At 35.7% G+C, this 41,202-nt stretch carries 44 protein-coding genes; 11 read left to right on the top strand and 33 right to left on the bottom strand.

All coding sequences use genetic code 11. From position 1 onward, the window contains the following. Nucleotides 1-159: 159 nt before the first annotated feature. The 13 genes from deoC to gpr all read right to left on the bottom strand — a co-directional run bounded on the left by deoC (nt 160) and on the right by gpr (nt 16,215). Nucleotides 160-828, bottom strand: coding sequence for a deoxyribose-phosphate aldolase (deoC, locus tag HLX49_RS09145; RefSeq protein ID WP_077703509.1), 669 nt, complete (start codon nt 826-828; stop codon nt 160-162). Nucleotides 829-1,067: 239 nt separating this feature from the next. Next, a complete protein-coding gene (gene mtaB, locus HLX49_RS09140; protein ID WP_296361418.1) occupies nt 1,068-2,420 on the bottom strand; it encodes a tRNA (N(6)-L-threonylcarbamoyladenosine(37)-C(2))-methylthiotransferase MtaB in 1,353 nt (450 codons plus the stop codon). Then, complete coding sequence (locus HLX49_RS09135; RefSeq protein WP_296361409.1) at nt 2,420-3,178, bottom strand: 16S rRNA (uracil(1498)-N(3))-methyltransferase; 759 nt, start codon at nt 3,176-3,178, stop codon at nt 2,420-2,422. Before HLX49_RS09135 ends, mtaB begins: the two co-directional genes overlap by 1 nt. Nucleotides 3,179-3,193: 15 nt before the next feature. Next, nucleotides 3,194-4,141, bottom strand: coding sequence for a 50S ribosomal protein L11 methyltransferase (gene prmA / locus HLX49_RS09130; RefSeq protein WP_296361407.1), 948 nt, complete (start codon nt 4,139-4,141; stop codon nt 3,194-3,196). Between the two features lie 244 nt (nt 4,142-4,385). Further along, a complete protein-coding gene (gene dnaJ / locus HLX49_RS09125) occupies nt 4,386-5,513 on the bottom strand; it encodes a molecular chaperone DnaJ (RefSeq protein WP_077703505.1) in 1,128 nt (375 codons plus the stop codon). Between the two features lie 192 nt (nt 5,514-5,705). Continuing rightward, nucleotides 5,706-7,547, bottom strand: coding sequence for a molecular chaperone DnaK (dnaK, locus tag HLX49_RS09120; protein WP_296361404.1), 1,842 nt, complete (start codon nt 7,545-7,547; stop codon nt 5,706-5,708). A gap of 29 nt (nt 7,548-7,576) precedes the next feature. Continuing rightward, a complete protein-coding gene (gene grpE, locus HLX49_RS09115; protein WP_077703503.1) occupies nt 7,577-8,188 on the bottom strand; it encodes a nucleotide exchange factor GrpE in 612 nt (203 codons plus the stop codon). Nucleotides 8,189-8,366: 178 nt separating this feature from the next. Continuing rightward, nucleotides 8,367-9,398: a heat-inducible transcriptional repressor HrcA gene (gene hrcA, locus HLX49_RS09110; protein WP_077703502.1), complete on the bottom strand. Its 1,032-nt coding sequence runs from the start codon at nt 9,396-9,398 to the stop codon at nt 8,367-8,369. 293 nt (nt 9,399-9,691) lie between these two features. After that, complete coding sequence (hemW, locus tag HLX49_RS09105) at nt 9,692-10,840, bottom strand: radical SAM family heme chaperone HemW (protein ID WP_296361402.1); 1,149 nt, start codon at nt 10,838-10,840, stop codon at nt 9,692-9,694. Nucleotides 10,841-11,027: 187 nt separating this feature from the next. After that, nucleotides 11,028-12,836: a translation elongation factor 4 gene (gene lepA, locus HLX49_RS09100; protein ID WP_077703500.1), complete on the bottom strand. Its 1,809-nt coding sequence runs from the start codon at nt 12,834-12,836 to the stop codon at nt 11,028-11,030. Between the two features lie 451 nt (nt 12,837-13,287). Then, entirely contained in the window at nt 13,288-13,599 is a 312-nt protein-coding gene (locus HLX49_RS09095) for a hypothetical protein (protein ID WP_077703499.1), read from the bottom strand. A 13-nt stretch (nt 13,600-13,612) separates the two neighbouring features. Next, nucleotides 13,613-14,773 carry a stage II sporulation protein P gene (spoIIP, locus tag HLX49_RS09090; RefSeq protein WP_296361398.1) on the bottom strand — a complete coding sequence of 387 codons (1,161 nt, stop codon included), beginning with the start codon at nt 14,771-14,773 and terminating at the stop codon, nt 13,613-13,615. 404 nt (nt 14,774-15,177) lie between these two features. Further along, complete coding sequence (gpr, locus tag HLX49_RS09085) at nt 15,178-16,215, bottom strand: GPR endopeptidase (RefSeq protein ID WP_217697399.1); 1,038 nt, start codon at nt 16,213-16,215, stop codon at nt 15,178-15,180. Between the two features lie 357 nt (nt 16,216-16,572). On the opposite strand from gpr, the gene rpsT reads away from it, so the two are divergent. Further along, nucleotides 16,573-16,839, top strand: coding sequence for a 30S ribosomal protein S20 (rpsT, locus tag HLX49_RS09080; protein ID WP_077703497.1), 267 nt, complete (start codon nt 16,573-16,575; stop codon nt 16,837-16,839). 155 nt (nt 16,840-16,994) lie between these two features. Here rpsT and holA read toward each other — a convergent pair whose 3' ends face one another. Continuing rightward, complete coding sequence (gene holA / locus HLX49_RS09075; protein ID WP_077703496.1) at nt 16,995-18,020, bottom strand: DNA polymerase III subunit delta; 1,026 nt, start codon at nt 18,018-18,020, stop codon at nt 16,995-16,997. A gap of 522 nt (nt 18,021-18,542) precedes the next feature. On the opposite strand from holA, the gene HLX49_RS09070 reads away from it, so the two are divergent. Then, the gene (locus HLX49_RS09070; RefSeq protein WP_072740890.1) at nt 18,543-18,677 is read left to right on the top strand and encodes a YqzM family protein; all 135 of its coding nucleotides are present in this window, start codon (nt 18,543-18,545) and stop codon (nt 18,675-18,677) included. Nucleotides 18,678-18,889: 212 nt separating this feature from the next. On the opposite strand, the gene HLX49_RS09065 is transcribed toward HLX49_RS09070, so the two are convergent. The 11 genes from HLX49_RS09065 to HLX49_RS09015 all read right to left on the bottom strand — a co-directional run bounded on the left by HLX49_RS09065 (nt 18,890) and on the right by HLX49_RS09015 (nt 27,638). Then, nucleotides 18,890-21,160, bottom strand: coding sequence for a DNA internalization-related competence protein ComEC/Rec2 (locus HLX49_RS09065; protein WP_077703495.1), 2,271 nt, complete (start codon nt 21,158-21,160; stop codon nt 18,890-18,892). Between the two features lie 2 nt (nt 21,161-21,162). Further along, on the bottom strand, nt 21,163-21,741 hold the full coding sequence (locus HLX49_RS09060; protein WP_077703494.1) for a ComE operon protein 2: 579 nt from the start codon (nt 21,739-21,741) through the stop codon (nt 21,163-21,165). A gap of 77 nt (nt 21,742-21,818) precedes the next feature. After that, entirely contained in the window at nt 21,819-22,427 is a 609-nt protein-coding gene (locus HLX49_RS09055; RefSeq protein ID WP_077703493.1) for a ComEA family DNA-binding protein, read from the bottom strand. Between the two features lie 192 nt (nt 22,428-22,619). Next, nucleotides 22,620-23,366: a class I SAM-dependent DNA methyltransferase gene (locus HLX49_RS09050; protein ID WP_077703492.1), complete on the bottom strand. Its 747-nt coding sequence runs from the start codon at nt 23,364-23,366 to the stop codon at nt 22,620-22,622. A gap of 2 nt (nt 23,367-23,368) precedes the next feature. Next, complete coding sequence (rsfS, locus tag HLX49_RS09045) at nt 23,369-23,725, bottom strand: ribosome silencing factor (protein ID WP_077703491.1); 357 nt, start codon at nt 23,723-23,725, stop codon at nt 23,369-23,371. Next, a complete protein-coding gene (gene yqeK / locus HLX49_RS09040) occupies nt 23,725-24,300 on the bottom strand; it encodes a bis(5'-nucleosyl)-tetraphosphatase (symmetrical) YqeK (RefSeq protein WP_073004524.1) in 576 nt (191 codons plus the stop codon). The genes rsfS and yqeK overlap by 1 nt, the downstream gene beginning before the upstream one ends. Next, a complete protein-coding gene (locus HLX49_RS09035; protein WP_101933852.1) occupies nt 24,290-24,856 on the bottom strand; it encodes a nicotinate-nucleotide adenylyltransferase in 567 nt (188 codons plus the stop codon). Before HLX49_RS09035 ends, yqeK begins: the two co-directional genes overlap by 11 nt. An 11-nt stretch (nt 24,857-24,867) precedes the next feature. Then, the gene (gene yhbY, locus HLX49_RS09030; RefSeq protein WP_077703489.1) at nt 24,868-25,158 is read right to left on the bottom strand and encodes a ribosome assembly RNA-binding protein YhbY; all 291 of its coding nucleotides are present in this window, start codon (nt 25,156-25,158) and stop codon (nt 24,868-24,870) included. A 1-nt stretch (nt 25,159) separates the two neighbouring features. Further along, a complete protein-coding gene (aroE, locus tag HLX49_RS09025; RefSeq protein ID WP_414930278.1) occupies nt 25,160-26,002 on the bottom strand; it encodes a shikimate dehydrogenase in 843 nt (280 codons plus the stop codon). Between the two features lie 13 nt (nt 26,003-26,015). Then, on the bottom strand, nt 26,016-27,116 hold the full coding sequence (yqeH, locus tag HLX49_RS09020; RefSeq protein WP_077703488.1) for a ribosome biogenesis GTPase YqeH: 1,101 nt from the start codon (nt 27,114-27,116) through the stop codon (nt 26,016-26,018). A 6-nt stretch (nt 27,117-27,122) separates the two neighbouring features. Continuing rightward, a complete protein-coding gene (locus HLX49_RS09015) occupies nt 27,123-27,638 on the bottom strand; it encodes a YqeG family HAD IIIA-type phosphatase (protein ID WP_077703487.1) in 516 nt (171 codons plus the stop codon). A 723-nt stretch (nt 27,639-28,361) separates the two neighbouring features. Between HLX49_RS09015 and sda the strand changes: the two genes are divergently transcribed. Then, entirely contained in the window at nt 28,362-28,508 is a 147-nt protein-coding gene (sda, locus tag HLX49_RS09010; protein WP_077703486.1) for a sporulation histidine kinase inhibitor Sda, read from the top strand. A 167-nt stretch (nt 28,509-28,675) separates the two neighbouring features. On the opposite strand, the gene HLX49_RS09005 is transcribed toward sda, so the two are convergent. Further along, nucleotides 28,676-28,837 (bottom strand): hypothetical protein, encoded by a 162-nt coding sequence (locus tag HLX49_RS09005; RefSeq protein WP_176087313.1) that lies wholly within the window; start codon nt 28,835-28,837, stop codon nt 28,676-28,678. A gap of 231 nt (nt 28,838-29,068) precedes the next feature. On the opposite strand from HLX49_RS09005, the gene HLX49_RS09000 reads away from it, so the two are divergent. Genes HLX49_RS09000 through mnhG form a run of 6 tightly spaced genes read left to right on the top strand, consistent with a single transcriptional unit; the run spans nt 29,069 to nt 34,351 of the window. Beyond that, a complete protein-coding gene (locus tag HLX49_RS09000) occupies nt 29,069-31,384 on the top strand; it encodes a Na+/H+ antiporter subunit A (protein WP_077703485.1) in 2,316 nt (771 codons plus the stop codon). A gap of 2 nt (nt 31,385-31,386) precedes the next feature. After that, nucleotides 31,387-31,725, top strand: a complete 339-nt coding sequence (locus tag HLX49_RS08995) for a Na(+)/H(+) antiporter subunit C (protein WP_073004536.1) — start codon at nt 31,387-31,389, stop codon at nt 31,723-31,725. After that, complete coding sequence (locus HLX49_RS08990; protein ID WP_101933848.1) at nt 31,718-33,199, top strand: Na+/H+ antiporter subunit D; 1,482 nt, start codon at nt 31,718-31,720, stop codon at nt 33,197-33,199. The genes HLX49_RS08995 and HLX49_RS08990 overlap by 8 nt, the downstream gene beginning before the upstream one ends. A 6-nt stretch (nt 33,200-33,205) precedes the next feature. Continuing rightward, complete coding sequence (locus HLX49_RS08985) at nt 33,206-33,682, top strand: Na+/H+ antiporter subunit E (protein WP_296361378.1); 477 nt, start codon at nt 33,206-33,208, stop codon at nt 33,680-33,682. Continuing rightward, nucleotides 33,679-33,990: a Na(+)/H(+) antiporter subunit F1 gene (locus tag HLX49_RS08980; protein ID WP_073004541.1), complete on the top strand. Its 312-nt coding sequence runs from the start codon at nt 33,679-33,681 to the stop codon at nt 33,988-33,990. Before HLX49_RS08985 ends, HLX49_RS08980 begins: the two co-directional genes overlap by 4 nt. Next, a complete protein-coding gene (mnhG, locus tag HLX49_RS08975) occupies nt 33,971-34,351 on the top strand; it encodes a monovalent cation/H(+) antiporter subunit G (protein ID WP_077703482.1) in 381 nt (126 codons plus the stop codon). Before HLX49_RS08980 ends, mnhG begins: the two co-directional genes overlap by 20 nt. Before the next feature lie 121 nt (nt 34,352-34,472). Here the strand turns inward: mnhG and HLX49_RS08970 are convergent, their stop codons facing one another. The 5 genes from HLX49_RS08970 to HLX49_RS08950 form a co-directional block, all read right to left on the bottom strand. Then, entirely contained in the window at nt 34,473-35,552 is a 1,080-nt protein-coding gene (locus HLX49_RS08970) for a DUF871 domain-containing protein (protein WP_296361375.1), read from the bottom strand. 85 nt (nt 35,553-35,637) lie between these two features. Further along, nucleotides 35,638-37,017 carry a PTS transporter subunit EIIC gene (locus HLX49_RS08965; protein ID WP_077703480.1) on the bottom strand — a complete coding sequence of 460 codons (1,380 nt, stop codon included), beginning with the start codon at nt 37,015-37,017 and terminating at the stop codon, nt 35,638-35,640. Next, nucleotides 37,017-37,199: a hypothetical protein gene (locus HLX49_RS08960; RefSeq protein WP_254843966.1), complete on the bottom strand. Its 183-nt coding sequence runs from the start codon at nt 37,197-37,199 to the stop codon at nt 37,017-37,019. Before HLX49_RS08960 ends, HLX49_RS08965 begins: the two co-directional genes overlap by 1 nt. 245 nt (nt 37,200-37,444) lie before the next feature. Further along, entirely contained in the window at nt 37,445-37,579 is a 135-nt protein-coding gene (locus tag HLX49_RS08955; protein WP_296361371.1) for a hypothetical protein, read from the bottom strand. A 45-nt stretch (nt 37,580-37,624) separates the two neighbouring features. Continuing rightward, nucleotides 37,625-37,759, bottom strand: a complete 135-nt coding sequence (locus HLX49_RS08950) for a hypothetical protein (protein WP_296361370.1) — start codon at nt 37,757-37,759, stop codon at nt 37,625-37,627. Between the two features lie 569 nt (nt 37,760-38,328). Here HLX49_RS08950 and sigK point away from each other — a divergent pair. Together sigK and HLX49_RS08940 are read left to right on the top strand one after the other, a co-directional pair. Then, nucleotides 38,329-39,054, top strand: coding sequence for an RNA polymerase sporulation sigma factor SigK (gene sigK, locus HLX49_RS08945; protein WP_296361368.1), 726 nt, complete (start codon nt 38,329-38,331; stop codon nt 39,052-39,054). 855 nt (nt 39,055-39,909) lie between these two features. Next, entirely contained in the window at nt 39,910-40,137 is a 228-nt protein-coding gene (locus HLX49_RS08940) for a phage holin (protein ID WP_077703478.1), read from the top strand. A 288-nt stretch (nt 40,138-40,425) separates the two neighbouring features. Here HLX49_RS08940 and HLX49_RS08935 read toward each other — a convergent pair whose 3' ends face one another. Further along, complete coding sequence (locus HLX49_RS08935) at nt 40,426-40,653, bottom strand: YrhC family protein (protein ID WP_077703477.1); 228 nt, start codon at nt 40,651-40,653, stop codon at nt 40,426-40,428. Between the two features lie 113 nt (nt 40,654-40,766). Next, nucleotides 40,767-41,114: a 5'-methylthioadenosine/S-adenosylhomocysteine nucleosidase gene (gene mtnN, locus HLX49_RS08930; protein WP_483372450.1), complete on the bottom strand. Its 348-nt coding sequence runs from the start codon at nt 41,112-41,114 to the stop codon at nt 40,767-40,769. Between the last annotated feature and the right edge of the window lie 88 nt (nt 41,115-41,202).

The following is a 41,202-nucleotide window of genomic DNA, read 5'->3' as shown; positions in this document are numbered from 1 at the left end:
CGAACGCGAGTTGTATTTGACATGCTAATTTCCCTCCCTCCGAAGCACAAAACAGATTGTACTAGCATATGACTTTCAATTCACATGCTTTTTAAAGTATAATATAATCCTTTATTTTGGTCAACTGATTGTTTCCAAATAACCATTAATTTATACATATTAATATGTGCTATCTCCTTGTTCATCGTTTAAAATAGCTACACCAGCGCTTGCACCAATTCTTGTTGCACCTGCTTCTATCATTGCTTTCGTTGTTGCTAAATCGCGAACTCCACCAGAAGCCTTTACTCCCATATCTGGGCCTACAGTTTCTCGCATTAATCGAATATCTTCCACAGTTGCTCCGCCACCGGAAAAACCTGTCGATGTTTTAACAAAGTCAGCCTTTGCTTGTTTTGCTAGTTGACAAGCAATTACCTTTTCGTCATCTTTTAACAAAGATGATTCAATAATAACCTTCGTAAGGGCTTTGCCATTTGCTGCTTGTACAACTGCTTCAATGTCATTTAAAACTGTTTGCTTGTCTCCCGATTTTAAAGCACCAATATTAATAACCATGTCTACTTCTGTAGCTCCATCTTCAATGGCTTTATTTGTCTCTGCCACTTTACAAGATGTTGTAGTTGCTCCTAATGGGAAGCCAATAACGGTGCAAACTTTTACTTGAGTTGCTTTTAACTCATTATAACAGTAAGCAACCCAATATGGATTTACACAGACAGATGCAAAATGATGCTCCTTCGCTTCTTTTACAATTTGAGCTATTTTTTCTTTTGTAGTCTCAGGCTTTAATTGCGTATGATCAATGTACTTTGCTAAATTTTTCAATTATATTCTTCCCTTCTTTTCTTAGTTGTACGTACCTCTTCACTAATATAGCATTATTTGTGCAAGAAATCTATTAATGACTTGAAACTGCTTTCTCTTTTCATATTTTTGTTATATTTAATACGTTACATACTTTATTCCTAAGCATTTATTAAATAGAAAAGTTTATGAGTAAAACAAAAATCAGCAACAAGAGCAAAAACTTTCAAGGTTTTGTTCTTGTTGCTGGAATGTTGCAATTAATGTGAGACTACTTCATCATATGCAATTTCATCTAACACTTTGACAAATGTTGCCTGATTGAGCGGGTAACCTGCTTTTGTAATTTTTACACGCACAAGTTTTCCAATCATATCTGGTGTACCAGAAAAAGCGACTTTTAAATAGTTATCTGTATAGCCGATTAATTGATTTGGATGTTCCTCATCATGTGAATGTTCTTCCGGTATTACTTCTAGCACTTCATTTTCATAATTTTCCGCATATGCTTTAGCTAACTGCTCCGATAATTCGATTAATTGATGAACGCGGTTGTTTTTTACTTCATCATCAACTTGATTTTCCATTCTTGCAGCTGGTGTCCCTGTTCTTCGAGAGTAAGGAAAAACATGCAATTCGGAAAAACCAATTTCTTTAATAAAATCATATGTTTCTTGAAATTCTTCATTTGTTTCCCCTGGAAAGCCGACAATAACATCCGACGTTATCGCTAAACCAGGCAGCGCCTTCTTCAAATTCATGACTTTTTCTTTATAGTAAGAACTTGAATATTTTCTACGCATTCTTTCTAAAACAGAGTCCGAGCCTGATTGTAATGGGATATGCAAATGGCTAACGACTTTCTCAGATTTATCCAACACTTCTATCACTTCATCCGTGATTTGACTAGCTTCAATGGATGAAATACGAATTCGTTTTAATCCATTAACTTTTGTTTCTAAATCACGTAGGAGCATGGCAAAATTATAGTCTTTCATATCTTCTCCATATCCTGCCGTATGAATACCAGTTAATACAATTTCTTTATATCCTGCATTTACAAGCTTTTGCGCTTGTTCAAGGACATTTTGTGGATCCCTTGAGCGTAAGAGCCCACGTGACCAGGGAATAATACAGAAAGTACAGAAGTTATTACATCCTTCTTGTATTTTCAAGGAAGCTCTAGTACGATCGGAAAAGTCAGGTACATCCATTTCTTCAAAGACTCTATTCTTCATTATATTAGAAACGCCATTTACTGGTTCTTTTGACTTTTTATGTTGTTCAATATAATGGATCATATGTTTCCGATCCTGTGTACCCACAACTACATCTACCCCGGGAATTTCCATTATTTCTCCTGGAGAAGTTTGTGCATAACAACCAGTAACACAAACAACAGCGTCTGGGTTTTTTCGAATAGCTCTACGTATAATCTGTCTACTTTTCTTATCCCCTGTATTTGTAACCGTGCATGTATTAATCACATATACATCAGAATTACGATCAAAATCAACTCTCTCATAACCCTGTTCCTTAAACATGTTCCATATACCTTCTGTTTCATAATGGTTTACTTTGCAACCCAATGTATGAAAAGCTACGGTTGGCATCATGAACACCTCATTTCTTCAAAGTGGTACGAAATACTCGCTAATGTATATAAAGCAGCAGTTTCTGCTCTTAAAATTCTTGGTCCAAGTCGTACTGGTTTAAATTTATTTTCTTTTAGTATAACCGCTTCTTCATTTGAAAAACCACCTTCAGGACCAATGCAAATAAGTATACTTTGCCTATTTTGAATTCTTTGCAACACAGACCCTAAGGATTGATAGCGATCAGACTTAGCCTCTTCTTCATAAGCAAATAACATGACATCAAACTTCTTTCCAACTTCAATTACTTCGTTAAGTCCCTTACAAGGTTCCACACCAGGGATCTTGTTCCGGTGACTTTGTTCACTTGCCTCTTTAACAATTTTATGCCATCGCTTTAATTTCTTATCTTTCCGCTTCTCATCCCATTTTACAATGGAACGAGCTGCTTGAAAAGGCAAAAAACAATTTGCCCCTAGTTCCGTCCCTTTTTGCAAAACCCATTCCAATTTATCACTTTTTGGCAATGCTTGAGCAATTGCGACATTTACTGGTAATTCCGTATGATCATTTAACCAACTGACAATGTCAGCATATACTACCTGATTATCTAAGATTGTAATCTTACAAATAGCAGCTTGTCCATCAGGATGATTGCAAATAATTTCATCTCCTGTTTGAAATCGCATAACACGCATAATATGATGCGCATCATCCCCAGTAATCTTAATGGTTTTATCAGCCCATGTATGTGCAGGTACAAAATATCGCTGCAATAGTTTCACCTTCTTCTACTCATAACTAGGTTTACGTGCAACAAGCGAAACCCAATCTTCTAATTCATTGGTTTGAATTATTTCAAACCCTTGCTGCTCCAAATGATCCTTGACGAATTGTTTTTTAGCCTGCGTAATACCCGAGGTAATGAAATGACCTCCAGGTTTTAGTTGGCTCCATGCTTTTTCAACAAATCGTACTATTACTTCCGCTAAGATATTAGAAACGATCAGATCTGCTTCTACTGTAACATGGTCTAATAAATTTTTTTGTTTAGCAGTAATTTTCATTGCTAAATTGTTTAATTTAGCGTTTAACATCGTACTATTTACGGCAACATCATCTAGATCAAACGCATAGACATGGTTAGCACCTAATAAAGCAGCTGTAATACTTAAGACACCTGACCCTGAACCGACATCTATTACTGTATCATTTTCCTTTAGGAACTGTTCCAACGCTTGAATACTTAGTACTGTTGTCGGATGGGTTCCTGTACCAAAAGCCATACCTGGATCCAATTCAATAATCATTTCATCTGTATCTACAGGTTGATATGCTTCCCACGTTGGTTTTATCGTAATTCGTTTTGATATTTTCACAGGCTTATAATACTTTTTCCAAGCAGTTGCCCATTCTTCTTCATGAACTTCACTTAATGTGATTTGATTTCTGCCTAAATCAATATCGTATAACATTAAATTATTTATGGCCTGTTTAATTTCTTCTACCGTCTCACCGAGAAAACTATTCATAGGAAGATAAGCTTTTATATAAACCCCTTCATCAGGATATTGTTCTGGGTCTAATTCATATACTTCTCCAAATGTGGAGGTGTGCTCCCTTACTAAATCCATCGCATCTTCAATCACCAGACCACTAGCTCCGTTTTCATGTAAAATGTTCGATATTGGTTCAATTGCTTCATTTGTAGTATGGATACAAAGCTCTGACCACTTCATATGGATACACCCTTTTCTTATTAGAAAAACGAAGGCTCGTCATCAAGTCTTTATGTCGATAAACTGCCGTCGTTTTGCTTATACTATACCCCTGAAAAATTTATACTTTTCTATAGTGTTAAAAGGAAACTAGGCTTTTGCCTCGTTTCCTATTGAAAATAACAGTATTGCCTAACCCATTTGAACTATTTCACTGCTACAATGTAACATATCTATATTACATATAGTGTGTGGAAGCAAACAGCTATTCACTTTTAAATGCCTTTTTAAAACGTTCAAATAAAGAACTATCTTGTTCATCTGCCGCTTCATTACCACCGATTTGATTAAATTCACGCAATAATTCCTTTTGACGATCTGTCAATTTCGTCGGTGTTATTATTTTCACTTTAATATGCTGATCTCCATGACCGTAACCCCTCACATTTGGTGCACCTTTGCCTTTTAAACGAAAAATTTTGCCCGATTGGGTTCCAGCAGGTATCTTAAGCTTCACTTTTCCATGCACAGTTGGCACTTCTACTTCATCACCAAGAGCAGCTTGTGCAAAAGTTAAAGGTAGCTCGCAATATATATCGTCGCCTTCTCTGCTGAAGAAATCATGTGGTTTAATTTGTACAACAACAAATAAATCGCCTGGAGGGCCACCATTAACTCCCGCTTCTCCTTTTCCTGACACGCGAATTTGTTGCCCCTCATCTATTCCAGCTGGTATTGAAATATGAATGGTACGACGTTTCTTGACTCTTCCAGCACCGCCACATGTAGTACACTTGTCTGGAATAATTTTACCTGATCCATTGCAATGATGACACACTCTACGATTAACTACCTTACCGAACGGCGTATTCTGTTCCATATTCAATTGACCTGATCCATTACAATGTGAACAAGTTTTTGCCTTTGTTCCAGGCTTAGCTCCTGTACCTGTACAAGTATCGCATGTTTCCTCTTTTGGAATGGTGATATCTGCTTCTTTTCCAAAAATAGCTTCTTCAAAATCTAATTGCATCGTATATTGCAAATCGGCGCCTTGTTGAGGGGCATTTGGGTCTCTTCTTCGACCTCCACCACCGAAAAACATATCAAATATATCACCAAAACCACCACCGAAATCTTGCGCACCGCCAAAACCACCAAAACCTTGGCTTTGTGGTCCGGCATGACCAAATTGATCATATTGAGATCTTTTTTGGTCATCACTTAATACTTCATAAGCTTCTTTTGCTTCTTTAAATTTATCCGCAGCGTCTGCTTCTTTATTTACATCTGGATGGTATTTTCTTGCTAATTTACGATACGCTTTTTTTATCTCATCCTTAGACGCTCCTTTTTCAACTCCAAGGATTTCATAATAGTCTCGTTTACTCACTTGATCACTCTCCCCGTTACACACTTTTGCATAACTTTTATCTTACCATCATCTATATGCGTGTGCAAATATACGCATATAGATAAACGTGTAAAAAGTCAAAGCCAAGAGAATCCTGACTTTGACTTTTATAGTACCAAATAGATGTAGAGCTAACATCTACTCTCTCATTCATTTTTCCGTTCTTCGTACTTATTTTTTATCTTTGTCTTCTTCATCGTCTACTTCTTGGTATTCTGCATCCACAACATCATCATCGCCACTATTTGACTCTTGTGAACCTTGTTGAGCTTGTTGTTCTTGTGCCATTTGCTCATACAATTTAACAGAAAGCTGTTGCACTTGTTCTTGTAAAGCTTCTTTCTTTTCTTTGATCTTATCCATATCATCAGCTTCAAGTGCAGATTTCAACTCTTCTTTAGCAGCTTCTGCTTTTTGTTTTTCTTCCTCAGAGACTTTATCACCAAGATCTTTAATTGTTTTATCCGTTGTAAAGATTAGTTGATCAGCTTCATTACGCAATTCAATTTCTTCACGACGTTTCTTATCTTCTTCTGCATTTTCTTCCGCTTCTTTTACCATTTTATCTACTTCTTCATCAGAAAGACCAGAAGAAGATTTAATGGTAATGGACTGTTCTTTATTCGTACCTAAATCTTTAGCGCGGACGTTAACAATACCATTTGCATCAATATCAAAAGTTACTTCTATTTGTGGAACTCCACGTGGTGCTGGTGGAATGTCAGTTAATTGGAAACGACCCAACGTCTTGTTATCAGCTGCCATCTCACGTTCACCTTGCAATACATGAATATCAACGGCTGTTTGGTTATCAGCTGCTGTTGAAAAAACTTGTGAGTGACTTGTCGGAATGGTTGTATTTCGTTCAATAAGTTTAGTTGTTACACCACCCATTGTTTCAATACCTAAAGAAAGTGGCGTTACGTCTAATAATACAACATCTTTTACATCACCTTGCAGAACGCCACCTTGAATAGCTGCACCAAGCGCAACAACTTCATCTGGGTTTACCCCTTTAGATGGTTCTTTACCAATGACACGTTTAATAGCTTCTTGAACAGCTGGAATTCTTGTAGAACCACCAACTAAAATAACTTTGTCAATATCATTAGCTGTGTAATCTGCATCTGATAAAGCTTTGCGAGTAGGAACCATCGTACGCTCAACAAGATCAGAAGAGAGTTCTTCAAATTTCGCTCTTGTTAAAGTCATTTCTAAGTGTAGAGGTCCAGCCTCACCCGCTGTAATAAACGGTAAAGAGATTTGTGTTTGTGATACTCCAGATAGTTCTTTTTTCGCTTTTTCAGCGGCATCTTTCAAACGTTGTGTAGCCATTTTATCCTTGGATAAATCAATGCCATTTTCTTTCTTAAATTCTTGTACCATATGGTCAATGATAACTTGGTCAAAATCGTCACCACCTAGACGATTATCTCCAGCTGTAGAAACAACTTCAAATGTACCGTCACCAATATCTAAGATAGATACGTCAAATGTTCCTCCACCTAGATCATATACTAAAATTGTTTGATCTTCATTTTCTTTATCAATTCCATATGCTAAAGCTGCTGCTGTAGGTTCGTTAATAATCCGCTCAACTTCCAAACCTGCAATCTTACCAGCATCTTTAGTAGCGTGACGTTCTGCATCATTAAAGTATGCTGGAACTGTAATAACAGCCTTTTCTACTTTTTCTCCAATATAATCTTCTGCATAAGACTTAAGTTGTTGAAGTACAATAGCTGAAACTTCTTGTAGTGTATATTCTTTATCTTCAATTTTTACCTTGTAATCTGTGCCCATATGACGTTTAATAGATTGGATAGTATTTGGGTTGGTAATTGCCTGACGCTTTGCAACTTCCCCAACTTGTCTCTCCCCATTTTTAAACGCTACAACAGAAGGCGTTGTCCGGTTCCCTTCAGGGTTTGGGATAACAACAGATTCGCCACCTTCCATTACTGCGACACAAGAGTTTGTTGTACCTAAGTCAATACCAATTATTTTACTCATTGTCATTTCCTCCTTAGCTAGCAAGACGATTATTTATTTACTTTTACCATTGCTGGTCGAATAACACGATCTTTTAATTTATAGCCTTTTTGCAATTCTTCTACAACGATATTTGATGGCTTATCTTCAGCTTCTATTTGCATAACAGCATGATGTACATTTGGATCAAATTCTTCCCCAACAGCTGTAATTTCTTCAGCGCCTTGTGAAGCTAGTGCATCTTTTATTTGCTTATAAACCATCGATATACCATCAATTATACTTGCAGTGTCTTCTGTTTTTTCAACTTGTAAGGCACGCTCGAAGTTATCTAAAGCAGGTAGTAATTCTTGAATTAAATCCTGTGATTGATATTTACGAGCTGCTTCACGCTCTTTGACCGTGCGCTTTTTGAAATTATCATATTCAGCTTGAACACGAAGTAACTTTTGATAAAGTTCCTCTTTTTCTGCTTGAAGTGCTTTTAATTTTGATTGTAGTTCTGCATCTGCGTCACTGTCATTCGCTTCGTCTGTATCATCTTTATCTAATACTTCTACAGATTCCACTGCTTCTTCTTCCACTACTTCTTCCTGTTTATCATCATTTTCAGTAGCGGTATTTGTATTTTTTTCCTGTTCCTCCACGCCTGACACCTCCATTTTAAACTAACCATCATACACTATAACACGTTCTAGACTTAGAACGAAACAATAGGGGCTCATTATTTTTTCTTTCCTGACGACGCTTTATTAGTACAACTTAGCTTATCACCAATGATTGATGGCGAAAAAACTGATACAAAGGACGCAGAGCCATCACAGCTTCCTAACGTGTAAGTTAATCTTCATCTTTATACCTCGTGTACAATACGTCTGTCATTTCATTCGAAAGGATACTTAATAATGAAATTACTTTGCGATATTCCATTCTCGTTGGCCCAAGTAATGCGATTGTCCCCATTTGCCCTTCTCCTAAATGATAAGCGGCCGTAATTAAACTTAAATCTTTTATCGCTGCAACATCATTTTCTTTTCCGATAGATACTTTAATGCCTTCGCTAGATTGCTTTAATAAATTCACTATCTCATCTTCATTTTCAATCATGGAGTAAAAAGCTCGTATCTTATCAACATCATTAAACTCTGGCTGCATTAACATATTAGATTTTCCGCCTATATATAATTTGACAGGATGATCTTGTAAGAATGCTCCCTTTAAATGTTGATAGGAGTTATTTAAATCGGAAACATACTTCTGCATCATCGCAGCAATTTCCGCATTAAATTTTTCAGCCAACTGCAAAATTGGAACACCATGCAACTGATCATTTAAAATATTTACCATTTTCTCTAGATCTGAACTATCTATTTCTTCTGGAATTGAAAATGCACGATGTTCTACATGACCTGTATTTGTAACGAGTATCGCTACGGCGGTATTGACTGACAAAGAAATAATTTGAATTTGTTTCAGTTTTGTTTCAAAGATTTCAGGCCCCAGTATGATGGAAGTATAGTTGGTCAACTTTGATAATACTTCTGCAGACATTTGTACAATTTGTTCAAATTCAAAAAAACCATCCTGAATCATGTGTTTAATTACATTGCCTTCTTGATGTAGGATATTTGGTGAAATGAGATGGTCCACATAATAACGATATCCTTTTTCAGAAGGAATGCGTCCTGATGAAGAATGAGTTTTCTCAAGAAATCCCAGATCTTCTAAATCTGCCATTTCATTACGAATGGTCGCAGCACTATATGGAATCACTTCTTTCTTGGCAATAGCACGTGAGCCAACTGGATGTGCCGACTCGATGAAATCATCAATTATGACTTGTAAAATTAATAACTGCCTTTCTGTTAACATGATGATCACCTCTGTTAGCACTCATTGCTTTCGAGTGCTAATGCTAATAATAAATTATCAAATCCACATTTTTTTGTCAATAAAATGGCATGAAAGGAATTAGAAATCTTTTTAATGAAGCAACCATGTTTAGATAGGAAATTATTCTCTTTCTACTACTCATACAAACAACAGTGCCAATATACAACGCATTATTTTAGCCATAACATATCTTCAACTTTGCTTCATCTTATCATTTTCATCATAAATAGCCTGTGTATATACATTTACTACACAGGCTATTTTGTATCTATTCAAATAACCAGATCGTCTAACAAAAATCTTTCAAATACTTCATTAGCTACTATTTTACCTTCTTCTGATAATGCTATTTGGTCTTCTCGCTCTAGTAACCATCCACGTTGTACAAGTTCTTCAATAGATGGACGATATATTTTATCCATAGATACACCAAATTTATCTGTAAACTGACGTTTGCTTACCCCTTCCATTCTACGTAGACCGAGAAACATTTCTTCTTCTATTTGCTCTTTTTTCCCAATTTTATCTACATGTAAAACAGGTTTCCCATCATTGTTAACTTGTTTAATGTAAGCCGGTAAAGGTCGAATATTACCATATCGCTTGCCAGGTAGATAACCGTATGCTCCTGCCCCAAACCCATAATAAAAGTTATTATTCCAATATGTCAAATTATGTTTGCTTTCAAAACCTTGTTTAGCAAAATTACTAATTTCATACTGGTATAAGCCGTTTTTCGCCGCAGTTGTTTTTAAAATATCATACATTTTTACCTCGTCTTCTTGAGGTGGTCGAGGGAGATTGCCTTTTTTATAACGCTGATAAAAAACCGTTTTAGGTTCAATTTGCAAAGCATATGTTGAAAGATGTGGCAAATCTAAGTTCATGGCCTTTGTTAATGAGTCTTTAAAATGGGCAACTGTTTGATTCGGAAGTGCATATATCAAGTCAGTACTGATGTTATGAATTCCATAATCTTGTAATAATGAGACGGTATCGTACACATCTTTTACAGTGTGAATTCTTCCAAGTGTCTTTAACATCTCATTATCAAACACTTGGACACCAAGTGAAACTCGATTCACCCCATAGGTACTTAGCAAAGCAACCTTCTCCTTGCTGAAATCTCCAGGGTTTGCTTCAATGGTAAATTCTTCACATTCATGAAGATCGAATGTTTCTGCAATATGACGGAGAACAGCCTCTAACTGTGGAACGGTTAAAGCAGTAGGCGTTCCACCTCCGATAAAAATCGTCTTTACTTTCTTTTCTTTTTCAACGTAGGTAGACATTTCTTTTTTTAACGCATCAACATAATCATTTGCCAATTGTTCATTATAAAAAAACTTCGTAAAATCACAGTAATGACATATTTGTTGGCAAAATGGGATATGGATATAGACAGAATGTATTGGTATCATAAAATGCTCCTTCTTTAAAATCAAAATAGCATTGCTTACATGAAAATTGAGCTAAATACGCGTTACTATGATTTTATTTCTAACATAGTGCGAATTCTTCAATCGAACTAGCAATAAAAACGATAAAAAACGTTCTACCGCCAACGCTTCACAATAATTACAATACAGCAGTAGAACGTAAATTTATTTAATTATCATCCATTTCCAAAACAGCCATAAATGCTTCTTGAGGTACTTCAACAGAACCAACCATCTTCATCCGTCTTTTTCCTTCTTTTTGTTTCTCCAATAGTTTCCTCTTTCTGGAAATATCCCCGCCATAACACTTGGATAAGACATTTTTCCGCATTGCTTTAATGGTAGATCTAGCAATGATTTTGTTACCAATTGCCGCTTGTACCGGGACTTCAAATTGCTGTCTAGGGATAAGATCTTTTAATTTGTCTACAATATGCTTACCGCGTTCATAAGCAAAGTCCCTGTGAACAATAAACGATAGTGCATCAATCGTATCCCCATTTAATAAAATATCCATTTTAACTAGCTTGGATGCCTGATAACCAATTAAGTCATAATCAAATGAAGCATAGCCTTTCGTTTGCGATTTTAATTGGTCAAAGAAATCATACACAATCTCTGATAACGGAATATGGTAAATAACATTAACACGAATATCATCTAAATATTCCATATCCATAAATTGACCGCGCTTTTTTTGAGCAATTTCCATAACAGAACCGACATATTCGTTTGGAACCATTATCGTTGCTTTCACATATGGCTCTCTTACTTCTTTAATTTGTTGTGGGTCCGGCATAAACGCTGGATTATCAACGTTAATTGTTGTCCCATCCGTTTGCTCCACTTCATAAATAACACTTGGAGCCGTAGTAATTAGACTAATGTTAAATTCTCTTTCAATGCGCTCTTGAATGATTTCCATATGCAATAGCCCTAAAAATCCGCAACGAAAACCAAAACCTAGTGCTTGCGATGTTTCAGCTTCATATTGCAGGGACGAGTCGTTTAATTCTAAACGTTCTAACGCTTCTCGTAAGTCATTATAGTTCTTGGAATCTACAGGGTACAATCCACAAAAGACCATTGGATTTAAGCGTTTATATCCAGGCAATGGTTCTTTAGCTGGGCGATCTACTAATGTAACCGTATCACCAACTCGTGAATCCCCTACATTTTTTATGGAAGCAGTTAAGTATCCTACATCTCCAACAATCAATTCGTCTTTATTTACTGGTTTTGGTCTAAAAACACCTAATTCATTCACTTCGAATTCCTTTCCAGTGGCCATCATCTTGATTTTATCGCCAACCTTCAAAGAGCCTTCTTTAATACAAACATACGCTATAACTCCCCGATACGGGTCATACATAGAATCAAAAATCAATGCTTTAAGTGGTTCTTCTGGATCGCCTTCAGGTGCAGGGATTGCCTCAATAACACGTTCTAAAATTTCATCAATTCCTATATTCGCTTTCGCAGAAGCTAAAATAACATCATCTTTATCAATACCTATAACATCTTCAAGCTCTTGTTTCACCCTTTCTGGATCTGCGCTTGGTAAATCAATTTTATTAATTACGGGTATGATTTCCAAATCGTTATCCAACGCCAAATATACGTTAGCTAGTGTTTGTGCTTCAATTCCTTGCGCTGCATCCACAACTAGAATAGCACCTTCACAAGCAGCAAGACTTCTGGATACTTCATATGTAAAATCAACATGACCAGGTGTGTCAATTAAATGAAAAAGGTATTCTTCTCCAGCATTACTTTGATAATTCAGTTGTACAGCATTTAATTTAATGGTAATACCACGTTCTCTCTCTAAATCCATTGCATCTAAAAGCTGATCTTTCATTTCTCGTTGCGTAATAGCTTTTGTACGCTCTAAAATACGGTCAGCTAACGTTGACTTTCCATGGTCAATATGAGCGATAATTGAAAAATTACGCACATTTCTTTGAATTTCTGCCATTAATGATGTTCACTCCTACTTTTTCTACCAGCCTCTTTACTTGTAGAAAACCTTAATTATCGACGAGAATGACTAGGTTAGATTATAGCAATAGAAACAATGATATTCAAGAACAATGATGTGCTTAAGCTATTAACTAATTACCAAAGGTCCTCCCAATTTTGCAACTCTTACAAAATAAACCATATTTTTTAGATGTAATAATAAACATAGCTTTTTACTAGTTCAAAAAGGAACACCTTATTTCTATTTCACTTCGAGTAAAAAATGCCAGGATATTCCCTTTTCCGAAGTATTTGTATTCAAAACGAAGCTTATCGCCAAGTCTTTATGGCAAAAGTCTCCGTTTTGTTTTACAATAAACCGTAAAATTCTACAAAAAATGTAACAACTGATTGCGTCCCCCATTTAATTGTAGTAGTTATAATAGCAACATACTTTCCTAGTAGTGCTAAAAAAACAACTCTGCTATTTGATACAATATTGTTACTACTGCTTCAAAAAAGCCAGTAATACTAGCTTCTAAAACAGAAGCCGTTTTTTCGGTAGATGGCGCTGGCACATCAGGTTGGACTTGTTGCTCAGGATTTCTTTCCGCAACTGACTTTATATCTTTTTCATTATCTAGTTCATCTGAACCTATTACATCCTGCGCCTGAAAAATAGAATCTGCTTTTTCCTGATCAACCCCATTATTCCCGTAAACAACACCTGCTAAAAAGCAAACTGCTAATAAAAGTAGTACAATAATAGCACGAGCCATTTTTTCACACCTCCTAGGATGAAGTATCTACCTTCTCTGCGTCCCAAAACATTTCACTAAATACATCGGCGAGTGCATCAGCTGAACGATAAAGCTCGCCCAAGTTATTCTCAACGCCACCAAATTCAAATAATAGTGCATTATTCGATAAATCCTGATTGAAAACCCCATTTGTACCTGCACCCTTCTTGGTATACACTCCTCTGCTTAACCCTGGGTAACGTTCTTCTAATAAATAGTGTAACTTTGTTGCTAGCTTCTGATTTTTTTCATAATCAGCATGTTCTGCGCCAATTACTATCATAAGACGGGCATAAGGTTTTCCATTTATTTTTGCAGTCGTTTTATCTCTACCAATGGAATCCCGATGTAAATCAAATGCATATTGAATGTCCTTATTATTTGCTATTGCTTCCTCTACAACTTGTCTAGAGGCTTGATACGATTTTCCGTAACCCCACCCTTTTTCGTTTAATTCATTCATAATGTCCTTGTTTTCGACTATCGTCCCAATGCCGTTTTCTTCTAGTGATTTTGCTAGGTAATTGCTCACTTTTGTTATATTTACTTCTTTATGGTGTGCTTCATTTGGATCTTCCACACCAGGTAAATGCGGTAAAAACGATTCCCTGTTATGTGAATTGTATACGTAAACCACTTGTCTATCCCCAGTTGACGGTGTAGCTTCACTACGCTCTTGATTTTTTTTCGCTTCTTCCTTTTCCTCTTCTTCACTACCCTCTATGGCTTGCCTTTCTTTTAAAACTTCTTTCAAAGGAGGCGATGATTCTATAGGGAAATTTGTAAAGTCAGTCCCTTGACCAGCTACAACCATTCGATTATCAAAATGAGAAAAACCCGGTACTTCATTTCTTAATAGACTTCTCGGATCATTCGGCTTTAAACTAGTCACCATTTGAAATAAGGTATTGATTACATCAGGCTCCCCTTTCCCAGCAGGAAAACCTTCATCAAATGCACGATTTTCTTTGCTCAGTAAATAATAAAAGAAAGAGCTATCTAAATCACTTGTCCATTCTGTTATCATTTCTGATGATAACCTGTAAGCGGGTTTTATCGCTGTCATCGCTGCAATAAATAAAAATAGAAATATAAAGCCAATAATATACACACTACTCTTAGGCAAAAAAACACGTATAGCCTTTGCTCTCATGCTTTCATCCTTTCTTTTACATGCTATCTATGTTAACAAGTATACGCAGCCCTTTTTAATAGATGGATCTCTTAAACTATTAAATCTTCTAATTTACTCTATGTTGGGTTTTCAAAAACTAGAACCATCAATTCCACTTCTATAAAGTAAATCTTTTATAAGTTGAGATTTACTCTCTAACAGTTTGTTACGTAGACTTGGCACTAATTAAAAATAGTATGTATACTCTTTTTCTACATACTAGAAAGAAAATCTCAATAAGGCATGGTTTCTTACAACAAAAGCAATCCGAACTTTAATGTTATTAAAGTTCGGATCTACTATCTCTATGCTTATTACATCGAATATTATTCATTAGAATTATCTCAATGTATTTCAACTAACCATTTCATTTATTCGCTTTCCTATCTGCTATAAGCACTAACATTATCTACGTCGATCTTCTCATGAAGTGCTGCGTTTATTCCATTAGCAAGAACAGTTGCCATATCCTTCATAAACCCATCTACTTCTTTGGGTGTAACCATTAAATTATGCCCTAAAGGAGTAAGCACCTCTGAGATAAACTGTCTTTTTTCTTCATTTTCAAGACCACCTACTACTCCAAGAAATGTCTCACGCTTTTCTTTTTCCGGCATATCATCATCACTTAAACTACGGTCGCCAAATGCTAGACCAGCCGGAGTTAAAGCTTTTGAAGGTGCATCTTTTTCTCGCCATTCCCTACCAAAATGTTTTAAGATAAAATCGATCGTATCACTGGCAATCGTTACTGCATCAACGACAGTAGGAACGCCGATTGCCATAACAGGTATTCCTAATGTTTCATAGCTAATTTCTTTACGCTTATTTCCTACACCGGATCCTGGGTGTATGCCTGTATTAGACAATTGAATGGTCTCATTCACCCTTTCTATCGATCGTGAAGCGAGTGCATCCACACAAATAACAAAATCTGGTTCAAACTTTTCCACAATACCGAAAATAATATTGCTTGTTTCAATTCCTGTTACTCCCATAACCCCTGGTGTAACTGCTGCCGTTGATCGATACCCACTTGAAACTGTCTCGTGCTCTAGACGAAACAAATGACTTGTAACCAAAACCTTCTCTACTGTCATTGGACCAAGTGCATCAGGAGTTACATTCCAATTACCTAGACCAACAATAAGTCCTTTAGCATCTGGGGAAATTCCATTTGCACTTAGAAGTTCCTCTAGTTCCTCTGCTAAAACTTGAGCTGCCAAGTGTTGCCTATCTGTATCTTGACGTTTTACCCCATCTGCATAAATCGTAATATACGTTCCAGGTTTTTTTTGCAGCATTTTAGCACCCGTTTGATCAATATTTACGTAAGAAACTTTTACACCATCTTTCTCTTTTTCTTTAATATTCACACCTTTTAATGACTTTTCCGTTTGCTCTCGCTTCTCTACATACATATCTTTTGCTTCTACTGCTAAATCTGTCCTTACTTGGTAAGGTACTATGTGCTTATTCCGTTGCCCCAAGACAATCACCCTTTATCCATTTTTGTTTTTAGTGTAAACAATAAGATAAAACTCATACATGCAGCAATATCATAATAAATTAGGTAAATTGACTAAGAAAATGAAAAAAACAGCACTTTTTAAACAATAAAATCGTACTCAAGTGTAGAGGTTACTTGAAAACATGCGCTTGCTTTGGTAAAATGACTTTTGTCGATAGACAAAAACATAGAGTCACATAACGATTTGTTTTTGGATTATAAACCCGAGATATAATCGATGAAGGTGAAGTTTTAGGAGGTGAAGTCAATGGCAAACATTAAATCTGCAATTAAACGTGTTGATACAAATAGAAAAAAGCGTTCAAATAATAATACACAAAAATCAGCTATGCGTTCTCATATCAAACATGTTGAAAAGTTAATTGAAGCAAAAGATAAAGAAAATGCAAGCATCGCTTACAACGTAGCTAAAAAAGCAATTGATAAAGCTGTACAAAAAGGCGTCGTTCATCAAAATTTCGGAAACCGTCAAAAATCACGGCTAGCTAACAAAATTAACCAGCTTGGCGCATAACAAAAAAACGATCCGCTATGGATCGTTTTTAATTTACACTATAAGAAAGTATAAAATTTTATGGATTACAGTAAAAGCAAAACTACAGCTATTGCCTTAACAACTTAGCGATAGCCAAGTTGTTCTAAGCTATATACCCTATTATTACGATGTTTTTAAGCACCATTTCGTTTCACTAATTGATATAAAAGCATTTCAAATGCTACATCTTTTTCCATACCACCCTGCTTCATTACACTATCCGCTTCTGCAAGCTGGTTCATAAAATAGTGTAGCGCTCTTACTGTGAATTTTGCTTCACGTTCTAAAGCTAATTTAATTACATATGGATGGGCACCAAGTTGTTTTACCATCTGGCCCTGCGTATAGCCTTTCTGTTTTAAAAGCTTCACTCTTAACAAGATGCGAAACTGAAATGCGAGCAAACCTACCAAAGCGATTGGTTCTTCTTTTTGCTTTTCTAAATCTTTATAGATTTCAATTGCCTGAGCTAAATCCCGTTTCATAACTGCATCCGCCAATCGAAGCGATGAGCTTGTAGCAGTATGAGACAATAATTGATTAGCAATTTCTTTGGTCACCAGCCCGCCTTCTCCGACATACAAAGAAAATTTATGTAATTCGCTTTCCAAAAGATGAAGATTGGTTGAAATTTCTGATTCGAGCATATCATATACTTCGTCTGTTATCTCAATTTTCAGTTGATCTGCCAGTTGTTTCATCCATTTTCGTAATTCATACTCTTTTACTTCTCTACAATGAGCAACTGTTGCCTGCTTTTTTAATAATTTTGTTATTTTTTTCCTTTCATCTAACTTCTCATATGGAGCAATAATTAGTAAAATAGAATAATCTACAGGATTTGATAAGTACGTTTCCAGAATTTCCAACTGATGTTCCACTGCATTTTTTCCTTGTTTTGCTGTTAAAAATGAAGCGTTGTTCGCAATAATTAATTTGCGTTCACCAAAAAAGGGAAAGGTTTCCACATCAGAAATCACATCTTCAATAGGAGTTTCATCTAAATCATACACGGTTAAATTATCTATATCATCGTTAATTGTAACTCGTTTTAATTTATTTTTTAATTGTTGTATAAAAAAGGATTCAGTTCCATAAAATAAATATAGAGGTGCTAGCTGTTTCTTATTTAATTGTTTGACTACTTCTATGTAATCCATATTTTCACTCCATCTTTTAAACCTATCTTACACCATGGTAAATCGTCTGAGTGAGAATGGCAAGACTAAACATAGAAAAGCGCTATTCGTGAAACCACATACTAGCACAAACTATAGCGATTTTTTTCGTTTGCATACTTTACAACAATAAGGATTCTCTTCTTCCACATTCATTACTAGCACAAGCCGTAATTACGGCAAAACTCAAATCTCATCTGACTTTTCCAACTTGTTTAAACGTTCCGATATCAGCTTATGTGGAGCATAAAAAACAACAGAGAGGGATGCTTACAAATAAACAAAGGCATTCCCTCCCTAATCTATATAAACGCTTAGCGAAAAGCCCTAGGAACTATTCACTAAACGATATTTGACTTATTTCTATCATGTCCTTTCTGTTATAAATTATGGATGTTAAGTCTTTCTAGTTTTGGTATGAAAACGTTTATATGGTACAATAAATGAAAACTGGATTTTTTAAATGATTTGGCTTATACTATTGGTGATATGGGAGGGGTTAACATGAACGAATTTGAAAAAGACATTCAGTCTAAAACAAATGACGTCGTTGATAACATTAAAGGCTTTACATTTTCATTTGTATTCTTTTTGTTAATTTTTGCAATCGGGGTAACCATTAGTGTGCTTGGATCTTAATGTAATAAGTAGCTTACATAAAGAGAGACTGTTTACAGTCTCTTTTTTATTTTACTATAGGAGAGTGGTTTATCATACAGCATGCTAACAATACATTTATGTGCTTCTAACCAAACGCTTTTGCTAACCTAATAAAGTATATGCTATTGCATGTTATTTCGTTCTTCATACCTAATATGTTGATGGAAGATATTGTTACTTCAAGGTTTACGTTATTTTCTAATCATAAAATAACTTTCCTTCCCTTTGAATCGATATTGAACAGCGCCATGTAAATCTGTCCGCAATATTGTTACTCCTTGTTCTTTAAGTCTTTGCATCACGTCTTGATGAGGATGTCCGTAAAGATTGTCCCTTCCTACAGAAATCAAAGCAATCTCTGGTGAAAGTTGTGAAAGAAATTGTTTATCCGTGGAAGAGTCACTGCCATGATGAGCAATTTTTAAAACATCTACAGACAAATTTGGATATTGTTTCACTAACTTCTTTTCTTCTTTTTTTGAAATATCACCAGTAAATAACCATTCTCTTCCTCCCAACGTTGTATGCAATACAATGGAGTTTCCATTTGTATCATTGTTATCTTGAATTGGAGCCAGAACATTAAACAAATGATCAGCGATAGTCACTTTTGAATTTCCTTTTATAGTGGCTAAGTCCACTTCCTCTGTGAGTTGCAGCAGGTACAACCCCTTTGTACTAAAAAAAGGACTGACTACAACCGTATTTACTGCAAAATCTTCCAGTAGGTAAGACACACTTCCAATATGATCTGTATCATCGTGGGTTAAGATGATAGCATCTAATTGCTGAATTCCTCGAGAATATAAATATGGCTTTATAATCTGATCATGTACCCGATCAGAAGGTGCTTGTTCTTGAAATGAAAAAGACGATCCCGCATCAATAAATATCGTTCCTTTACGATAAGGCAATTCAACAACAAATGCATCACCTTGCCCAATATCTAGCATCGTAACTGTCCCATATGGTGATAAATAAGGACGTAAACCATTTAGCGTTAATACCAAAACAAGCATTACCGCAAAACTAAAAGCTTGTTTTAATTTTCCTTTCTCCCATAATTGCATAAAACGAAATAGCAAGACGTAATAGGTAAGCACTATTATCCAAGGTAATGGACCGCTCACCATAGGATAATATACATATTCATCAAACCAATAAACTATTTGCATCGCTAATTCGTGAATGTTTAAAAACCAAGTATCCAACAAAGAAATCCAAGGGAAAGGTAGCAAAATAAGCATAAAAAACATGATAGGGATTACAAAAGCGGAGTAATACGGAACCATAAGCAAATTAACAAATACGGAAGCAGGCTGAAATAAAGAGAAGTAATAAAATTGAATTGGTAAAATGGCAATTTGAGCAATAAAGCTAATATATAACACTTGAGCAAAGCGGCTCTTCGACTGTAACAATATTTGTTTGGACAATAGCAAAGCAAACGTTACTGCAAAGGAGAGCTGAAAGCCAACTTGATACATCATATATTTATCTGTAACAAGCAAAAACAAAAATATCAAACTTAAAACATCTGTAACATTCCATTTCCAGCCTGTTTTATGTAGGATAATACCCATGCAAGCCATTAAGCTCGCCCGTAAAACGGAAGGCGCTCCACCAGCAAGAATAGCATACAAAGGTAAAAATACAAGGATAACCCACTGCGCCCACTCCTTCGTGAGTAGGTTTAATTTAATTAACAAAAAATATACTAGCCCAACTACAATCCCCACATGTAAACCAGAAATGGCAAGTAAGTGACTCATCCCCCAACGTTCAAACAATTCTACGGTGTCTTCACTTACATAGGAATCATCTCCAAGCACAAGTGCTCGCATCCAACCAGCTGTTTCATTGGTTAAACGCCTATCTATATATCCCAGTACTTTATGTCTAACTCCTTTAAGTTCCTGCATTAAACCTGTTTTACTTATACATTTTAATGAATCGATGTCGGTTAATATTGCTTCAAACTTTATTTCTTGTGATAATAAATACATACGATAGTCAAATTGTCCCGGATTTGTAGCAGCGTCCGGTACGTTCCATTCTGCAGTAAATGAACATGCAGAGCCATACCGTATAGCTTCGTTATAATCGATCTCCTCGTCTGAAAAGTAGGCGACTGCGATTTTTTCATCTGTTTGTTTATTAAGGATCGTAAAAGTAAGGCGAGAAGGAGACTTTTCAACAGAACTTATAATCGTGCCAGATATTGTTGTTGGACCATTAGGAGGAGAGATATTGTTATGATTAGGGAGTTCTGGAAGATAAAAGTGGAAAAAGAGAAGAGATAGAATGGATAGCATCACAGAGAGGATGGCTATCCGCTTCTTGTAGAATAAATAACTTATCCATACCATAAATAGAATAAAAGCAAGACTGTGCAAATTCGTTAACTTGGCCAGCATACTTACCAAAGCAGCAGATGCAATAAAATGCCAATACCCACTCACATTTAATCTCCTTGCACATCTAAATGAAACAGACGCACAGCATCTTCTTTTAAGTTTCTTAACTCATCAGCTTCTAGCACTCCTTTTTCCATTTTTTGAAGGAGTTGTTTTACAAATACTTGTTTTTCCATGTAATTCGTATCAACCTTAACATCATCAAGTTCTACTTTTTTTGTTTTTATGCCCGCTTCCGAAAATAGAGAAACAGCGTATGGATGATTATGATAATCCTTTGCATAAATTACTGTTTGTATACCTGCTTGTATTAACTGTTTACAGCATTGTAAGCACGGAAAATGAGTGACATAAATATCAGCACCATCTGTAGGAACGCCAAACTTTGCGCATTGTAGTAATGCATTTGCTTCAGCATGAATCGTTCTCACACAATGTCCATCAATTACGTAACAGCCGTCATCAATACAATGGACACTCCCTGACACACTGCCATTATAACCGCCAGCTATTATTCGTTTATCTCTTACAATTGTGGCACCGACCATAAGTCTTGTACACGTACTACGAAGAGCCAATAAATGGCTTTGTGCCATAAAATATTGGTCCCATGAAATGCGTTCCATTCCTATCTCCCCTTTATTTTCTGTTTTAATAAATTTCTACTAAATGCTAATTTAGCATAGGATTATTTTCATAGTTGCTATGGTACTTGAATATCATCTTCAAGTGACTCTAATGTTTTCTCGCCAATCCCAGAAACTTCTAATAAATCTTCAATTTGTTGAAAATGACCATTTTCGTCTCGGTATTGCACAATTGCTTCTGCTTTTGCTGGCCCAATTCCATTTAAGGCTTCAATCTCCTCAACAGTAGCTTGATTAATTCTAATTTTAGAAGTATCCGTATGTTGCCTATTTGTTAAAGCTGGTGTTCCATTGTCGCCAACGGGCAATACATCAATAACCATTTCATCATGAACTTTTTGGGCTAAATTCACAAGAGACTCATTTGCATTGTTTGTAAATCCGCCTGCAGTTTCAATAGCATCAATGACACGTTCTTCCGCATCCATCTCATAAACTCCCGGGTTCTTTACTTCTCCCTTAATATCAACATATATGGAAGAAGTAACACCTTTCTCTTGCTCCGTAGATGAAGCGAGACTAGGATCTATTGGTTGATCATTCACATCAACCTTCCTTTCCGCTTCATCCTCATCTTTTTCGCCACTCGTTATTAGGAGAACCACAATGATTGCTATAGGAATAGCAATGATAAAAAGAATACGTTTTACTTTATTTGTGTACAAGGGGAATCACTCCTTTTTCTTGCACTTAAGCATAAAATCTCAGCGTTTTTTAGCATAAGCTAAACCATGGCTTTTTTCGCTATAGAGATTTGGCAATAAGCAATTTTTTATAAAAAACTAGAGCAAATAGCTGCTGTATAATTTACTTCCACAGCAGCTATAAAAACTCCTCTTTGCTTAAAAAAAGCATTTTCATTTACTCTTCTCAGCAAAAAAGAAAATTCGAGCTGTGTTTTCATCAACACTATTAGCTTTTATAGAAAAATCCCCATACACTTTTATATTTTGGAAGCCTTTTTGCTGTAATAATTTTTTATAAAAATCTACAGAAAAAGTACGTTGATGATGAACTTCATCAAATCGGGAGTAAGTACCCTTTTCGTTTTTTGAAAAAAAAGTTAGCTCATGATACATCTCACCAATGTGTTCCCCCGCTAAACAAAACCAGATATAACTAGCTTCTTCAGTAACATCAGCAAACGTTTCGTTCATATAGTTTTCCATGACAAACGATAATGCGTGGACATCAAATAAAAAAACTCCTTTTTCACTAAGCGCATCATAAATATTCTGAAACGTGTGTGCTAACTCCTGTTCAGTTGTTATATAGTTAATTACATCACAAAAACTAACAACGGCATCGAGACCAGTTATGCCGTTTAGTGACCTTACATCTTGACAAACCCATTGAATAGATGTGCCCGTATCTCTACACTTTCTTTCTGCCTTTGACAACATATCTACTGCGTAGTCCACCCCAACTACATGCGGATAAACTTGCGCAAGTCGCCGAGTAATCTCCCCTGTACCGCAACCTACATCTGCTATACATTGAATTTCTCTTCCCTCTAAGAGTTGCTCTGTCAATTGCAACCATTTATCATATGGAGCGTTTACCATAAATAGGTCATAGATGTCAGCCATTCTTTCATACACCATCTCTATTCATCCTGATCCATTTCAATGGAATATGTTACAGCATCCCCCCACAGGCGCTCCAAATTGTAGTAGCTTCTTTCATCTTTATGAAAAACATGACAAACTACGTCACCTACATCTACAAGAATCCACCTAGCTTGTTCAAATCCTTCCAGCCGGTAAACAGGGATATTATGTTCTTCCATTTTTTCTTTAATTCCCCTCGCAATTGCTTGCACTTGCCGTTCGTTATTCCCATGACAGATTAAAAAATAATCTGCTATTAAAGAAACACCGTTCATATCCAATGCTATAATATTTTCTGCTCGCTTATCGTCACATGCGTGCGCTGCTAATTGTACAACTCGTTCATTTTGCATTAAACAATACCTCCATAACCCAATCTCGTTAAGTAATTATACGCATAAAATGTATCTGGATATACTGTAGCTCCTTTTCCAACTAGAAAATGAATTGTATTGGATAAGGCCATCCAGCATGCTTGTTGTAGATTATTTTCTGCTACTTTCCTCACTTCATTCACTCCTGGAAAGCTTCTTCCTGGTTCTATGTAATCCGCTAAAAAAATAATCATTTCAAACTTGTTCATATTTGCCGCTCCAGTAGTATGATACCTTATGGCTCCTTGTATTACTTTATCCTTTATGCCAAGCTCTTTTTCAATTAAAAGTGCACCAACTGGTCCATGCCAAAGCTCATGATGAAATGCAAGCAAATCTTTCGGTAATGTAGATGACTTAATCCAGCGTGCTAATTCTTCTTGAGGGCGGTACTTTGCATAATCATGCAATACACCTGCTAACTCCAACTTACGTACATCTTCACCAGATCGATCCGCTAACATTTTAGCTGTTTCAGCAACTCGTAAGGAATGTTCATATCGTTCTTTTGTTAAGTGGGGTTTTACTTTCTCTTTCGCTAATTCAATGTCCATATAAATGATGCTCCTTTATATACTGATGAACAGAATGTGGCAACCAATATTGTACGGAAGTTCCTTCTAAACACCTTTTACGTAGAACAGTTGAAGAAATTTCTATTAAAGGAATATCTACGATAAAAACAGGAAACGCACTTTCGGTTGAAAAATTAGAGCGTTTAACTCCAACAAAAGTTACCAGATTTTTTAATTCCTCTATTTGATACCAATTAGGTAAATATTCAACCATATCTCCACCAATAATAAAATAAAATTTCTTATCAGAGTGGCGTTTTCTTAGCTCTTTTATCGTATCAATGGTATAAGATTTCCCAGTCCGGTCTAACTCAATTGTATCCACTTTAAAATAAGGATTGCCTTGTATAGCAAGTCTAATCATTTTCAGTCGATGTTCTGGCTTCGTTTTTACATTGCTTTTATGAGGTGGCGTATAAGAAGGGATAAACCAAACCTCCTCTAAATCTAAAGCGAGGCGCACCTCTTCTGCAATGATTAAATGACCAATATGAGGTGGATCAAATGTACCTCCTAATAATCCTATGCGTTTCATAATCTCATCCTTTATGGTAATACAATGTGCTTGTTTTCTGTTGACTCTTTATAAAGGACAATATTATTTCCAATAATTTGCACAACCTCAGCACCTGTTCCTTCCGCTAATTGTTCAGAAACAACTGTTTTGTCCTCTAAACAGTTTTGTAAAATACTTACTTTCAATAGTTCCCTTTTTTCTAAAGCATCTGTAATTTGTGTAACCATATTTTCATTTACGCCTGTCTTACCAACCTGAAAAATAGGTTTTATTTGATTTGCTCTTGCTCGTAAGAATCGTTTCTGTTTTCCAGTTAGCATGTTATCTTCCTTTCAAAATCTGTTTTAATTCTTCATCCATTTGCCCTATATTTGGTTTTCGACCTGTCCATAATTCAAAAGCATATTGCGCTTGGTAGAGAAGCATTGTGTGTCCATAGTGAATTTGTGCACCACTTTGTTCTGCTTTCTGTAAAAAATTCGTTCTGATCGGTTGATATACGATATCACTGTAAATTGGTACAGGCGAAAAGTTTGTATCATCTGATAAAACAGATTGATCAACATGCGGTTTCATTCCTACAGAAGTTGTTTGAATGACAATATCATAGTCATGCAAACGCTGTTCCACATCCTCAAAGGAATATGCTTGTGACTGATGTTTGTGTCGCCCACAAATCATTACCGCTTTTTCTTTCGTTCGATTAGCTATATCTATTCTTTTAAAACCCACCTCTTCAAGCGCTGCAAAAATCCCTTTAGCAGCACCACCAGCACCAAGAATAAGCGCTCGTTTAGTGGCTTTTTGCAATAAGTTAGGAAACTTGGAATTTAAAGAACGAACATACCCCTTGCCGTCCGTATTATAACCAATCCACTTACCATTCCTATTCACCACCGTATTGACTGCTCCAATTTTTAAAGCTACAGGATCAATATCATCTAAATAAGAGATAATTTTCTCCTTGTATGGTACTGTTATATTAAAACCGTCTACACTAGACGATTGAAGCTGTCCCATAAATGCCTCAAAAGAATCTTCTGGAGTTACTTCATAGATACAGTAATCCCCTTCCACTCCCGTTGTTTTCATAAATTGCTCATGAATCCATGGCGATTGCGAGTGTTTAATAGGATAACCAATTAACCCAAACATGTATGCCACAACCTATCCCCCCCTAGTTGAATGATTGCCTAATAGAAACAGCAACACCTTTTGGTCGATGCGCAGTTACTGTAGCACCATCACCTAAGATGCTGACCCAGCCTAAACCAGGAAAAACAATATCATACTTTCCCGGATCTATTCGAAATGTGTCCGAAATCATAGGTGGTATTTGATCGATGGACTCCATGGATGGAGGCGTCAATAGTTCACCGAGATGATTTTCAAATAGTTCATCTGCTTTTTCTAATTTTGTACGATGTATCGAAACTTGATTAGAAAAATAACAGACAAAGGACTGTTTGTCTCCTTTTATAAAATCTAATCGAGCTAATCCGCCAAAAAACAAAGTTTGTCCATCATTTAATTGGTAAACTCTAGGTTTTATCTCTTTGTTTGGTGTAATCAGCTTTAAGTCTTTACCAGAAATATAATGAGCTATTTGCTCTTTATTTACAATACCTGGTGTATCGATGAGAGCTGAATGGTTATCTAAAGGAATTTCAATAAAACCCAATGTCGTTCCTGGAAAATAAGAAGTAGTAATCACGTCACGATAGCCTGTCGATTCTTTAATTAATCGGTTAATAAACGTTGACTTTCCAACATTTGTTGTGCCCACAATATAAACGTTATCACCATTTCTATATTGCTCCATTGTCTCTGCAAGTTCACTTATCCCGTGCCCTTTTGCTGAGGAGATTAAACAAGCATCGGCTACATTTACCCCCACTTGTTTAGCTTGCGCGCGTAACCACTGTAGTAACTTCCTTGTATTAACTGATTTAGGAAGCAAATCGATTTTATTACCTACTAACAAAATGGATTTATTTCCAACTATTCTCGGTAAAGCTTTAATTAAACTTCCAGCAACATCAAAGATATCGACCACATGTACTACTAACCCAGATGTATCCCTAATAGAACTTACCATTTTAAAAAAATCAGCATCGGTAATTGCAACATCTTGAATTTCATTATAGTGCTTTAAACGAAAGCACCTTTGACATAGAATATTTTCCTTTATCAAGGATGAGGCAGGAGTGTACCCTGGTTGGTTCTTTTCTGTTGTTTGAATGCGTATACCACAACCTTGACAATATATTGTTTCCATCGTTGCTTATTCCTCCCAGCTTATTTTCCCCTTTTTTCGCATATATGCAAGAATACGGCGCTCTATTTTACGATTAATTCTTGTTATCTTTCCGTCTGATTGCACAATGGGGACGACTAAAATTGTATAAAAACCAGCCATATTTCCTCCGAGTACATCCGTTAAAACCTGATCCCCGATAACGGCAATTTCTTCTTCCTTTAAATTCATTTTTTTAGCTGTTGTTTTAAACGCCTTGCTTAATGGTTTGCGAGCACTGAATACAAAAGGGGTATCGAGCGGCTCAGAAAACACACTCACTCGCTCTCGATTATTGTTGGAAATTATGGTTACGCTAATGCCATGCTCTTTCATTAACTTAAACCATTCTACCACTTCAGAAGTAGCTTCCTTAACGTCCCAAGCAACCAAAGTATTATCTAAATCAGTAATAATACCTTTTATCCCTTTTTCCTTCAATGATTCAGGATGAATCTCAAATATACTTTTCACATGCTCATTCGGTAAAAACTTTTTTAACACACTTTCACACCTCATTACAGTCAGTTGATCCATAGGAATACATATAAAACAGATGAATAGCCATTTCATCATATATTCTGCAATATAATGCTTGTTTTAAAATGCTCGTTTTCCTAGACCAACAAGCAAATCACTCATTCCTACATACATACATACAAAAAAACAATTATACCCTAATCCTATAACAACTCGCTACAATAATAAAGAAATTTTATTTTCCAAGCAAAAATTTAGAAAAAGCAATTGATTTGTTTCATAAACGTTGTATAAAGAGATAGTTTAAAAATATTGTTCTTTTCCAAGGGTATCCTTATATCTTAGACATCACATTTTTCTCTTTTTAAACTTGTTTTCACAAGATCTCTGTTTTTCCTTAGTCACTTATTTTTAACAATTTTGCTTATGCATTGATTTTCGACATCTTAACAAAGTGTATACTAACAAATTTCAGCAAAATAGGTTTTGGTGATTAGAGACTATGCATAAATACCTACTTTACATACATAAATCGTTCGACAAATACTTTCATTTTCTGCATTGTGGATAACTTTATTAACAATTTTCGAGTTGATTTAACTGCATTTATTACACTTTTCTACCATTTATACACAAGTTATCTACAGACCATTGTAGATAACTAGCACCTTGTCCGGCTGCTAGGTTCATGATAAATTATTAGTAACTTTATTACAGAAGATTTCCACTTCTAAGGGGGCTGTATTTATGGAACATTTGTCGGATGAATTATTACTCGAATCATATATTACAGCAAATGATTTAAATTTAAGCCCTGATTTTCTCTTGCTAATTGAAGAAGAGATTCATAGAAGACATTTGTCACATAAAATAAAAGATACAAAATCAGGTTAATGAATTTACCCACTATATTAAATATGAAGAAACTCGAAAACCCTTGAAGAATTTATGATTTCTAAGGGTTTTTTATTTTTATCAACCCTTTATTGTGTTAAAATATTTCTTGGATGAAGCTTGATATACAATGGTATACAAACTCGCACAAATACCATTTTGTTTGGCTAAACCATTTGTTGCACATAAAAAAGAATTTTTCCCCATTTGAAAGTTGTACCACAACGCTCATTCGTTATAAAGGAATCATCAGGTGGGCTTTCTTTCATCTTGGCTGTTTGTTTGCTAAACTTACCAAGCATATCGTTGCTAACCACTCTTTTTGGCATTATCGATTCTCCAACTCTTGAAGTGGGATTCTAACAGTTCCTTATATGTGAAATAAATAAAGAGACCCATTTAGTATAAAAATAACAACAAATGATTAAATATCCGACTATGGAGAAGGATATTTACATGTACCACTTATAGGTATAGGTGGTTTAGCCCTTTTGTCATATCAAGTAATGAAAAACATAATAGAAAACCGTTTTAGTTGGTGAAGGAGGAATTCCGGTCAAATGATATTTGCAGTTCTTATTCCACTGCTTATTGCATGCTTTATTCCTGCATTAAGTAAATTAAAAGAAAAAATACATACAGGGATCTTCGTTTTTTTTATACCTTTTTTGATTTTTCTATACTTCGTTACTTTTATAGGTAACGACTTTACTCCAATCATGGAACATTATAACTGGATTCCATCTTTAGGCATTAACTTTGATTTATATTTAGATGGTCTAAGTTTATTATTCGTGCTATTAATTAGCGGAATTGGTTCATTAGTCGTCCTTTACTCCATCTATTATCTTGACAAGTCAGAACGCCTTGGGCATTTTTATGTGTATTTGCTCATGTTTATGAGCGCAATGCTTGGCGTAGTGCTATCGGATAATATATTTGTGCTTTATACGTTTTGGGAATTAACATCGATTTCTTCGTTCTTATTAATTGGGTACTGGCATTTTAAAGAGCGTTCTCGCTATGGTGCATTAAAATCCATGCTCATAACTGTATTTGGCGGGTTAAGTATGCTTGGTGGCTTTATTCTGCTGTACGTCGTTACAGGTACAACAAGCATACAACAAATGATTACCCAAGTAGATTTTATTTTAGATAGCAATTATTTGCCACTCATTCTCGGCTTATTACTATTAGGTGCATTTACAAAATCTGCCCAATTCCCATTTCACATTTGGCTACCTGACGCAATGGAAGCACCAACACCTGTTAGTGCTTATTTACATTCAGCCACCATGGTAAAAGCGGGGCTTTTTCTTGTAGCTCGTTTTTCGCCGATTTTCTCTGGATATGAAGCATTTTTTATTATTGTAAGTGTATTTGGAATTGCAACATTGTGTTGGGGCGCTTATATGTCTGTAAGACAAACAGACTTAAAGGCTATTTTAGCTTTCTCTACCATTAGTCAGCTTGGAATGATCATGGCTATGCTAGGTTTTGGCACAAAAGCAGCCGTTTTTGCAGCTGTTTTCCATATATTAAATCATGCGACATTCAAAGGTAGTCTATTTATGGTAGCTGGGATTGTTGATCATGAAACTGGAACTCGAGATATTCGAAAACTTGGCGGACTGGCTACTTTAATGCCCATTACTGCTACATTAGCCATGTTTGGAACATTTTCTATGGCGGGAGTTCCATTACCATTTCTAAATGGCTATTATAGTAAAGAACTGTTTTTTGATGCATCACTAGGCTTAGGTGCTGACTTTTGGAGTCAAACCATCCCATTTTTAGCAGTTCTAGGTAGTATTTTTACATTTGTCTATTCCATGTATCTGTTCTTCGGGACATTTACTGGTAAAAAACATTTGGATAAACTACCAAAGAAACCACACGAAGCATCTATCGGCATGCTTATATCACCGATCATTCTTGTAGTTGGCGTCATTACAATTGGTTTGTTTCCAAATATGGTTAACTCATCCTTTTTACAGCATGCAGCGACTGCGATCAACAGTTCTGTAACCTATAAAGACGTTACATTTTGGCATGGGTTTATTCCACCTTTTAAAATGTCATTAGCAGTGGTTGGATTAGGTACAGTGTTATTTTTGACTCGAAAAAAATGGCGAGGAGTTTATCAAGTCTTGCCTGGTAAAGTAAGCTTTAACCACGTATATGACGCTATTTTAAATCGAATTGGTCAAGTTTCTAATCGCATTACGAATTACTACATGACTGGTTCATTAAGAACATATATGTCTTTAATTCTTGGCACAATGCTTATTGTTTCGTTTCTATTTATGTTTTTAACAGACGGTTTTGCATTTAGCACGAACGAGTTAGCTGATATTTCATTTATCGAGGTTGCAGTTGTAGGAATTATGATTATTGCAGCAATCGCTACTATTTATATGAATCATAATGTAGCTGCCATCTTAGTAGTCGGAGTGGTTGGTTTCGGTGTGGCTATTCTATTTGTTATTTATCGCGCACCAGATATTGCTCTAACGCAATTAGTTATTGAAACAATTACTGTGGCACTCTTTTTACTTTGCTTTTACCATTTACCGAAGTTGCGCAAATCATCTGACACACCAAGAACAAAACTGATGAATGCAATCATTTCTATCGGGTTTGGAACGTTGATTACCTTAGTGGCAATATCTAGTCATAGTAGTAGGTGGTTCGAATCGATAGCTAATTACTTTGTAGAGAACTCAAAACCATTGGGCGGCGGATATAATATTGTTAACGTAATTTTGGTTGATTTTCGTGGGTTAGATACCTTATTCGAAATCGCTGTGTTAGGTATCGCTGCATTAGCCATCGTCGGCCTTATTAAATATAAAAAGAATAAGGAGGCAGAATAACCATGGAGATTATTACATCTATATTAGCAGGAGTTTTGTTTGCAACTGCCATCTATAATATGTTGCAAAAGCAATTGCTTCGCATCGTTATAGGTACAGCATTACTATCCCACGGAGCCCACATCCTTATTTTTACAATGGGGAAATTAAAAACTGGTCAGCCTCCTATTTTGACAGATGGGATCGAAAATTATACCGATCCGCTACCTCAGGCTTTAATCCTAACGTCTATTGTGATTAGCTTTGGTGTAACCAGTTTACTTTTAGTGTTAGCTTATAGATCGACTCAAGAAAACGGTACGGACAATATGGAAGAATTAAGGGGTAACGAAAATGAGTAATTTAGTAATACTACCAATTATCATCCCAATGATAGCAGCTATCGTTCTTATCTTTTTCAATAAAAATGTTCGCATATCAAGAGCACTAACGAAGCTGTTTTCAATCATTAGTTTAGCAACAGCTGGCTATATTACTTGGTACGTACTTGAACATGGCACAATTATATTGCAAACAGGAGACTGGATGGCTCCTTATGGAATTGTTTTAGTCATGGATGGCTTAGCTGCCATATTAGTTTTAACAACGAATGTAATTAGTACTGCCTGTGCATTCTACGCTCCCTATGCTGGTTTGGAAAAAAGAGAACAATTTTATTTCTATCCATTTTTCTTTTTTCTCATTACTGGTGTGTCTGGGGCATTTATAACGGGTGATTTATTTAACCTATTTGTATTCTTTGAAGTGTTATTAATGGCTTCTTACGGTTTAATTGTATTAGGAGGCGGAAAAGTTCAATTACGAGAATCGCTGAAATACCTGTTAATTAACTTATTTTCATCGATGTTATTTGTTACCACTGTTGCACTTTTATATGCCGTTGTTGGAACAGTGAATATGGCACAAATTGCCGAACGCGTACAAGAAGTGGAACAGCAAGGAATCATTACAACGATTGGGATATTACTGTTTTTTGTTTTTGCTACGAAAGCAGCGTTATTCCCACTTTATTACTGGCTACCAAAGTCATACATCGTACCGAATCCTGTTATATCGGCTTTATTCGGCGCGTTGCTAACAAAAGTTGGGGTTTACTCTATCTTACGAGTATTTTCACTTATTTTTGTTTATCAAACAGATTTAACCCATGAAATGTTTATTTGGATAGCTGGTCTATCGATGATTTTTGGCATCATTGGTGCATTGTCGACTTCAAATATTAAATTGATTATCGCTTATAACATTATTCCTGCCATTGGATTTATCCTTCTAGGAATTGGGGTTTTGAACGAATCTGGAATTAGTGGCTCCATATACTATCTTATTAACGATATGATCATTAAAACTGCACTATTTTTACTAGTAGGTATCATAGCCTATGTAGCTGGAACATCCGATTTACGCAAAATGGGCGGGCTTATTCATTACTATCCTTCTTTAGGTTGGCTATTGTTTTTATCTGCTGCCGTATTAGCAGGTCTCCCACCTTTTAGCGGGTTTATCGGCAAATTGTTATTACTGAAGGGTGCCTTTGAAGAAGGAGAAATCGCTATCGTTATTGTCGGTTTGCTAACGAGTCTGCTCATCCTTTATTCCGTTGTAAAAATATTTATTAACGGATTTTGGGGAGATAAAGAAACAATGGGTACTATTGTAAAGAAGCCTATTAACGGCTTAATGGCTCCCGTTGTCGCTTTATTAACGATATCTGTATTGCTAGGAGTTGGAGCAGAATTGTTTTATCCGAGTATTGAGTCAATAGCTGCTTATTTACTTGATCCGGAAATTTATATTGATTCTGTGCTAAAGGAGTAATGAATAATGGCTTTTCAAATAGTAATTAATTTAATTATCGCCTTTATGTGGATGTTCTTAAGTGAATCTTATTCTGTTCCAAGCTTTATTGCTGGATATCTATTAGGGATTTTACTCTTGTTTCTTTTACGTCGCTTTATACCAGACACGTTCTATTTTCGAAGAGTGGTAAAGATCGTTAGCTTGATCTTCCTGTTTATAAAAGAGTTACTCTCTTCAAACATTGAAATTGTAAAACTTGTTTATTCACCGAAACCAAATTTTGAACCAGCAATATTCGAGCTACCAACAGAGTTGAAAAGTAATTGGGAAATTACCTTGTTGGCGAATTTAATTTCTCTCACTCCAGGTACATTATCCGTTGCTGTATCGCGTGATAATACAAAATTGTTTATTCATGGAATGGATATTCATGATAACAATGAGGCTATCGATTCCATAAAGAACACATTTGAAAAAGCAATCATGGAGGTGACAAGATGACGAATATATTAACAACGACAGACAATATATTACAAGTAGCAATCGTGATCTCGTTTATTGGTATATCACTATCATTAGCTCTTCTTTTATATCGTGTTATATCTGGCCCTACACTACCTGATCGAGCGGTTGCATTAGATGCCATTGGTATTAACTTAATGGGGCTAGCGGGCTTAATGTCAATCTACTTGATAACAACAAAGTTAAATGACGTCATTTTGCTCATTGGAATCCTTGCATTCCTTTCAACGCTTGCCATTGCAAAATACCTAGAAAAGGGTGTTATCATTGATAGAGACGTGGATTAATATTATCTTAAACCTTATCGTTGCTTTATTCATTTTAGCGGGCACCTTTTTTATCCTATCTGCATCGATTGGCGTCGTTCGCTTTCCTGATGTTTATACAAAATTACACGCAGCAACAAAAGCATCTACATTAGGAATCGCTTTTATTCTTATTGGAGCTTTTACGTATTTATATTTAGAGCATTCTATTGTTAGTGGTAAGTTGCTATTAGCAATCGTATTTATCATGTTAACAGCTCCCGTAGGTGCACATATGATGGGAAGAGCTGCACACTCATCAGGAGTAAAGCCATATTTAAAAAACCAAAAAGATGCATATGAAGAAGCTGTAAAAGAGTATAAAAAAAGAAATATGTATTAGAAAGCCGTCGTTTTTCTTTCAAACTATAAACCAAAAAATATTAAATGCCTATAGTAAAAAAAGCAATGGATTCCTTCATGGATTCTCATTGCTTTTTTATGATAGCCTTCTTTTTTAACTGCTAATCGTTTGAAACCAGTTTAATGGTAAACCTTTGCCCACCATCTATCCATTTTAACAACATCCTATCTTGGGGGACTACTCTTCCAATAACATTTACTCGTCTATCTTTAGGCAAATCGCGCGTAGTTATTTGCACTTCACCCTGGTACCTTTGATAATGCTCATTATCAATTGTTATTGAACCTATACGACGTTCTACACAGTTAACAGGGGCAATCTTCGTAGCTCCTATCGATGCATATTGTCTCGACTCAACAGAACGAATACAATCGCGTGCGCGATCAACGCGGTTTGTATGCGTACCTTTTACTAAATCTACATCTGATTGAGGTATTGCTGGATTTGGTGTCACATGAAGAAGGATTTCATTTTTTTGGTAACCAGAAAACTGTTCGAACGTACGTTCACTAACACCTCTATCTCCAATCAAAATTTTATCAACTATTCCCTTATGACTAAGCTCTAAATATGCAGCAAAAGGAGACACCGATCTGTGAGCTTCTAACGTTGGTAATGTTGCAAAAATGGGGCCTCTTAACTTTTCATCACCTGGTATAAACGCCATGATAGATAATCCTTCTTGTTTTAACCATTTATTCTTTTTAATAAAATCATCCCAGCCAATGCCAGTTTCCGGGCGTGGATAAAAATTATGCCATGCTTCAACCATAGAAATATCCAGCCCTTTTTGTTTTAATGTTTCTAAAACATGCGGCGTTAGTGTACTTGCATTAAGAGCGACCTTCATCTCTTTTGAGAGGTATACAATCGTATCCTCGTCAATTCCATAATCAAGGCGCAGACCAGTTAGTCCCCAATTTACTAACTCAGAAGCTGTCTCCCAGTCAAACCCTAAAGCAATAAGTGAAGTTGGAGAAATATCAACCATTAGTTCCATATTTAATTGCTTTGCTATCTTTCCTAATGCTTGTAACTGGTGTTTATACATAGCGGGGTCCTCTTCTGGTATATGCAGAGAGGTAAAAATAGACGTAAACCCTTTTTCCTTCATTTTCTTTATGTAAGTGGACTGTTCTTCCACACTTTGTTCACCAATATATACAGAAATACCTAGCATGAATACCACCCTTTTTTATTACCGCTATTTACCAAGGGGCTTTTATAAATTTGCCCCTTGGTAACAGTCAAGGTAACTTCATTTTTTATATATCTTTAGCCATATCTTCTTTAAAGCCGAACAAATACGTGAAAATAAAACCTCCAGCATATGAAATTACTAAACCTAAGAAATATAATATATACTTTCCATCATCAATAAGTGGAATCAATGACAAACCTGAAACACCGATACCTTTAGCTGCAGTTTGCATGACAGCTTGAAATCCGCCCCCAATTGCCGCTCCCATACATGCGGTTAAAAACGGCCGTCCTAAAGGCAATGTCACGCCATAAAGCAAAGGTTCTCCAATTCCTAAAAATCCTACTGGTAGACCACCTTTAATAATATTTCGTAAGCGTTTATTTTTGGTTTTCACATAAATAGCCATTGCTGCTCCCACTTGCCCTGCTCCGGCCATCGCTAAAATAGTAAGTAATGCCGTATTATCGAACGTATTAATCAGCTCTAAATGAATGGGGGTTAATCCATGGTGCAATCCAACCATTACTAATGGAAGGAAAAAACCTGCTAATACTGCACCAGCAATAAATCCCCCCATATCGATTAAGGATGTTAATCCATCTGTTATGCCATCAGATAAGACACCGGCAACTGGCATAACTACATATAAAGAAGCAAAACCAACAATTAAAACCGTAATTAAAGGAGTGAAAATAATATCTACGGCTGCTGGAATAATTTTTCGAACTCGTTTTTCTAAAAATGTCATTAACCAAGCTGCAAAGATGACTCCGAATAAGCCCCCCCTACCAGGAACTAACGCTTCCCCATATATGGTAATATCAGCAAGCATCGGATTAAATAAAATCATACCAGCAATGGCACCTAATACAGGTGTGCCTCCAAACTCTTTTGCGGTATTCCATCCTACTAATACAGCTAAATACGTAAAAATAGCGCCTCCAAAAACAAGCAAGATTTGCATCCATGTCGTTTCTGGATCAACACCCGCATTTTTTGCAAAGTTAGCACCGCCATTAATAATACCTGAGGCAACTAACCCAGGAATTAATGGAATAAAAATATTACCTAATCGACGTAGAAAATTTTTAAAAGGCGTTTTATTTCTTTGCTTTATTTCCTGCTTTTGTAATGCTGCTTTTTCTTCAAACGTCAAGTTTTTATCATCTGGACCTTGCTCCTCGCCAATGCCTAATTTAGTTATTTCACTTACTTTCTCCGCAACACGATTAACAGTTCCTGGTCCAATCACAATCTGTAATGTTTCGTCCACAACAACCCCCATGACACCGTTTACATTTTTTAAAGCACTGATGTCAGCTTTTCCATCATCTTTAAGCTTAAGCCTTAGTCTTGTCATACAATGGCTAACTTGTTTTATGTTTTCTTTTCCACCAATAAACTGTAAAATATCCTGCGTCAGTTTTTCTTCCTTTTTCATTATCTCTTCTCCCCTTTCATTAACGCTTTTTGTACAAAAACGCCCGCTTGGAGAACATTCTCTTTTGCTTTGTCATAGGAGCGTTGTAGTAATATTATTATGATAACAATCTTGAAATTAATTTTGGACTTACGTAAATAATCTTTTGCTTCTTTGTGATCTACTCCTATAGCATCCATCATGATGCATATTGATCTAACTACTAATTTCTCGTTGGCGGCTTATAAATCAACATTACATTTTAATATACTTTACCAATACCTATCATTGAAGCTGTAGAGATCAAAGCGCTCTTCCAACTTTTAAGCAGGTGGCTTCAATAATTACCTCCTGACCTGTTTCTAATTCAATTGCTACATCTGCATGTTTACTCATTACCGCCCCCTTATTACAAGAAATACGAACCTTTTTTGCGTTTATTTTATTTTCATATGCTAAAAGCCCCTATAACATAAGGCGTTCTCCCACTAGCTGCAACCCCTATCACCGCGTCTGCCTGTGTGAGGTTTCTCCTTTGTAAATCTTTTTCACCTTGCTCTTCGTCATCTTGCGCTCCTTCCACCTTTTTGAAAAGATGTAATTACAAGTTGAACAGCTCGTTCTATTATTAAAGTTGCGTATCTATAACATTTGCAACCTGTTTATCTTCTTTATTCATAAGCGCTAAACCGTCTTTAAATTGCATCGAATCAAGATTGTAAGTGTATTCATTTCTTGTTTCTGTCTTTAGTTTTTCTAACATATGATTCACACCCTTCTTCTGCTATTATTATAACACACTTTGAAAAAATATGTTGATTTTTGTTATTTATTTATAAAATTTTATTTCAATATTACTTTGTATTTTTACTCTAAAATGATTACTATTCTCTTTCTTCTTTACCTGTAACGTCTAAATATTATACAATACAACCTCTACTGTTTTGCCCGTCCATTTAAAAGAATATATGTCGTAATTGCTTGGACAAATACCTATAAATATCTATGTATACATACAATACGGTAAAACGCATTAAGAATTTGCTTTAGTGATCAGACCTTCAACCCGTGTCCATTTTCTTAATCATGAATAGCCCTAGTATTTTTTAATGAGTCTATGTATTATCCCTACTTTGACTTGTCAGTTTACATCATGTAAGTCTTGAAGCGAGGATCTTACAACAATTTAAATTGTAAAAACTATACAGAATAAAATATGAAACGAACATAATAAAACCTTATTTAGGACAGACACTTTATTTCTCTAAGCTTCATAGTATAAACATATGGGCTAATGACTACTGAGTATGTACACCAAGGAGGAGGATATATTTGTCCGGCATTTTAAGTGCGCTCGCTTTACTTATTAAAGAAGCGATGTTCTTTGTCTCTTATGTTAAAAACCATGCTTTTCCCCAACCTCTACCACCTGATGAAGAAAAAAAATACATTCAGCAAATGCAGGACGGAAGTGAAACAGCGCGAAACAAACTCATTGAACATAATCTTCGGCTCGTAGCACATATTGTAAAAAAATTTGAAAATACGGGAGAAGATGCTGAAGACCTTATTTCTATTGGAACCATTGGTTTGATTAAAGGGGTGGAAAGTTATTCGCCTGGAAAAGGTACAAAACTTGCTACTTATGCAGCCCGGTGTATTGAAAATGAAATATTAATGCACTTACGAGCATTGAAGAAAATAAAGAAAGATGTTTCGCTGCATGATCCAATTGGTCAAGATAAAGAAGGAAATGAAATTAGCCTTATTGATATCTTAGAAGCTGAGAATCAAAATATCATCGAATTTATTCAATTAAATATGGAAATTGAAAAAATGGAAGATTATTTTGCGATTTTAGATAAACGAGAACGAGAAGTAATTGTTTATCGGTATGGATTAAACGATGAAAAAGAACTAACACAACGAGAAATTGCCAGAAAATTAAACATATCTAGAAGTTACGTTTCTCGAATTGAAAAACGAGCTTTGATGAAAGTATTTCATGAATACTACAGAAAAGAACATAGAGGTAAAAGGGATAGAAAAGAAAGCTAATTTTAAAAGTTTAGCTTTCTTTTTTTGTGTGAGTGTATTTCCAGTTCCTACGCCTGCTTAAAAATTGTATCATAGAGTATGAATACAGCAATCTTAAAAAACTAAGACTGAACACGCGAGCGTTTGCTACATAGGGAGTCTGGTTTACAATTCTATGGATAATGCAAGACCATATGGTCATGATTTGGTATCTCTTTAGAAACGAACCATGCAACAGAACATTGCTAGCCAGTCCAAAATGACCGCTAAGTGGGAAACCTAGCAACTTTTGTATTGGAAGAAGCAATAAAGTATTACATGCAAGTGAAAGGAAGTCAGTTACATACGAAAAAACACAGAGGGTGTTGCGAATATTTATTCAAGAAATACAAGTTAATAATTCAGATATATTCATTATTCGCTCTTTTTAACACTTGTTTGCATTGATTGATGTCTCCTAGTGTAATTGAAATCTCATTCTCAATAAAAAGAAGGCATAGCACAAATGTATAGGGAAAAAATTATGGATTTAGAGAATAAAGCGTGTCCAATGATGCTTTGAGAAATATCAAAAAACTCAAAACACCGCTAAAATGTTTCATGGATAATGCGGTAAAGGTTAAATTAATCTCTTTACATGGATAAAAAAGGTATGTCAATAACAATTAACTACTGTTTCCTGCTTTAATACTTTTTTACTCTATTATTATTTTTTAATAAAAAATCGCTTGTGATGCCAAATTTGCTATTCGACTGACTAAAAATTGATTTCAGATACACGTTTTGTTTATAAAAAGAAAATATTTTTCTTTTTCAAATGTATTTTACGAATAAATTAGAATTTTTGGAATATATTTAAGTAAGGAGTGTGATAACATGAAAACTGCTATTGTAAGGCTTGTTGCACTAAGTATTTTATTGCTTAACCAAGCTTTAATCACCTTTGGCTATCAGCCCCTACCCTTAAACGAAGATGAAATTTATGAAATTGTTTCTACAATAGCTACTACAATAATGGCCATATATGCTTGGTGGAAAAATAATAATGTTACCAAAAAAGCGCAAGAAAATGAAAAATTTTTAAAGGAAAATGGAATGAAATAACATTTATATGTACGAAATAAGATAACGTTGATAAACAAAGGAGGGTTGCTATTATCCTTCTTTGTTTTTGTATAAGCAATATAAAATTAGTTTCTTGTACATAACGAAATAACCGAAAAGTTCTCTACTATAATTTGTAAAAACACTTGGCACAAATATTTTACAATGTTTTCTAATAAACACTGTACTGTGCACTAACTTAGCTTCGTATATTTTTATGACTAAAGCTTAAAACCCTGAAATGCTACACTTTTCCATAGTGCAAAAAAACGCTAAGCATTTATTGCATTAGCGTTCATCTAGCTTTCTTTTTATTTGACGTTGTTGGTATGCCAGCCAAAATCCAGCACCCAATGAAACGAGTGTTAAACCAATAAGAACAATACCATCTTCAGAAGGTCTCAAATACGTATTAATGATAGCACCTAAAAATAAATACATAGATAAGATTAATAACACACCTATAAAACGTTGGTAATCTATATATTTATATTTCAATCTCTGTTTATTATCCATTAATATTACCTCCTATTTCTATCATTATCCTAACATAAAATACATAATTCATAGGAAGGTAATTATTGGAATAAACAATTTTGTCTATGTTTATTACTCTTTATAGCAAAATTTTAGGTTGATTGTATAAACTTTATGATGATATTAGCAGCATTTGTGGCTGCAGTTTTTAAAAAGGCGTCGAAAGAAACAGAGGATTCTTTTCCAGCAATATCAGAAAGTGCACGTATAATAACAAATGGTGTAGCATATTGGTAACATACTTGTGCTATCGCAGCTGCTTCCATTTCTACTGCCAGAACATCTGAATGGCGATTCTGTATTTCTCTGACTCTGACCGGATCTGATATGAATGAATCTCCCGTTGCAATGCCCCCTTCACCAGTGCGGATGTTAAATGAATTGGCGGCTGCTCTTGTCAGCGCCGCGCCGGCCCTGGCGGATTCCAGGGACCCGCGCACCCCCCCCCCCCCCCCCCCCCCGCCCCTCCCCCCCCCCGCCCCCCCCCCCCCCCCCCCCCCCCCCCCCCCCCCCCCCCCCCCCCCCCCC

Origin of the sequence: Virgibacillus sp., from assembly GCF_013393565.1 — a bacterium.
Taxonomy (GTDB): Bacteria; Bacillota; Bacilli; order Bacillales; family Amphibacillaceae; genus Virgibacillus; species Virgibacillus dokdonensis.
The sequence above is the reverse complement of the archived record's forward strand: the minus strand, read 5'-3'. Positions and strand labels throughout refer to the sequence as shown.

Excerpts from the sequence above, each read along its gene's own strand:
- mtaB (WP_296361418.1), bottom strand. The coding sequence starts at position 2,420 with ATGCCAACCGTAGCTTTTCATACATTGGGTTGCAAAGTAAACCATTAT.
- prmA (WP_296361407.1), bottom strand. The coding sequence starts at position 4,141 with ATGAAGTGGTCAGAGCTTTGTATCCATACTACAAATGAAGCAATTGAA.
- dnaK (WP_296361404.1), bottom strand. The coding sequence starts at position 7,547 with ATGAGTAAAATAATTGGTATTGACTTAGGTACAACAAACTCTTGTGTC.
- grpE (WP_077703503.1), bottom strand. The coding sequence starts at position 8,188 with ATGGAGGTGTCAGGCGTGGAGGAACAGGAAAAAAATACAAATACCGCT.
- hrcA (WP_077703502.1), bottom strand. The coding sequence starts at position 9,398 with ATGTTAACAGAAAGGCAGTTATTAATTTTACAAGTCATAATTGATGAT.
- hemW (WP_296361402.1), bottom strand. The coding sequence starts at position 10,840 with ATGATACCAATACATTCTGTCTATATCCATATCCCATTTTGCCAACAA.
- lepA (WP_077703500.1), bottom strand. The coding sequence starts at position 12,836 with ATGGCAGAAATTCAAAGAAATGTGCGTAATTTTTCAATTATCGCTCAT.
- HLX49_RS09095 (WP_077703499.1), bottom strand. The coding sequence starts at position 13,599 with ATGGCTCGTGCTATTATTGTACTACTTTTATTAGCAGTTTGCTTTTTA.
- spoIIP (WP_296361398.1), bottom strand. The coding sequence starts at position 14,773 with ATGAGAGCAAAGGCTATACGTGTTTTTTTGCCTAAGAGTAGTGTGTAT.
- gpr (WP_217697399.1), bottom strand. The coding sequence starts at position 16,215 with ATGTATGTAGAGAAGCGAGAGCAAACGGAAAAGTCATTAAAAGGTGTG.
- rpsT (WP_077703497.1), top strand. The coding sequence starts at position 16,573 with ATGGCAAACATTAAATCTGCAATTAAACGTGTTGATACAAATAGAAAA.
- holA (WP_077703496.1), bottom strand. The coding sequence starts at position 18,020 with ATGGATTACATAGAAGTAGTCAAACAATTAAATAAGAAACAGCTAGCA.
- HLX49_RS09070 (WP_072740890.1), top strand. The coding sequence starts at position 18,543 with ATGAACGAATTTGAAAAAGACATTCAGTCTAAAACAAATGACGTCGTT.
- HLX49_RS09060 (WP_077703494.1), bottom strand. The coding sequence starts at position 21,741 with ATGGAACGCATTTCATGGGACCAATATTTTATGGCACAAAGCCATTTA.
- HLX49_RS09050 (WP_077703492.1), bottom strand. The coding sequence starts at position 23,366 with ATGGTGTATGAAAGAATGGCTGACATCTATGACCTATTTATGGTAAAC.
- rsfS (WP_077703491.1), bottom strand. The coding sequence starts at position 23,725 with ATGCAAAATGAACGAGTTGTACAATTAGCAGCGCACGCATGTGACGAT.
- yqeK (WP_073004524.1), bottom strand. The coding sequence starts at position 24,300 with ATGGACATTGAATTAGCGAAAGAGAAAGTAAAACCCCACTTAACAAAA.
- HLX49_RS09035 (WP_101933852.1), bottom strand. The coding sequence starts at position 24,856 with ATGAAACGCATAGGATTATTAGGAGGTACATTTGATCCACCTCATATT.
- yhbY (WP_077703489.1), bottom strand. The coding sequence starts at position 25,158 with ATGCTAACTGGAAAACAGAAACGATTCTTACGAGCAAGAGCAAATCAA.
- yqeH (WP_077703488.1), bottom strand. The coding sequence starts at position 27,116 with ATGGAAACAATATATTGTCAAGGTTGTGGTATACGCATTCAAACAACA.
- sda (WP_077703486.1), top strand. The coding sequence starts at position 28,362 with ATGGAACATTTGTCGGATGAATTATTACTCGAATCATATATTACAGCA.
- HLX49_RS09005 (WP_176087313.1), bottom strand. The coding sequence starts at position 28,837 with ATGCCAAAAAGAGTGGTTAGCAACGATATGCTTGGTAAGTTTAGCAAA.
- HLX49_RS09000 (WP_077703485.1), top strand. The coding sequence starts at position 29,069 with ATGATATTTGCAGTTCTTATTCCACTGCTTATTGCATGCTTTATTCCT.
- HLX49_RS08995 (WP_073004536.1), top strand. The coding sequence starts at position 31,387 with ATGGAGATTATTACATCTATATTAGCAGGAGTTTTGTTTGCAACTGCC.
- HLX49_RS08990 (WP_101933848.1), top strand. The coding sequence starts at position 31,718 with ATGAGTAATTTAGTAATACTACCAATTATCATCCCAATGATAGCAGCT.
- HLX49_RS08985 (WP_296361378.1), top strand. The coding sequence starts at position 33,206 with ATGGCTTTTCAAATAGTAATTAATTTAATTATCGCCTTTATGTGGATG.
- HLX49_RS08980 (WP_073004541.1), top strand. The coding sequence starts at position 33,679 with ATGACGAATATATTAACAACGACAGACAATATATTACAAGTAGCAATC.
- HLX49_RS08970 (WP_296361375.1), bottom strand. The coding sequence starts at position 35,552 with ATGCTAGGTATTTCTGTATATATTGGTGAACAAAGTGTGGAAGAACAG.
- HLX49_RS08965 (WP_077703480.1), bottom strand. The coding sequence starts at position 37,017 with ATGAAAAAGGAAGAAAAACTGACGCAGGATATTTTACAGTTTATTGGT.
- HLX49_RS08960 (WP_254843966.1), bottom strand. The coding sequence starts at position 37,199 with ATGATGGATGCTATAGGAGTAGATCACAAAGAAGCAAAAGATTATTTA.
- HLX49_RS08950 (WP_296361370.1), bottom strand. The coding sequence starts at position 37,759 with ATGTTAGAAAAACTAAAGACAGAAACAAGAAATGAATACACTTACAAT.
- HLX49_RS08940 (WP_077703478.1), top strand. The coding sequence starts at position 39,910 with ATGAAAACTGCTATTGTAAGGCTTGTTGCACTAAGTATTTTATTGCTT.
- HLX49_RS08935 (WP_077703477.1), bottom strand. The coding sequence starts at position 40,653 with ATGGATAATAAACAGAGATTGAAATATAAATATATAGATTACCAACGT.